This window comes from Sporofaciens sp. JLR.KK001, assembly GCF_036941055.1.
Taxonomy (GTDB): domain Bacteria; phylum Bacillota; class Clostridia; order Lachnospirales; family Lachnospiraceae; genus Sporofaciens.
This window is the reverse complement of sequence record NZ_JAYMNO010000001.1, coordinates 2763390-2819675: the sequence shown is the minus strand read 5'-3', so window position 1 is coordinate 2819675 and position 56286 is coordinate 2763390. Positions and strand designations below refer to the sequence as shown.

The following is a 56286-nucleotide window of genomic DNA, read 5'->3' as shown; positions in this document are numbered from 1 at the left end:
TCCCGGGAGCTGTGGGTCACGCTGGAACTGAAAGTGATCGCGGATGTAGGTCTTGTAGGATTCCCTAATGTGGGCAAATCCACCTTCCTTTCCCGCGTGACGAATGCAAGACCTAAGATTGCCAACTATCATTTTACCACGCTGAACCCGAACTTAGGGGTGGTGGATCTGCCTGACGGAAAGGGTTTCGTGATCGCGGATATTCCCGGGCTGATCGAGGGCGCTTCGGAGGGGGTCGGTCTTGGCCATGAGTTCCTGCGCCATATTGAACGAACCAAGCTGATGATCCACATTGTAGATGCGGCAGGTACGGAAGGCCGCGATCCGGTAGAGGATATCTACAAGATCAACGCGGAATTGGAGGCATATAATCCGGATATTGCAGGCAGGCCGCAGATCATTGCGGCTAATAAGATCGATGTGATCTTCCAGGACGGCGAGGATCCAATCGCACGCCTGAAAGCAGAATTTGAACCGAAAGGAATCCCGATATATCCGATCTCCGGAGCGACGGGAGCGGGGATCAGAGAGCTTCTGTATGCCGTAGCCGAGAAGCTCAAGGAGACGGATCAGGCTCCGGTTGTCTTCGCACAGGAATATTTCCCGGAAGAAGAGCTGATCTATGAGAACCTGCCGTATACGGTTAAGCCGGAAGACGGCGTGTATGTGGTCGAGGGACCTAAGATCGAGAAGATGCTTGGTTACACTAACCTGGATTCCGAGAAGGGATTCGCCTTCTTCCAGAAGTTCCTTAAAGATACGGGTATCCTCGAAGAATTAGAAGCGGCGGGGATACAGGAAGGTGATACCGTACGGATGTATGGACTGCAATTTGACTATTACAAGTAGGGCTAGGAGAGAGAAGATGACGACAAAACAGAGAGCATATTTGAAAGGGCTTGCGATGACCATGGACCCGATCTTCCAGATTGGGAAGAACAGCATGACGCCCGAACTTACCAAGGCCATTGACGAGGCACTGGAGGCCAGAGAGCTTATTAAAGTCAGCGTGCTGAAGAACTGCATGGATGACCCGCGCACGTTAGCCCAGACTTTGGCAGAGCGGACCCATTCCCAGGTAGTGCAGGTGATCGGCAAGAAGATCGTCCTGTACAGAGAAGGAAAAAACAATAATAAAAAGATAGAGCTGCCATAGAGGATTCCTTAATAAAATGGCATACGTAATCACGAAATGGAGTTGGGAGTTATGAAGATTGGAATTATGGGGGGGACATTTGATCCGATACACAACGGACATCTGATGCTTGGGCAGGCGGCCTATGAGGCCTTTGGACTTGACAGGGTCTGGTACATGCCCAACGGGAACCCTCCGCATAAGGAGACTTCTATAAACGGAACTGCAATCAAAGACCGTGCGGAGATGGTGCGTCTTGCCATCGCGCCGCACAGGAATTTCCGGCTTGAGATGTATGAGGCGAACCGCCGGGACGTCTCTTACTCTTACAGTACAATGGAATATTTCAAAGGGATCTATCCGGAGGATGAATTCTATTTTATCATAGGAGCCGATTCCCTTTTTATGATCGATCAGTGGGGGCATCCGGAGCGGATCTTCCCCACCTGCACCATACTGGCCGCTTACCGGGATGAGATCAATACGAGAGAGGCGATGGAAGAGAAGATCCATGAGCTTAACGAGATTTACCGCGCGCGGATAAGACTTCTGGTCACGCCGCTTATCAAGATATCTTCCCATGAACTGCGCAGGGCCGTGAAGGAGGGGAAGAGCATTGCGGACTGGGTTCCTGCCCCGGTCAATGACTATATCCTGGAAAATCATCTGTACAGAGAAGAGGTCGGCAGCTATGAATCATAAGATTACTAAGATCAGACGTAAAATGATGACGGAGCTTGACAAGGACAGATATGAACACACGCTGGGCGTAATGTACACAGCAGCATCTCTTGCCATGCGCTATGACGAGGATATTGAGAAGGCATTGATCGCGGGTCTTCTCCATGACTGTGCCAAGTGCCTCTCCGGCGACACGAAGATTAAGCTCTGTAAGAAATATCATTTGAATGTATCGGAGGTAGAGAAGGAGAATCCAAGCCTCCTCCATGCCAAGTTAGGGGCTTTTCTTGCCGCGAAGAAATACCATATCAAGGATAAGGATATCATCAATGCGATCGCAAGCCATACTACAGGATGTCCCCATATGTCCCTGCTTGATAAGATCATCTATATTGCCGATTATATTGAGCCGGGAAGAAAAGAACTGCCTAATATGGCGGAAGTCCGCAAGCTGGCATTTACAGATATAGATGCCTGTCTGTACCGGATCCTTAAGGATTCCCTTGAATATCTGACTGGTATGAACGTACCCATTGACCCTATGACGGAAAAAACATATTTATATTATAAAAGTAAACGAGAAGAAAAGGAGGAACAGTATGGATAAGGATAACGTTAAGGAAATGGCGCGGATCGTGTATCGCGCCCTTGAAGACAAGAAGGGAGAGAATATCAGTATCATTGATATCTCCGGAATCTCGCCTCTTGCAGATTATTTCATTATTACAAACGGTTCCAATGACAGCCAGGTAAAAGCGTTGGTTGATAATGTAGAAGAGAAGATGCATGAGGCCGGACATTCACAGATACAGCGGGAAGGGCTGCGTTCCGGCAACTGGGTTCTTCTGGATTACGGCGATGTGGTCGTACATGTATTCGACCGGGAGAATCGGGAGTTCTATCATCTGGAACGTATCTGGAGCGACGGACGCAAGATCGAGAATATAGACGAATTATAAATTGAATGATAAGTTGATCAGACAGCAGTTATGAATGGGAGAGTATACTTCTATTCATAACTGCTTTTTCAACATCTAATCAAAGAAACGGAAGATACCGATCACCTTGCCGAGGATCTGCAGATCCGTCACAATGATCGGATCCATTGTGTCATTCTCAGGCTGCAGGCGGATATAGCCGTCCTCTTTATAGAATGTCTTCACCGTAGCGCCGTCCTCGATGAGCGCAACCACCATCTCCCCGTTGCGTGCGGTAGCGCGCTGTTCGACAAGAACAAAATCACCGTCTAAGATCCCCGCATTGATCATGCTTTCCCCCTTCACCTTCAATATAAAGGTCTGGCTATTCGGCATATACTCCATCGGGATAGGGAAATAATTCTCGATATTCTGTTCTGCGAGTATAGGTTCGCCGGCGGCAACCCGTCCGATGATCGGAACATTCACCATCTCGCGCCGCATAAAATTAAATGAATCATCCAGGATCTCAATTGCCCTTGGCTTGGTCGGATCACGGCGGATATAGCCGTTCTTCTCAAGCGTCTCTAAATGAGAGTGGACCGAAGAAGTAGACTTTAAGTGGACCGCCTCGCAGATATCCCGTACTGCGGGCGGGAAGCCCCGTTCCAATATCTGTGATTTGATATATTCTAATATTTCCTTCTGCTTTGGACTTATCTTACCTTGTCCCATAGAAACCTCCTTTTTCCAATCGGTGTTTTGCGCATCCCAAAGATTGACCTTTGACGCTTGTATCATAATATTATCTTACCACAATATCCGCCAAATAGCAAACAAATGTTTAGAAAATACGTTCGATAATTTCCCCGGAAAGTATTGACAAACAGTTGTTCGGCTTCTATAATGTAAAAAGAACGGTTGTTCGCGCGAAAATATGTACTGATTGTCCAGATTTCTGGACATCTGGAGTGAGATAATTAGTCTTGTAACAAGATAAGTAACAAGATAACTGAAAATGATAGGGGGAATTAGGAATGAGGAGACAAGATTCATGTATGTCAGGAATGAAAAGGGATAATAGAATGTTCATTAAGCGGTTGCTGCTCATTGTAATCGTCAGTATCTTTGCATTGGGGCTCAGTGTGATCCTGCCGGATGATCCGGTGGATGCACATATAAAGAATACGGCAACTGAGCGCGGATCCGGTGTATTGGACAGGTGTAAGTATTATACGAGTATTGAGGTTTCTACCGGGGATTCTCTATGGAGTATTGCCGAGGAATATATGGATGCGAGGAATCAGTCGGTTTATGACTATATCGATGAGATTAAAGAGATCAATGGGCTTAAGTCTGATCAGATTCGGGCTGGGGAATATTTGATGGTGTCTTATTATGGATATGAATAAGATCGTTCACCTGCGCCATAGGTGTGAACAATCTATACGACAAATACCGATTTTTCCAAAAGATATAGACAAGAAATGCCGGATATGTTATAATCAGCCTGGGATTAATCAATTAATAAGGAGGTATCATCTATGGCTGATACAAAAACTTATCATGAACAGACACAGATCGATCAGACGATTCGTCTTCGCGAGGTATTGAAGACGCTGCCGCCGTTTGCGAAGGATTATTTCCGTGCGATCGAACCGAAGTCTTCGTCAAGGACCAGGATCAATTATGCATATGACGTCCGTATTTTTTTCCATTTCCTGATGGAGAATAATCCTGTATACAAGGACTATACCATAGACCAGTTCAAGGTTGACGATCTTGAGAAGCTTGAGCCGGTGGATATTGAGGAATATATGGAATATCTGAAGGTCTATGAGCGTGAAGCCGAACTGATCACCAACGGCGAGAAGGGACTTGCAAGGAAGATGTCTGCACTGCGGAGCTTCTATAATTATTATTACAAGCATCAGATCATCTCTAAGAATCCAACCTTATTGGTGGATATGCCAAAGCTTCACGATAAGGCGATCATCCGGCTTGATACGGATGAGGTCGCGTTGCTTCTTGACTTCGTAGAGAACTGCGGAAGCCAGTTAACCGGTCAGGCCCTTACCTATTATAATAAGACACGGGAACGTGACCTGGCGATCCTGACATTGCTTCTGGGAACCGGGATCCGTGTATCAGAATGCGTCGGTCTTGATCTGAATGACGTAGACTTCAAGAATAACGGGATCACCGTTACCCGAAAGGGCGGCAATCAGATGGTTGTCTATTTCGGTGATGAGGTTGCGGATGCCCTTGAGCAATATATCGAAGGCAGCCGTAAGGCGGTTACTCCCCTCTCCGGCCACGAGAACGCCCTGTTCTTGTCTTCTCAGAGACGCCGGATGGGCGTTCAGGCAGTGGAGAACATGGTGAAGAAGTATGCCCGGCAAGTGACGCCCAATAAAAAGATCACTCCCCACAAGCTTCGCAGTACCTACGGTACTTCTCTGTATAAAGAGACCGGAGATATCTATCTCGTTGCCGACGTCCTTGGTCACAAGGATGTGAATACTACTAAGAAGCACTATGCGGCGATTGATGAAGACAGACGCCGCAAGGCCGCATCAGCCGTCAGGTTACGGGAATCTTAGGAAAGGATCGATATCATTTACTATGAGATTACAACAACTTTTAAGCTATACACGGAAGGCCGTTGATGAATATACTATGATCGAGGAAGGCGATCATATTGCCGTTGGGATCTCCGGCGGCAAGGACAGCCTGACCCTTCTGTATGCCATGCACGGTCTGAGACGCTTCTATCCTAAGAGCTTCAGGCTAAGCGCAGTCACAGTGGATCTGGGATATTCGGAATGTGATTTTACACCTGTTACAGAGCTTTGTAAGGACCTTGGCGTCCCGTATCAGATCGTCAGGACGGATATCGCCCATATCTTGTTCGAGGAACGCAAGGAGAGCAATCCCTGCTCCCTCTGCGCCAAGATGCGCAAAGGAGCGCTGAATCAGGCGGTAAAGGAGATGGGATGCAATAAAGTGGCGTATGCGCACCACAAGGATGATATAATAGAGACTATGCTGCTCTCGCTGCTCTTTGAAGGGCGTTTCTACTCTTTCTCACCCAAGAGTTACTTAGACCGCATGGAACTGACCGTCATCCGTCCCATGATGTTTGTAGACGAAGCGGATGTGATCGGATTCCGGAACAAGTACCGGCTTCCGGTGGTCACAAGCCGCTGCCCCATCGATGGCTATACCAAGAGACAGTATGCCAAGGAACTCACAGCACAATTGAACCGCGAGCATTCCGGAGCGAAGCAGCGGATGTTCACGGCCATATTGAACGGGAATATTCAGGGCTGGCCCGAACGGATCCCACATATAAGATGATGAATCAAAAAGTCATATTACAGCCTTTTATCCTTATCATTCTCTTTTAACGCTACCAATTCCTCAATGGCTTTGGCAGTACCCTCAATACCAAGCATGGAGCTGTTCAGGCAGAAATCATAGCTGTCAGCAGCTCCCCATTTCTTATTGCTGTAGTAATTGTAATAGCTTGCCCGTTTCTTATCTGTCTTAACGATCAATTCCTTGGCTTTCGAATCCGTGAGGTCGTAGATTCGGGCAATTCTCCTGATTCGCGCATCCATGTCTGCATGGATAAACAGACGGATCACGTTATCATACTCTTCCAGCGCATAATCGGCGCAGCGTCCTACCAGGATACACGGTCCCTCTTCCGCGATCTTCTTGATGGCGTCAAACTGCGCAAGAAATACCTTATGGTTGATCGGCATATCGGTATAGCTTCCGGAAGTATAGCCAAGAGAATAGGTATCCATTACCAGAGAATATAAGAAGCTGTTGGTTGGCTTCTCATCATGTGTCTCAAATAATTCCTGACAGATACCGCTCTCCTTCGCCGCCCGGTCAAGCATCTCTTTATCGTATAATTTAATATCCAGATCCGCTGCAACTTTATAGCCAATCTCTCTGCCGGCGCTTCCATACTGCCTGCCTATCGTGATAATAGTATTCGTTTTTGCCATGCAAATCACACTCCTATTCATTAATGATACCTATATTATATAATAATTCACCGGAATTGTATAGAATTATCGAATAATTTTAACACAAAATTATCCTATAATATTATAAGCCAGCTAACAAATCTGTAAAATACTCCGGCAAAGGCGCTTCTACCTCCAGATATTCCCCTGTTCTTGGGTGGATCAGTCCCAGTGTCTTCGCATGGAGCGTCTGCCCCTGAAGGCCGGGAAACGGACACCTATGCGGACCATAGACCAGATCCCCCAAAAGCGGATGACCGATACTTGCCATATGAACGCGGATCTGGTGCGTACGGCCTGTCTCCAGTTCACATTCCAGATAAGTATATCCTGCCGGGTATTTGCCGCAGGTCTTGCCGCCGCCCTGGAAGCGCTGTAAGACCCTGTAATGAGTAACCGCCCGTTTTCCGTTCTTTGCGTGGATGCTCATCTTCTTGCGGTCAACAGGATGTCTGCCGATCGGTGCATCAACAGTGCCCTCGTCGTCCCTGACACTGCCGTGTACGATCGCCGCATAGACCCGCCTGATAGAATGTACCTTCAGCTGCTCTGCAACGCTCTGATGGGCGATATCATTCTTACAGACCACCAGCGATCCGGTTGTGTCCATATCGATCCGGTGCACGATTCCAGGACGCATCATGCCGTTGATCCCGGACAGCTCCTCGCGGCAATGATACATTAACGCATTGACCAGGGTGCCGCTGTAATGCCCGGGCGCCGGATGCACGACCATCTGCTTGGGCTTGTTGACAATGATGATATCCGAATCCTCGTACAGGATGTCAAGCGGAATATTTTCCGGCTCAATATCCAGCTCTCTGATCTCGGGAATCGTAACCGTCACCAGGTCTCCTGGCAGAAGGCGGCTGCTCGCCTTAACGGGAAGCCTGTTGACGCAGACCTGCTTCTCCTTGATGAGCTTCTGGATATAAGACCTGGAGCAGTCTGGAAGCATCTCTGCCAGATACCGATCGATGCGTTCCTCATCCTGATTCTCAGTGATGTAAAATTCTTTCAAAACATCCTCCCTCTCAGCGGCGCATGATCCGTTCAAAATCCCCGTCCTTGTAATAGAAGCAGATGAGGATCGCCACTGCAAATGCAGCCACCGTAACATAGATATCCGCTACATTGAATATAGGAAAATCAATCAGTTTAAAATACAGAAAATCAACCACATAATTAAGCGTGATCCTGTCGATACAGTTCCCCCACGCCCCGGCCATCACGAAGACGGCACAAATCCTTAAGGGCAGGAATCTCCGTTCCATAGGCACTCTCAGATAAAACCACAGGATCACAGCCGTGATAACAATCACACTGGCGAAAAAGAACACCCTCTGGTTCTGGAACAGTCCAAACGCTGCTCCCCGGTTCTCCAGATATTCTAATTGGAAGACGCCTTTCCACAGAATCACAGGCGGATGGTCCTTAAGCCTGTCAAGAACAAGGTGCTTAGTATATTGATCCAGCAATAAAAGTATGGCAGATCCAACCACCGCCGCCAGATAATGGATGTAACGGCCGTTCTGGTTTATGATATTCTTAGTATCCATATTCTTGGTATTGTCCTTTCTATTAAAAATACATTCCGTTAAAGATATCTTCGAACGGCTGTCAGATACCGTCCTTTCTTTGTCTCGGATAATACGCCGTCATACACGATACGTCCAAGCTTCCTGACAGAGATGATATCTCCGTCCTTCAGGCGGTAACCGTTACTTGTAATAAGCTTCCCGTTGACGAATACCCTCCCGCTCTCTATGATTGCCGTAAGCTTGCTCCGGGACTGCGGATAAGCCAGAGACAGCACGGTATCTAACCGGACAGATGCGACCGTTCCTCTTATCTCCTCATATCTTGGCTCATAAGAAGCCGGGAGTTCCTGCACAACAGCAAGCTTAACGGAAGTCTTCCGGATCCGTGTCAGATGTTCCATGACATACTCCGCCAGATCTTCTTTTACAAACAACAGCGCGTTGTCCTCTTCTATCATAATATCTCCAAGCTTGCATCGTTCAATTCCAAGGTTCATAACAGCGCCCAGATAATCACGATGCCCTAGTTCTTCCGAAAACCGCCGGTTTTGCGGCTGTATCTTAATAATCTGAAACGGATAAGAAACGTAAGAAAGAGCATCAGGTAGAAAAGCAACCATCTGACGCTCTGCTAGGCCATACCCGCCGAAAGTCTCATACTGCGACAGAAAGAGATTCTTCGGAGTAGTATGTAAGATATTCAACTCATTCAAATTAAGGAAATCACTGAAAGTAACGATCCCTCTCATATACGCAGTCCGGGACAGCTCGATCAGTCTTTTCTGTAATAATGTCTCTTCTTTGTTCATGTTCATAATCTAAAACCTGGAGCGCATAGAAGACGCGTCAAACGAAGTATTCAGCAGATCCTGAAGGTCTCCGGATATATCCACATTCGTAGGTGTAACAAGGAATATGTAGTTCGATATCTTCTGAAGGTTACCGCTGATCGCATATGCCGCGCCAGATGTAAAGTCTATGATACGCTGCGCGATCTCAAGATCCATCCCCTCCAGGTTCAGGATAACTGTACGCCCGTTGAGCAGAGTCTCCGTGATCTCACGGGCATCCTCCACAGAATTCGGTCTGATTACACATACCTCCATGCTCACACCGTTGCTGCGCCTGGACGGCTGACGCATAGGAGTTACCTTATTGTTCGAACGGGAAGATCTTGACTTGGCCGGCGGCTCATAATCATAGTCTTCATCATCATAATCATCATCGTATGAATCCTTCTTCCCACGGCGGAATAAGCCCTTCTTGGGCTTCTCCTCATAATCGTCCTCATAATCATCGTCAAAGAAATCATCGTCCTCGTAATCGTCGTCATCACTCAGTCTCATGATATCTAAAAATTTATCCAACACACCCATATTAATAAATACTCCCATCTTCCGTTATATTTTGTGATAATGCAAATATACCGTTTCTACTAGTGTACTAATTATTCATATAATCCCGTGCACCAAAAATTCCGGTACCAACCCGGACCATGGCTGCGCCCTCTTCTACGGCGACAGTATAATCATTCGTCATACCCATAGATAGAATACACATAGTAATATTATCAACGTTTTTAGCCGCAATGTCAACAGATAATTTTCGTAAGCGCTGAAAAATACCACGATTTTCTTCCGGATCGTCCACAAAAGGAGCAATTGTCATCAGCCCTTGTACCTGAATATGCGGGAATTTTGCCACCTCGGAGACAAATTCGTCAAGTTCCTCCGGCATCAGCCCGAATTTGCTCTCTTCTTTTGCCACATTCACCTCGATCAGGATATTTGCGGTGATATTGTGCTTGGCGGCCTCTTTCTCGATAGTCTCGGCAAGCCTTAAGGAATCGACGGAGTGTATCAGTTCCACCTTATCGATAATATACTTCACCTTGTTACGCTGAAGATGCCCGATCATATGCCAGCGTATATCCTTAGGCAGCTCCTCATACTTATCAGCAAGCTCCTGGACCTTATTCTCCCCAAACACCCGCACTCCAAGATCATATGCCTCCTTAAGGACGCTTACAGGCTTTGTCTTGCTGACCGCGATCAGCGTCACCTCTTCTCTCAACCGACCGGAACGTTCACACGCCTCCCGGATCTGGCTTTCAACGTATTCAAGATTTTCTTTTAGCATTGTCTCTCACTCCTTTTAGAATACAACATCATTTTCTTTAACATTTTCCCCATTCAGGGCGATATGGTCATAGTTCGACAACCCATAGTCGCTTCCTGATTCAACGATATAATAATCATCACTCTCACACAGGATATTTACCTGCTTGAAAACGGCATAGCCCTTGTTGATATTATACACTCCTTTGATATTCTTTGTCTTATTCAACACGCAGGTCTCCGCCGAATCCGGCTTTACCAGAAGCGTATCCTCGTCAAATGCGTCCGTATTCAGATACACCATGCCGGAATCCTGGTCCCGGTCGTAGACATTGACCTTCTTGAATTCCGGATTCTCCTCCCCTGTCTCCACCAGAACGCCGGTCTCCTTCGTATTGCCGCCCTGGGTGAGATAATCCTCCTGTATGATGTAGAATTTCTTATTCGTAACCGAAGATTTGGGGATCTTAAGCCCTGATTCATCCTCCAGGATCAATTCAAGATCCAGATACCGTTCCTCCGCGTAACGGATCATGGAACTGTCCAGTGTCAGAACTCCAAGATACATATCCCCTGACGTATGTATGGAGAAACCAGCAGTGGCAGTCTCATGATCCTTGGCAAACCGAATCTTCACACTCTTTAACTCTGCCATTTCCTTTGAGATATCCTCATCAAGCGGTATGACGATGGACCACCTGTCGTCCCGGATCAGCTTGTAGACAGGGTCGCCCATCCGTACCTTGGCATTATTCTTAAGCTCTTTCTTCGTATAATCGTTCCTTGCAAATACGTCCTCCGTAAGCTTATCTACCGTAATATCCTCGTACCCATCCGTGGAATACACGATGATCCCATCGGAAGCGGCAGAATAGATCTGGAGACCGCTTCCCTCCTGCCCCGCCATCGCATCAAGCTGCGCCTGACGGTTCTGGCTTGACCGGCTGTCCATGACGCTTGCAACATAATCCTTCAGCGTGTAGACATCCTGAAACTGACCTTCCTTAAAATTCTCGCTGAATGCCTGGATCTTAACCAGCAGCGCTGCCTGTTCCTCCGCCGACAGCTTCGAAGCCTCCTCGGATGATGTATCTGCGAATTCCAGTTCCCTGTTGGACAATGTATATACCTTGGTCTTCGCTCCTGCTTTGCTCCCCCCAAGCGCATAATAATTGACGTATCCGTCGGCTTCGGCCGGCACTACCACCTCGTCCCGCAGAATGAATCCGGTGTAAGCGTTATCCCTCAGTATAGATCCTTCCCGCACCTCATAGGCAGAGATATGGTTCTCTGTCAGATACATCAATACAGTGACTGCCAGATAGACAAAGATGATGCCAAAAATCACCACACCGATATTCATATGCCATTTTTTCTGATAAGCCTGTATACTGGTTGGATTATTGTCTGTCAAATAAATACCCCCTCGTCAGTTTTTCACAAATCCGGCTCTCTTAAGAGCCGAACCATCCAGATAATGGAAGTGTTTTCCTTGATAGCTGTGTGTATCTGCCATAAGCTCCAACAGCTCGTCACGAAGCTTCCACCAACTGCATCCCCAGTTGCAGAAAACGGAGTCCTTTTTAGGAACACGGCTAAAAAGCCGTTCCACAGCAATACCAGGATCCAGATATTCCAGGAATGCTGTCAGCCTCTTAAGATATTCCTCCTTGGAGCACAGGCTGATACTGCCCTTCTCATATGCGTCACTCAGAGGCGAATTCTTCGCAATATAAAGTGAATGCGCCTTCACAGTCTGGAGCTTAAGCGCCGACAGCACCTTTGCCGTCTCAACGGCATCCAGGAGCTGATCACCCGGCAGATTCAATATCACATGCGCACACAATTCGAATCCAAACCTATGTACAGCAAGAACTGCATCGATGAATTCTGCCAGAGTATGTCCGCGGTTCACCCGCTCAAGCGTATGAAAGTTGACGGTCTGAAGTCCAAGCTCAATCGTGATATTCTTCCCATACTGCCGGCCGAGACGCGCAAGAATCTCCAGATATTCGCCGGAAATACAATCGGGGCGCGTGGACACCGCAAGTTCGGCAATATATGAGAGCTTCGCTGCTTCTTCCATATAAGAAGCAAATCTGTCCAATTCCAGATACGTGTTCGTATAATTCTGGAAATAAGCAATGAATCTGCGCGCATGGTATCTGTGTTCAATATAGATCCGGGTCTGTTCTAACTGCTCTGCGACAGGGATGATCTGCTCCATCGCCTCAAATCCGGTTCCAAGCTCCGAACAATAGGCACAGCCCGCTCCCATCCTTCGGTTTGGACAGCTCACAGGCAGATTCACTGGAAGCTTGTATACTTTTTCGCCGTATTTGCATTTCAAATATTCAGAATATGGATAATAAGGTAATTCTATACTCATCCTACAGGAATCTCTCTTTCCGTATGCATAATCCATTCATGTAACAGCCATACTAAATGCAGCACATTAAGAAAGGAGGAACTCACATGAAATGGTCTGACAATACAACTCTGACAATTGTGATCATAGGTGCGATCAACTGGCTTCTGGTAGGAATATTCCGATTTGATCTGGTCGCCTTTCTTTTTGGCAATCTATCATGGCTTTCCCGCATAATCTATACACTTGTTGGTCTGTGCGGCTTATATCTCATCAGCATGTATGGAAGAATCCGTTCTTCCTAACAACAAAAGGGGTATCTTGCCTATAAGATGCCCCTCTTTCTTATTATTCACTTACCGGTATCCCGTTGATCAGGGCAGTCATATTCTGATAAAGCAGGGATTTGGTATCTGCCCCCATAATAACGGAGATATACGGGCTTCCCTGCGCGCTTGTTTCAAGCAGGATCAGACAATTCCCGGCAGGCGTAGTCGTGCCTGTCTTCCCGCCTATGATTACGGCATCCCTTGGCTGCTCTGCAAGCCCCGCCGCATAGAAATTCGTCTGCTCCCAATGCTCCTGACGGACAAGGCCGTCTGCCCCGGTGATCGAAGCAGTAAATGTATTGGTGCCGATCACATCGATAAACGCATCGTATTTGATACATTCATTGAAGATCAGATACAGATCATACGCCGTCGTATAGTGGTTTATATCATGCAGCCCATGTGGATTGACGAAATGTGTATGTGTCGCCATGAGTCTTGCAGCCTCGTCATTCATCATCTGTGCAAAGGCATCTGTACTTCCGGCTATATACTCGGCGATCGCCACCGCCGCATCATTCCCCGATACCATCATAAGGCCGCGCAGAAGATCCTGGAGAGACAGCTGGTCTCCTGCCTGAATCCCGCACGTTGTCTCGTCGGCAGCAAAATTCCTGGAATCCGCATTGGCAGACACCGTTACTATGGAAGACAAGTCTGCGTTCTTGATGGCAAGCAGCGCCGTCATGGTCTTCGTTGTGCTGGCCGGATATAGCTGTTCAAACATATTGTAGGCGAAATCGACCTTCTGATGCTCCACGTCAAAAAGAGCCGAAGCGCGCATGACCGAAGTATCCGGCGCTCCTGCAAGTGCGACGTCTCCGGAGGAAACGCATAACTGTTCCGCGAATAATCCTCCTCTGTAAATATCCCTGTTATAATTCTCTGTCTCATAAGCGGCCGTCACCTCTTCTTCCTGTCCGCACCCCGATAAAGACAGGACGCCAAGGAAAGCTGCCAGGATAACGGCCAACAACCGATTAAATCTATCTATACATCTCACGCCAGTCAAGATCTCCTCTGTCAATTGCTAAAACAATCAATTCTGCGGTGGCAAGGTTCGTAGCCATCGGAATATTATACATATCACACAGCCGGATCACGTCATTCACATCCGGTTCATGCGGCTTGGGGTTCGTTGGTTCTCTTAAGAAAATAAGCGCATCAATGTCATTCTGTGCAATCTGCGCTCCAAGCTGCTGCTTCCCCCCCAACGGTCCGGCAAGATACTTGTGTACGCTTAGATTGGTAACCTCTTCGATCAGACGGCCGGTAGTCCCGGTCGCATATAAATTGTGTTTGCTCAGGATTCCTCTGTAAGCAATACAAAAATTCTGCATCAGAGTCTTCTTAGAATCATGAGCAATCAACCCTATATTCATGTCTGTCCCTCCTCTATTGATATTTTTTCGGTTGTAACCCGACGTTTAAGACCAGTCCGATCCCGATATACAGACTCACAAGCGAAGTCAGCCCATAACTGACAAAGGGTAACGGAACTCCTGTGTTTGGCAGGAGCTGAGTAGCTACTCCGATATTGATAAAGCTCTGGAAGCCGATCAGCCCTCCCACTCCGCAGCCTATGATCTTCCCCGTCAGGTTCTGCGATCGTGTCCCTATTACTATACATTGTATCACAGTTAATAACAATAACGCAATAACTATACAGCTTCCTGTAAAGCCAAGTTCCTCGCCAATGATCGCAAAGATAAAATCTGTCTGAGGTTCCAGGATAAAATTCCCGTTCTTTACGGAAGTCGTAGTATTATTGTTCAGTCCCTTTCCTGTCAATTGGCCGGAACCGATCGCCATAACAGAATTCTTCTGCTGATATCCCTCGTCACTCGCGTATTCTTCCGGATTCAGGAACGCGAGGATACGTTTCTGCTGATAATCCTTAAGAATGAATTGATTCGGCTGCACGACAATAGCAAGGAATATAACTACCACGGGAATCAAGATCACCAATACCGTTCCGATAAACCGATAGCTTAAGCCTCCTACATAGATCAGAAGGCATAAGACCAGCGTTGTACATATCGTGGTTGAAAGATTCGGCTCGATAACGATCAGTACCAGCGGAATTCCCGACAGTATGGCATATTTGACGAGGGTTGCGGCATCATTGATATCATCCTCATGCTCCGCGATAAATTTGGCAAAAAATAATATCAACAGAATCTTTGCAAGCTCCGACGGCTGGAACGTGGTAAATCCAAGATCGATCCACCTGGTCGCCCCGTTTACATTATCCCCGATCACCAGCACGGCGCCGAGGATGACCACCGAAAAAAGATAGATCAGCCAGTAAAAATCCGTGATCCATACATAATCGATCAGGGATGTAATCGCCATAATAATGAGTCCTATCGCAACGCCCATCATCTGCTTCGGCTGATTGACCGCCTTAGCGCTCCCGACAGCCAGCACACCGATCACAGACAACGCGAATACGGTTAAAACCAAGTTGAACCGGTAATCTCTCAGATGATATGGCTTTGAAAATATTGGTAATGGTAATTTCACGCTTCTTCTCCTGCAAATGTAATAATAACCTGTGTCCGATTAATATCTACTCGAAAATCATCTTCTGTAAGTTCCATATATTTGGAAAGAGAGCTGTATAATTCCCGGCATATATTCTCATAAGCATCCGGCGTACAGTGTACCCGGTCTGATATGATCAGCGCCTTGATCCGGTCCTTGGCAATTGAAACCGATGATTTCCTTAACATAACAGCCCTCCTAATCCTTCTTAAAAAGACCGGAAAGTTTTGATAAGAATCCTGAATTGCTCTGAAGCTCCATAAACGGAACCTCCAATCCTGTAATCCGTTTACAGATATTCATATATGCCGTACCGGCTTTGGAGTCAAGGCCGATCACCGGTTCCCCCTGATTCGTGCCGATCACAACCTGTTCATCATCAGGCAGCGCTCCGATCAGAGGAATAGACAGGATCTCTGTCACATCGTCCACCGTCATCATATCGCCGCGTTTCACCATGTCCATGCGGATCCGGTTGATGATCAGCTCCTTCTTCTTCAGTTGGTTGCTCTCCAGAAGACCGATGATCCGGTCGGCGTCACGGATGGCAGATACCTCCGGCGTCGTCACGATGATCGCACGGTCAGCGCCGGCGATGGCATTCATGAATCCCTGCTCGATCCCGGCAGGGCAATCCAGAAGTATGTAGTCGAATTCTTCCCTCAGCTCCGATGTAAGCTTCTTCATCTGTCCGGGAGAGATCGCCGTCTTATCCTTGGTCTGCGCCGAGGGCAGAAGATAGAGATTCTCATATCTCTTGTCCCGTATCAACGCCTGCTTAAGACGGCAGGTGCCTTCGATCACGTCTACCAGATTGTAGACGATCAGATTCTCAAGTCCCATGACCACGTCCAGATTACGAAGCCCCAGATCCGTATCAATAACAGCTACCTTCTTGTCAAGCTTCGATAAACCGGCTCCAAGATTCGCAGTTGTCGTCGTCTTGCCGACACCGCCTTTTCCTGATGTAATTACAATAACTTCGCCCATGAATAACTCCCTCCTATAACTGGTTTCACTTCAATATCTCCGATGCGAAGCCTCCTTGGCCTCATCCGGAGTGCTGCGATGATCGCATCGTAATTGCCGGCGGCGCCTGCGATCACGGTACCGTAAATAGTGCCGGTCACCACGACATTCTGCTTAGACGCTACGATGGCATCCTCCTCGATATCGCCGACGATCACAATGCTTGTCTCAGATTCCAGAATCTGTTTTCCTCTTAGTGTACCCCTATAGAACTGGCCGTCTCTCTCATGGAACGTTTCCAGGCTTTCATCCAGCATTCTCTTGTGGAGCTCTTCTGTAAGTGTGTCTTTTTCCATAATACATAAGATCTGTATCTTGGCTGCATCCTGTATGGCTTCCGCCATAAGGTGCGTCTCTTCATCTGTGAAAGTACGGCCTTCGAATTCTACAGCCATATCCGCATGATCGAAAAAATGTGCGGATAACCGGAATTTCTGCCGGACCTCTGCCAGCAGTTCCTCGTAAGGCATATCCGGATCGAAATAAATCGTAATACCGTATCTGTTACTCTTAATGAGTACCGGATCTTTCACATACACTCATCCTTTCCCTTAATCTCCTCCTGACTGTGATACCTTGATCTTAGCTGCTTTTCCGGTGATGATCTCCTCTGCCGGACGTATCTCATAATAGTATTCAAGTACAGCGTTCCCCACCTCGGCGGCAAATGTAGAACTGTATCCGTTCGCTATACGCGTTGCGAACGCCACCTCCGGGTTATCGCTGGGGGCAAATCCGACGAAAAGTCCGTGGTCCGGGTGCGTCTTACTCTGCTGTGCTGTTCCTGTCTTTCCAGACAGTTTTATATCACTCGCATTGAGATTCGGAAATAAATCTCCATGTTCGGAAACTACTACGCCTCTCATTCCTTCATGAACCGATGTCCAGGTAGAATCCGCAACATCTTTAACCGTATTGCGGACCTCCGGTTCATACTCCTTGATGGTTTTGCCGTTAACGGAAGCAACCCTGTCAAGCAGGCTTAATTTGAATACGGTCCCCTTGTTGGCGATCGCGGTAATATATCTTGCAAGCTGGCTTGTCGTATAATTGTTCGTCCCCTGTCCGATGGCAGACGGAACAGAAGAATCATCAGAGATCTGCGGATCCGATTCCGGTATCTCCAGTCCGGAAGTCTCTCCCAAGCCGAATTCCTCTGCATATTTCTTTAATTTCTCAAGACCCAGGGCGCTGGAATAATGTCTGGTTGTATTCTGCCCCTGCGAATTCTCGGAAGTATCCTGCGCCACCGCAGTTTCCTCAAGACTCAGACGGTATCCCACTTCATAGAAGAAACAGTTACAGGAATGCTGGATTGCGCCTGAGGCGTTCAGTCCTCCGTGTGCATTGGGATAGATCCAGCATCTCGGGGGCGGATCTACTTTCTCATAGAGTCCTCCGCAAGGCAGGTAAGTCCCCGTCTCGATCACGCCCTCCGTCAGACCGGCAACTGCCGACAGCGGCTTGTAAGTGGAACCCGGAGCCGTCTTCTCCTGGGTCGCATTATTATAAAACGGACGGGCCTGATCTGTCACCAGTTTGTTATAATAGTTTGAATCCATGGCATTGGCCAGGCGGTTATTATCGTAACCAGGATAGGATACACAGGCAAGGACTTCACCTGTACGGGTATCTGTCATCACAAGAGAGCCTGTACAAGGTTCTAATGCCAGCTGCCCCGGCGTGATATCAAGCGTCTCGATCTTGCCCCTGATGAAATCATAAGCGCCGAATTCACCGCTGTTCAGCCTGTTATACTGATCCTCGTCATATTCAAGGATACCCTGCTCATAGAGCATCATACAGATCTGCCGGCCGGTTATGGATCCTGTCTTGATCATATATTTGTATACCAGCTTATCAAAGCTGTTGTCAGAATCAAGATGATCCACAATATAAGCGATCATTCCCTGATAAAGTTCACTGGAATCAGAATAATCTCCGTCGGATGATACATATGAATTTAACAGGGAGGTATCTATCCAGTTCTGAGAGATCGCATAGTTCAGGTACGTATACACGTTGATGCTCTCGTCATCCCTCCATGCCTTGTAGGTGGCGTCGTTCCTGTCAACAGCGTCCGACATGATGATCTTCGTATTATTCGTCAGAAGATCTGAGACAATATACGTCAGATAAGCCTGATTCTCCCTCGCAAGTTCCCGGTATGCCCCGGCGTTCGGATCAGCCAGGAGCTCTGACAATTCGCCCAGAATTGCTGATTTCCTTGCTGTGAAAGCCCCGTTGACTTCCTTCTCCGCAGCCCCGGCATCCTCATCGCCAAAATGATTCATATCCAGCACGTCGTTGTTGATAAAGGTATGATAGACATCGCCGATTGGGATGATCACATCGCTTCCGTCCTCCACCTGCGTCCGGTCATAATCCAGCACACTCTGGATCTTGGACAGCAGGATACCTGCCAGTTCTTGTTCGATAATATGATAAGCCGCTTTCTGAAGGTTCGCATCTATGGTAAGATAGACGTCATTGCCGGCCTTGGGTTCCTTCTCGTTGACGGTCTCGATCACCTTCCCCACGCTGTTGACATACAGCTTGATCTCACCCTTCTTCCCCTGAAGATAAGAATCCATCGTCTTCTCAAGACCGGATTTGCCGATGATATCCGTCTTGGCCCGTTCTTTTTGTTCTTCCTTACTGAGAGCGTCATACTCTTCCTGGGAAATCTGCCCGATATAGCCGATGATGTTGGCAAAGCAATAACTGTCCGCATAGCGGCGCATGGATTCCTCTTCGATATTGACTCCCTGAAGATCATCCAGATTCTCCATAACATCGGCAACCGTCTCCTCGCTCACATCCTCGGCAATAGTAGTCGCAATATATTTCTGATAACCGTTCAGTGCGATAGCATAGCGGATATTCACAAGCTTCAGTACGTCTGCTTTCTCCATCTTCTTCTGGTCGATGCCGTAGCCGTTGATCTCATCGGTGCACAGATGCTTGATCAGCCCTTCCGCGGATATGTTCTGCTGCTTCTCGGTTAACTCTTCTATCGTCCGTTTCCCGTAAACATCCGCAATAAAACGAAGCCTCTGGGTATTATTCTCCGCCACATAGATATAATTGTTATTGTTATCAAGGATGATCCCAAAATTATTGATCACCGTGTCTCCGTTCGATTCTACCATCTGGATCACGCTTGAGACCACTCTGTTCAATTCCTTATTCTTATGGCTGATACTGTCATATTCACCGGTATCTTCTATGGTAACCGCGTAAGCCAGCTCATTGTAAGCCAGAAGATTCCCGTTGCGGTCATAGATATGGCCGCGGGTTCCCTGGACTTCCTTGGTCTTCTGTATCTGCAGCTTATAATCATCCAGATATTCCTGCCCTCTTACGATCTGCAGATAGAAGATCCTCTGAACGAGGACTGCGGATAAGGCACAGAATACAATGATCAGGACGAATATCCGCGATTGCAGGATATTGGACACAGTATTTTTGATCCGTTCCCATAAACTATACAAATTTGCTTGCACTCCTTTGTTCTTCTGCTTCCAGTTTCTTGTTAATGTGTAATATGATCTGATACAGTATCAGCGTCACCAGGATTGTATACACCAGCTCCGGCAGGATGATACCAAACAGATATGAGAAAAATGCAAAATCTCCCTGCAGCATATAGACACATGCATAGGTAGACAGGCCGTATACCAGCTCGCTGGCCCCGATCAGCACGATGGGAAGCTTGACGTCATCATCATAAAACATTCTCTTGAACGAACCGTTCATGTAACCGATCACAGCATATAAAAGCATATTGAAGCCTAATGCATTTCCCCAGAACAGATCTGCCAACAGTCCGGCAGAAAAGCCCACAAACATTCCTTCCTTCTTCCCGCGCATAAAACCAAAAGAAGAGGTCACGACGATCAGCAGGTTTGGTTTGACCGACGCAAAAGACAATCTGTGGAAAACCGAGCTTTCCAGCAAAAAACAGACCAGAATGATCAATAATGTGATAAGCTTTCTCTTCATGGGCTATTCTCCTTCACCCGCATCTTCGCCGCCTGTCATCTCCCGCTTCGTCGTCGTGATGACGAGAACCTCCTGAAGCTTGCTGAAATCAACCGCCGGCGTAATATAGCCGGAACGTGTGAGGTTATTGGCGTCTACGTCAATATCACTGACATATCCGATGAACAGCCCTTGAAGGAAACGGGAGCTGACATGAGAGGTCACAACCTGTTCCCCCGGCTCTACAACATTGTCATTATTCGGAAGCTTCTCGAAATGCAGCCTCCCGTCCGACATCAGTTCCAGATCTCCTCTGACCATACAGGTATCGGAGGTTGACAGCATCATAGCGCTTACATTGCTGGCATCGTCGATAATAGATCTTACCTGGGCATAATTGGGTCCTACTTCCGTGACGATCCCAACCAGGCCGCTGCCGGCAAGGACATTGGAATCTACCTTGACTCCGTCCAGGGTTCCCTTGTCGATTGTGAAAGTCGCAAACCAATTGCTGCCGTTATTGGCGATCACATGGGCGCCGATCTTCTCATAATCCGAGTAATTCTCGTCCAGCTTATATAATTCCCGTAACCTCTCAAGCTCATACTGCTCCTGCCGAAGCCGCGTATTGTCTGTGGTAAGCTCATCCACCTTGGACTGCAGCTTCTCATTCGCTTTCTTCATCTCATCCAGCGTCTCGAAATTATCCGATAAGTCGCTCATGAAACGACCCACGTAGCTGATCCCCTCCTGCATGGGGATCACCGTGTAACCGGCGATAAAACGCAACGGCCCGCCGCCGTCTGTGAACCGCTCTATCCCAAGCAGTATCACACAGACAACAGAGATGATGATCAGCCAGTATTTACTTGAAAAAGACGATTGACTCTTATTCTTCATACTTATCTCATCCACCTATAATTCTCATCGATCATGGAAAATGCGAATTTCCTCAGTTCCTTGGACTGAATGATCTTCTTAAGCCCGGATACTGCGCAGATATCCGGTTCCACGGAAGCGCGGGTCGTGATCCCGACCATCTCTTCCACATACATCTCAAGCCCGGCTGTGTGCGCAACACCCCCCGTAAGGAAGATCCCGTTCTCGTTGATGGCCTTGCGTACCTCAGGCGGCGTCCGGTCAAGCAGAGACTGGATCGCACCCACGCATTGGAGAAGCGGATCCTTCATGGCAAGCCTAACCAGATTGATGGAGATCCCCTTGCGCATAGGAACACCCGTGATCAGGTCGCGCCCTGCGGCAGTGAGCATGGACTCGATCTCACTGGTGAAGATCCCAAAGCTCTTGCGCAGAACCTCCGCCGTATGCCTTCCGATCAGGAAATCATGGCTGTGGCGCACCAGATTGATGATGGCCTGGTCGAAGGTGACGCCTCCGATCTTGAGCAGACGGTTCATGACCATACCGCCTCCGGCTATCACCGAGAGTTCCGTAGTCTCGCCGCCGAAATTCACGATAAACACGCCCTTGGTATTCTGCACATCCAGATTCAACCCTATGGCGTCAGCGATAGAACGCTCAACAATATTCACTTCCTTGGCCTTGGCCGTCGAATGGATGACCAGATCGAAGAACGCTTTCTTCTCCACTTCTGTCACATCCGTAGGGACGGCGACTACATACTCAGAACCTCTGGCAAACTGCCGGTCCTTCTTCAGCAGATTCTGCAGCAAAAACTGCATATCGTGGAATCTGGAGATAACGCCTTCCTTCATCGGGAACACAACCTCGATATTGGACGGCGACTTCTCGTACATCAGAAACGCATCGTCACCTACCGCAAAAATATCGCGTCCGTTCTTAAGCGCAATAACATCTTTCTCTTTCCATATGGTATCTCTCTTTTTATCATAAACCTTGATCTCATAGGAACCGAGATCAAGGCCGTATACATTCCTCGCCATCTGACTAGATCCTTTCTAATAGCATGCCCTCTTCCCGAAAACTCATATAACAATTATTGCCAATAATGATATGGTCTAACAATTCAATTCCGATCAGGCTGCCCGCGTCAAAAATCCTCTTGGTGATCAGCAGGTCGTCCCGGCTGGGAGTCGGGTCTCCGCTGGGATGGTTGTGTATAATAATAATGTACACCGCACTCTTCTGCAGCGCCTCTATAAAAAGTTCTCTCGGCGTGATCAAGGACGCGTTCACCGTTCCTTTGGAAATATCCGTCTCGCCGATCAGCCTTGACTTGGTATTCAGCATCAGAAGCTTCATCTGCTCCTGCTTCCCGTGACGCAGATCTTCCATATAATATCTGGCAATGGTTCCAGGCTCGGAAAAACATAAGGCTTCCTGGTAGGAGGCCTTGGAAAGACGCTTCGCCAGTTCCGAGATACAGGAAATCTGGATTGCCTTCACCTTGCCGATGCCCTTGATCGCCGTCAGCCGTTCCATGCTGAACTGATGGATACCTAAGATCCCGGTCTCCCCTGCATGATACAGGATTCTGCGTGCCAATGCAAGGGCATTCTCCCCGCGGGTGCCGGTACGGAGCAGAACAGCCAGAAGCTCCTCGTCACTTAAAGACGCCGCCCCTCTCCGTTCGCATTTCTCGTAAGGACGCTCCAATTCAGGTATCTCTTTGATAGTATTAGACTGATTCATCTTATCTTTGGATTCGTGCGACACTCGTATCAGATCTATAAGAAACGGTAAATAATGATAGCAAGGACCACGCCGATGATACTTGCAATCGTGATCTTGACTGACAGGCCGAACGTAAGCACCAGAATCCCCAAGTTCAATACGATGGGATTCTCCAGCCCAAAGGCCTGTCCATAACTAAGCCAGCTAAGCGCCGGAACTCCCTCTGCCAGCATACCGATGAAGCCTCCAAGTACGATTCCTGTTAACATAAACAGAAACAAAGCCCAGGCATTCTTGCTTCCTGTTCCTTTCATTATGTACTCCTCCTCGTTTTCTCTATCTAAAAAACTCAATACATTTTATCACATTTCAGAAACGGTGTATAGAGTTATCACATTAAAAATTTCTTAAGCTGTGTGACAATTGTCGAAAATGTAGAATTATTGTAACAGGGGAACGTACTCTCCTGCGATCGCCTGCGCGATCTTAAGTCCGTCCATCGCCGCAGACGTGATCCCTCCGGCGTACCCGGCGCCCTCCCCGCAAGGATAGAGCCCGCCAAGCCTGCTTTGAAGCGTATCATCCCGCAGGATCCGCACAGGGGACGAAGTCCGGCTCTCAACACCCGAGACGAGCGCATCCGGGCGCGCATAGCCGTGAAGACGGCGATCAAAAGAACGGATCCCCTCTTCTAAGGCGTCCGCCAGTTCCTCCGGGAAAATGTCTCTCACATTCCCCCATGTATAACCGCCTTTCATCTGCGGGAAGATCTCTCCGGGGCCTGTGGATGGATGATTGCTGCAGAAATCCCTGAATAACTGAACCGGAATCCTGCCGTTACCTGCCCGATAGGCGGCTTCCTCAAGCCTGCGCTGGAATTCAACCCCTGCAAGCGCAAGGGCTCTATCGCCTGCGCCGCCATGCGCCTCTGATGCAGGCGCATTCCCGCGGTCGGCCTGCTTTGCAGTAAAATGCACATAATCCTCGGGCGTGACCGTTACCACCACGGCGCTGTTGGCATTCACGCCGTCTCTTGCATGATAACTCATCCCGTTTACCGCGAGCCTCCCTTCCTCGGAAGATGCATTTACCACATAACCGCCCGGACACATACAGAAGGTGTACACTCCTCTGCCGCCTGGAAGGTTCGCTGTTAATTTGTAAGCGGCAGACGGAAGCGCCGGATCGTCCGCCGTCCCGTATTGCGCGAGATCGATCATCCTCTGCGGATGTTCCATGCGTACTCCCACGGCAAAGGACTTGGCTTCCATAGGGATGCCCCGGTCCGAAAGCATAGAAAATGTATCTCTGGCGCTGTGGCCGATAGCAAGGACGGCAACCTCTGTTTCAATTCGATCCTCGCCCGCCATAGATACTGCATCTTCCCGATCTAATGTCCTAGGACCGTATAATTTTCCATTGTTTCCAGAATGAAGCACGGAAAGTCCGCGTAGCTTTTCCTCATTTTTTTCTTTTATAGTAAGAATGTCCGTCACCTGGGTATGGAATCTCACTTCCCCGCCATGTTCCATAATGAATTCCCGCATATTTCTAACCACGTCTGCCAATATATCCGTTCCGATATGGGGCTTACTCTGATATAATATCTCCTTTGGCGCGCCGTTCTCCACGAATATCTCCAGAACCCTCGCGCCGCGGCCTTCGGGATCGTGGACCATGGTGTTGAGCTTCCCGTCCGAGAAGGTACCCGCGCCGCCCTCTCCGAACTGTACGTTGGAATCAGGATTTAACACCCCCGAAGCCCAGAACGCTTCTACATCTTTCATCCTCTCTTCAACGGACGCGCCCCGCTCCAGAAGGAGCGGACAGTACCCAAGACGTGCCAGCTCGTATCCGCAGAATAACCCCGCCGGGCCGGTCCCGATCACAACAGGCCGGTGATTCAGCACCCGTGTTCCCAAAGCCTCTGCGAAATATACCTTTTCCCTGGGATCAAACTGTATGTTGGAGGCCTTCTGTCTCTTCATGTGCTTCTTGATCTCCGATTCCTTCTTCACCGTCACATCTATGGTATAGACATAAGATAACTGCGGTTTCCTGCGCGCGTCCAGGGATTGCTTCCTGACCGTACAGGAAAGAAGCGCATCCTCCCGGATGCGCAGTGCCTTGCAGACCTTTGCCTTCAACTCTGCTTCTGTATGATGGATATCAAGTTTTAACTGGTTGATTCGTATCATAGATATTCCCTCTCAGATGGTATTCGATTGCAAGTTCATTATACCATTGTATCATCCCGCAACGCCTCTGCCAAGCCCGCACCGCCTTTTTGTGTCATAATAATATTGAAGTTAAATAGTATGTTGACATGATACTACGGCTTGTTTTATAATACAACGTGTTCTAGAAGGAGGTACAGATATATGCAGGTAACCTGCTATGAGGAACGGCTCATAAAAGACCAGAAATACCAGAGTATTACAGAAGAATATTGCAAATTCATTGACTGTAGCTTCGAGAATTGTTCGTTCGAAGATTGTACCATCAATCATTGTCACTTTGTTAACTGCAGCTTTTACAACTGTAATATCATCAGCTTGACTTCTCAATATTCCGAGATTAAAAATACGGTCTTCAAGAAATGCAATCTGATCGGGATACACAGTTGGAACGGTCTTCTTCCCGTTGGAAAATATACCTACGCAATCGAAAGAATCGAAGACTGCTGCTTAAAATATAACTCATTTATAGAGATGAATTTCAGAAAATTCGATTTTTCCGGCAATGTGATTCAGGAAAGTATATTTGAGGAGTGTGATTTGCAGGAAAGTAATTTTAGAAACTGCAGGTTAGAAGCTACGCAGTTTTTCAGATGCGATGTCCGCAAGGCAGATTTCAGGGAGGCGAAAGGTTATGTGATCGACATCCCTTCCAATAAGTTAAGACAGGCGAAGTTCTCCTTCCCCGAGGTGGTCAGTCTGTTGGATTCATTGGAGATAAAAATTGAATAATAAGCTTTTTTAAGCTCTTGATCGAGGATAAGGCTGGCTTTTGCAGCCTTATCCCCTTGTTGCATTTTTCTCTATTTTCTCAATCACACAGCTATGAGTCTTCGTCTTCCTGTCATAGCTGATCCCCGCAAGCAGCAGACTGCCCTCGTAATCCTTCAGCGCATCCACATAATTCTTATCCTTGATCTGTGCGATCGCCCCGGCAGCGGCTTTATCCCACTTAAGCTCGATGACTACAGCCGGCTTATCCATATGCACTTTGCGGGGAATCAGGCAGATATCCGCGAATCCCCTCCCGCTTGGCAGTTCCCGGATGATCGTATAATATTCCCGGGCAAAATAGAATGCAAGATTAATAGTACAGCTAAGAGAATTCTCATCATTATATTCAAGGATCGAGATCTCCTTGTGTGCCCGGTCGATGCCCTCCGCCACAGCTTCGCTGTCCATCTCCAACAGCGATTCTAAAAGCTTCCGGGAAGCTTCCACGGAACGGATCACTTCATGCCAGTCCATGGTACTGATCGCGTTCACATACTCCTGTGACACCTCTTTATTGGGAATCGCCACGGCTTCCTTCCTGCTGTCGTAAGTCAGATATCCCAGATGCACCAATAGCGTCAGAACATCATCCTTCGATGCGAAGGTTGTCATATCATTCTCGAAGGTTCCTGTGTTGATCTGGATCTCTTCTCTTGCCAGCATCCGGACTACCGCGTCTTTTAATCCGTCCATATCCATCTGGATATAGACCTTGAGCGCTTCATAGGTCTCCGTCCGGTTCCAGTAAGTCCCGAACCTGTGCCGGAGCATAGCCTCTACTACCGACTTGGGGTTATACATATAACGGCACAGATCCCCGTCTTTCGTATGTGTTACCAGTCTGTAGCCGTCATACCAGGCCTTCGTTTCCTCGAAACTCATCTCGTATCTTGCGCAGAGTTCCCGGACTTCATTCTCCGTGAATCCAAAATATTCGGCCAAGTCCCCTGAATCTGTCATCGAATACTCGGCGAACATATTTAACGCAGAGTGAGAACCATATTTCTTGATCGGCAGGATTCCCGTCATATAAGCCAGAGCCACATAGTCCTTATCCTTCAGCCATGCGCGAAGGAAATCAAGGTATTTCTTCTGAGAGTCCTTATCTTCCTGATATTCACGGAAAAGACAGTCCCACTCATCGATCAGAATGACGAATGGACGGCATGTATAAGCGAAAATATCCTGCATTGCAAACGACAGATTATCGCCATCCACATACTCCGGATATGCGTATTTTAAATCTGCAAGGACTCTCTTCTGTAACAATCGCAGCATCTCGTCCATTTCATTCGCCGCACTGAGAAAATCCTGCATATTAATCTTAACGACATCATATTGATTCAAGTGTTTTCTGTAAGTTTCTGTTCGGCTTATCATCAAATCATCAAACAAGTCTGCGGAATCTTCACTCCGTCCATAATAAGCAGACAGCATATCCGCCGTCATAGATTTGCCGAACCGTCTCGGACGGCTGACGCAGACAAACTTCTGCCTGGTATTCAGGACGGTGTTCATCTTCTCAATAAAGCCCGTTTTATCTACATAAATTGCAGAATTCAAACTCTCCTGAAATCCTTTGTTCCCGGGATTCAGATAACTGCCCATATGTCTCACCTCCATTACCATTACAGAGCAGTCTCGGAAACTCTTTAAGCCCGAATTTTCGCTCTTTTTTCATGTTCTTCTTTTTTGCTTTCCTCCATATCCCGGAAAACATTTTTGTTAAATTTTCAAAAAAGTATTGACATATAAGTCAAAATGTGCGGCGCGTTTGGTGACCATATACGCCAGTCACCAAACGCGCCCCTTGTAGTTAAGAAGCGTCTGTGCCACACGCACAGCATTAAACTAAACTACTAGGAGGTGCACTTTATGATCAAGTACTGGCAGTCCATGCAAGATTACAAGTACTTTCTCAACGAATCCAAAGTCCATTTCGATTCCTCTGAAAGAGTCCGGCTCCATACGGAGCTTTGGAAACCATGGCAGAAACTCCGCCTTTTCGATACCGATAAGGCCATGGAGTTCCTTCTGCCCTTTTACTCCAACACTGGCAGGCCCGCTAAGAACCAGCCACAAATCTTAAGGTCTTTTATCCTTTTCTTTCTTCTATTTTCAGAAGGTTTGGCCAAGCTATCCCTTACCCTTTGGGTCGACAGGCTCAAACATGACCGCCTCCTTGCCGCTCTCATCGGCTGCACTACGGATTCCCTGCCGCCCCTCGGTTCTTATTTTGACTTCATGGACAGGCTCTGGACTGCACCGCCAACGGACTTATATGCGCGGGACAAACTGCTTCCGGCTTCCTGGAACACCAAAAAGCCGGATAAGCCCAAAGGCAAAAAACAGAAAGCACAGGAGGCAAAGCCCAAAATCACAGAATCTATCGAAAAACGGCTCATGAGCGGGAAGGATATCCCTTTTAACTTTGAAGGGCGGCTGCAGCGCTTCTTCTATCACGTGGCTGTCCTGCCTTCCATGGAATCCGGTCTCATACCAAGGGAACACCTTACGGTTTCCGGAGACGGCACCGCCGTGCATACCCATGCCTGCCCACGCGGGCACCACAGGGTTGGCGCACCGGAAAACCTGCGGCATTTCCCCGACCCCGATGCTTCCTGGGGCTGGGACAGCGACCTGGAAAAATATTACTTCGGCTACACTTTGTTCCAATTATCCTGCTATAACAGTGAACTCAGGACAGATCTCCCCCTGCTTCTGCGTTTTACCAGCGCAAAGCGTCATGATTCGGTCAATTTCCTTGTCGCTTTCCATGAACTGGAAAAACATATGCCGGCTGTTTCCACCTCGAATATGTGCCTGGATTCTGCAATGGACAATTACCCCACCTACCGGATCCTTAAAAGCAGGGGAATACGGGCCTTCATCGACCTGAACGACAAATGCGGCCGGCCAAAAACAATTCCTGATACCATCACCATTGACAAAGATGGAACGCCCTTATGTCAGGAAAAACTGCGCATGAAGCCTAACGGTTATGACAGATCCAGCGGTTACCTCATGTGGCGCTGCCCCTATGGGAAAGATCACTGTTCCAAATGTAAAAACTCCTGCACCGATTCCAAATATGGGAGAGTCGTCAAAACCCGGCCCGAATGGGATATCCGGCTTTACACCGACGTCCCCCGCGGCACAGATGCTTATAAGAAGATTTATAATCAACGCACCGCCACGGAACGTATCAACAACCGCATCCTCAATGATTACGGACTGCACCGTATGTTCATACACACAAAGGAGCATTATTCTTTCATGACAACCATGATTGGAATCTGCATCCATCTGGATGCCCGCTATAAACAGCAGGTGCAGGCAGTGGCATAAACCAAGTTTCCTGCTTCTGGATTCTTTCAGGCCTGTTTTCCGACAGGTTTTAAAGTCATGCACATTTTTATTCTTTATGCTCTCTGGACTGCTCAAGCCCCATAATCATCCATCCCTTATCCCTCTCATTTCTGAAACTCAACCCTTTCCTGCTTATTCTCTATTGAGTTTCCGAGAGTGCTCTTACAGATATTTATTATATTTCCCTTTGGGAAATGGCTGTTCCAAACCTAAAACTTTGGGCCATAATCCTGAATCATCAATAATAAACCCCATTATCATCCCCATATGGCTGTGCAAATGCCTGAACTGTGCTAATATCAAGGTAAATTTACAATATTTACAATTCGGAGGATAATCTAATAACTCATCATCCGTCAATCCAGATAAATACAACGTTATCTTCTCTTCAATATCAGAAAAATAAGATGCTATTTCTTTTTTCGAAAGTTTTTTGTATGAAACTTTATCCAAATTATTCAAATTTGGTTCATGTATAAGAGGTTCTCGAAAATTATTATCATTTGGATTAATATACCATAAATCCAATGAATGCAACATATGATAGACATGTTTCCAACATGGCATATCACAATACTTTTTATCCCATATTTCGTCGGGAACACATTCTATCACATTTTTCACTTCCCATAGAGCCCTCTTTGTCTGTTCTGTAATAATTTCAGTAAGGGTATGCTGTTCCATTCTGTCATCTTCCTTTCTCTACCGCTTCAATCACACAGCTATGAGTCTTCGTCTTCCTGTCATAGCTGATCCCCGCAAGCAGCAGACTGCCCTCGTAATCCTTCAGCGCATCCACATAATTCTTATCCTTGATCTCTGCGATCGCCCCGGCAGCGGCTTTATCCCACTTAAGCTCGATGACTACAGCCGGCTTATCCATATGCACTTTGCGCGGGATCAGGCAGATATCTGCGAATCCCCTCCCGCTTGGCAGTTCCCGGATGATCGTATAATATTCCCGGGCAAAACAGAACGCAAGATTAATGGTACAGCTCAGAGAATTCTCATCATTATATTTAAGGATCGAGATCTCCTTGTGTGCCCGGTCGATGCCCTCCGCCACAGCTTCGCTGTCCATCTCCAACAGCGATTCTAAAAGCTTCCGGGAAGCTTCCACGGAACGGATCACCTCACGCCAGTCCATGGTACTGATCGCGTTCACATACTCCTGTGACACCTCTTTATTGGGAATCGCCACGGCTTCCTCCCTGCTGTCGTAAGTCAGATATCCCAGATGTACCAATAGCGTCAGAACATCATCCTTCGATGCGAAGGTTGTCATATCATTCTCGAAGGTTCCTGTGTTGATCTGGATCTCTTCTCTTGCCAGCATCCGGACTACCGCGTCTTTTAATCCGTCCATATCCATCTGGATATAGATCTTGAGCGCTTCATAGGTCTCCGTCCGGTTCCAGTAGGTGCCGAACTTGTGCCGGAGCATGGCTTCTACTACCGACTTGGGGTTATACATATAACGGCATAGATCCCCGTCCTTCGTATGTGTTACCAGTCTGTAGCCGTCATACCAGGCCTTCGTTTCCTCGAAACTCATCTCGTATCTTGCGCAAAGTTCCCGGACTTCAATCTCCGTGAATCCAAAATATTCGGCCAAGTCCCCTGAATCTGTCATCGAATACTCGGTGAACATATTCAGCGCAGAATGAGAACCATATTTCTTGATCGGCAGGATTCCCGTCATATAAGCCAGAGCCACATAGTCCTTATCCTTCAGCCATGCGCGAAGGAAATCAAGGTATTTCTTCTGAGAGTCCTTATCTTCCTGATATTCACGGAAAAGACAGTCCCACTCATCGATCAGAATGACAAATGGACGCTTTGTCTTGGCAAAAATATCCTTCATTACTTGAATCAAATTCTGCTCATCTCTGAAACGAATCTCTGCAAAATACTCTATAAGATCAAAAATAAGATACCGTGAAAGCATGGACAGCATTTCATCCATATGATGTGTTGCACTCAAGAACTCTTGCATATTAATCTTAACGACATCATATTGATTCAAGTGTTTTCTATAAGTTTCTGTTCGGCTTATCATCAAATCATCAAACAAGTCTGCAGAATCTTCACTCCGTCCATAATAAGCAGACAGCATATCCGCCGTCATAGATTTGCCAAACCGTCTCGGACGGCTGACGCAGATAAACTTCTGCCGGGTATTCAAGACGGCGTTCATCTTCTCAATAAAGCCCGTTTTATCTACATAAATTGCAGAATTCAAACTTTCCTGAAATCCTTTGTTCCCGGGATTCAGATAACTGCCCATACGTCTCACCTCCATTACTCCAGATACAAATTCTCACGAATCCTCATAAGTATCAGGTCAATTCCCCGAATACTGGTCACACGAAATTTTTCCTCTAAAAGATCCTTATTCCCATGAACAACGCACCAGACAGGCTTGCATACACATTCAGCAGTTGCCGCAGAGTCTTTGTCTGTCTTCATTATACTGCATTTATCTGGGAAATGGAATACAGCAACTAATAATTGCTATTTTGCACTTATCAAACTCTTTCTTCTTGTTCCGGTATGCTTTATAATAACAGTCAAAGCTCCCGTTGCGTCTGCGGGAGTACGGGAGGAGAATCTTCATGAATACAAAGATAATATCAAGATATTTACAATTATTGCGCAAAACCAATCACTATACTCAGGATGATCTGGCAGCAAGATTGGACATATCCAGACAGGCAATATCAAAATGGGAAACGGGAACGGCAATTCCTGATATAGAGATCTTATTAGAGCTTTCCAAAATATACGGCGTTACAATCAATGATCTATTGGAACCGAAGATACAGCCGCAAAAAATTACAGATTTTGAGCAGATATCATCCATCCCGAAAAATGAGTTAAGAGAAATTCTGGAACAGATCGATATCCGCTCGCTTACAATCGCGCTCATGGGTGCATCACCCAAGCTGAATCATCTGATAGAAAAATTATTTCCAGACATTGACTTCGGCGGAATGCGTCATGCGATTGGAAGAATCCGGATTGAAGTAGTTGAAAATATGCAGAATGAAATTATTTCCTTGATTAATCTGCAATACTACGTTTGTATATAAACCTTCCCCATATCTGTATATGGGGAAGGAAATCACTGCGGGAAGCCAGAAGTCTGGAAAGAAGGACTCCGCGGGATTTCGTTGCTATATGGACAATGGAATCAGGTCACTTTCATACAACTTGAAACCTTTAACCCGATACAAAGGGTGTACCGGTATTCCGTCAATAACCGAATACCACTTGCAATTATTAACCGATGCAATTTTTTTAATATCGTTCAAGCAATTACACAAGTATGGCCGCACACCAATTAAAGTTCCCCATGCAGCCCAGAGTTTTAAATCTCCTTTTTTAAGCACCTTGTCAATCACTTCCAAATTTTTTTGGTGCAACGATTGGTCTAACGTGATATGAAGGTGCTTAGGGTCTGTGGCTCTTTGAGGGTAGACGTTCAGCATAATCCAGCTATCATATCCATGTTTATAAGCGTATCTCTCTACCCGCTGTAAAGTAGCATCGGGCTTCAAAGGCTCTGCTGTGCTGGTGTTGATTCCGAAGCATACAAGTGGATTGTCGCCCGTAACTCCAAGAACGAAACGAGCAGTATTACCTTCATCGATTTCATAAATCCAATCATCATCATTGTATTTCTTTAGCCACTTTAGTTCTCGTTCCATAAATAAAGTGCCCCCTCGCTCATTTCGCTATCTCGCTAATATTAAGTCAAAGACCTCGCGGTAGTCGTCAAATGTGCATGCAAACATGCCCGCTTGGCTCGTTCTTCTTTTCTCTTTTGCGCTGATTCTTGATTCAAATATTCTGCCGAAAACAAATCTTCATATGCCTGCATCCATGCTTCTGCAGGTATCTTTCCGATAATATCTGCATGTGTTTTTTAATATATTTTCAATGAATTTCTTCTATCTTATCATAAAACATCCTTAATAGACAATATGAATTATCGAATCTCAGATCTTTCCCCTACCTGCTCCAAATCACTTCCGACCTCTCTATCATATATTCGGAATCCCATTCTTTTGGCGGCGTAGAATCATTGCAAGAATCCAGATAAGAACCTAGATCAAATTCCGCATAATAGATCCTGTCAAGCTCTGGCCAATCTCCCAAACCAACGATTCCGCTGTCATCCTGAAACTTCTTAAATATCGATTCGATATATTTGGACCAGAGCGTTTCATAATAGCCAAAGATCATCACATCCTGTTCTTCCCCGTCTATTACCGCCATTGTATGCACAATGACCGAACCGGCAAGATTATCTCCGTGATAGCTGGCGTAGATCTGTCCGTCTTCTTCCCTGATCCGGATCTTCGTGCTGTCATACGGAATAAAGGAACTCTTCATAGTCATAAGAGCATATATCCCTATCATAACTGCAATAGCCGCCGCGACTGACAGGATCGAGACGAGGACCTTCTTTCTTAAGAATCGGCCTTTCAGCTTTTTCACTACTTCTGCATCAGAAAGCTTGATAACCCTGTTCGTTGGCAAAGTAATATTACGCCCTAAAATATCGGCTTCCGTCCTGCAGGCATCACAAGTCTCCAGATGCTCTTCTACCAGCTCTTTTGTATCATCACTGACAACTTCATCCAGATATAACGGAAGAATATCCCTGATTATGTTACAACTGATCTTTTTCATTTTCCATCGCCTCCATATACTCATATATCCTCTTTTTCGCTCGATAATATGTAGCCCTGGCCCATCCGGAGCTCTTTCCAAAAAGCATGCCTATTCTGTCAAAGGACAGCTCACCGAACACCCGCAGACTGAATACTTCCTTGTATGGCTCATCCATAGAATGAAGGAATTGGTGGATACAGAAGGCACTTTCTTCATCTGCTAATTGTTCTGCAAAATCGACCTGCACATCCGCCGTACTCTCCGTTAATTCCCTGTCTGCATAGATCTTCTGACGTTTGCAGTAGGTATAATATGTATTCCTCGCAATTGTAAAGAGCCATGCCCGTATATCCCTGGAACCGTCGAAGGTGTCGATCGCCTTAAGCGCTTTCACGAATGTCTCCTGCGTTACGTCTTCCGCAACATTCTCACTGGCACACAGACTGCATAAATACAAAAAGACATCTCTGAAATAAGTCTGATAAATGTCTCCAAACTCCACCCTCTTCACCTCCTTCACTCTATTAACTACTGAAACTGAAAAATGTTACAAAAATAATAATATAAATCGAAAAACTCCATCAAACCAGAAAGTAGATGGAGTTCTCTTATATTCTTACTGCTTTTTACTTAATTTGCTGACACATATAAAGATCACAATAGCAGTCGCAATCAGCAATTCTGCGAAAATTACCGACGGAATTACCTGGCCGCTCTCCTATTTTGAAATAGACTGCCTCGAAACATTCAGTTTTTCGGCTAACTGCTCCTGTGTCAGATCGTTCGCCTTCCGTGCAGTTTCTAATCATTTTTACGATGATGAGCCAACTCAACAAGATACTCCGTTGTTCCTTCCTCATATTTTCTCTCACCGGTAAGAGAAAAACCATGCCTTTGATAGAACATAATCGCTCTGGTATTTTTCTCCAACGCCCACAGATGATCCCCATGGAGTTCCTTGATCGCATACTCCATAAGCCTGCCTCCCACTCCTTTGCTTTGGAAAAAGGTATCAACGTATAATTTGCAGATCTCAGTTTCATTCATCTGAATAAATCCTCTTATTATCCCGTCATCAAATACATAGATATTATTGATTATCTCCCCATTCCTAAAATAATTATCGATCAATGGAACAACCTGTAATTCACCGAACGAAAATCCCTCATCTTTAAATATCGGGAAGAAATTCATCCTGTTATTAAAAACAAATATCTCAGCTATCCTTGATAAATCTTCTGTTCTTGCTTTTCTTATACTCATGCTGTAACTCCTTATAACGGATTTCTTTCCCTCACTTCCTTTGTTTATATCACTGTTCTGCTCTTCATAATTTGACAAGAATCTATTATACAAACGGATCTCAAATATCCTGTTTGCAATCTGTACCATAGAATTATGAACTTCTAGAAAACCAAACATCCTTGCATTTCTGACAATAGGATCGTCTGCATCATATGCAATGGACTGACCTTGAAAAAGATGACGTGAGATGACGGCTTTCAATTCCGGAAATTGATACAGTTTGTTTATCAATGAATCAAACAAAGGGTTATTTTCTTCCAATAGCATCTTTACCGCAGACAAGCATCCCGCCTTTGTCCATATATTGCTTCTATCTTCCGATCCCGTCGCCCTTGCAATCCGTTCATCCATTAATTTACAGAGCCGTGACACCAGATAAGGATAACCAGATGTATAGTCATAGAGTAGGTTCGCAATCTCAGCCAGATCCATGCCGGTATGATGGTCCATCTCATATTGCTCAAGCATTCCAACGATATCTTTACTTGAAAAACTCATATCCACAAGGAAATCTGCCGCAACATTCCATGGACTATTTTCCTTATAGATTTCTTCTGGACGAATCTTTCCTCTGATACTGCGCACATCATAGACTCCTGCAAGAATTACGGACTGGAATGTGCGTATTCTTCTTCTCTTCAAATAGCATGCCCTAAGCTGTGCCAGAAAATCGACAAACACTTGATTATTTGCAGCAGTATCTACCTCATCAATAATCAGGACAATTCTCTTTTCAGACTCTTTGCACCAGCTCTTCATAACTTTGAAAAGTGCTTGAAGCGAATTAATCTGCGCTGATCGATCTGCAAAAGCTGAAAGTTTCTCTTCAATACCCTCCGAAAATTCATCGACCAGATCCAACAATTCTTCTGAAAAAGCTGCAACAAACGACTGCTCACTTTCAAACGCCAGAGAACTCATAGTCTGAAAATCCAAGTACACGACCTCATATTCATCCTTCAAATAATCTGTCAGGGCAAATAATATCGTAGTCTTGCCATATTGTCTGGCACGATTAACCGTAAAATACTTTTCGGTATCTATCATATCTTTTATTTCTTCTAAGCGGCTAGATATATCAACCATATAATGTAACTCCGGATCACAATATCCATCTGAATTAAACGTCTTATTCATTCTCATCACAACCTTAAAATCTGAATCTTTACAATTCCATCTTCATATAGATGGACGCATCCATCGGACTGTCATTATAGCTGTCTATCTCATAAAACCCATATTTCCTGTAAAGGCGGACCGCACTCTCAAGGAACGGCAGTGTATCCAACAGCATATAAGAATATCCGATCTTCCGCGCATCTTCTATGATCCGCCGGATCAACTGATTCCCGATACGTTTACCGCGAAACTCCGGTCTTACATACAACCGCTTCATCTCACAATTCTCTCCGTCAATCTTCCTTAACCCGATACATCCGGCCAATTTCTCATCATAATATGCCAGGTACAGCCGGCCGTCAGGCTGTCCGTATTTATCTTCCAGATGCTCTAACTCCCCGTCGTAATTCTGAATATCAAGATACTCCTGAAAGGCCGGATCACCGGCGATTAACATCTGCGTATATTCTGTAAAAAGCTGCTCCACTTCCGGCACATGCCCATAAGCAGGGATTAATCTTAACCCCATTTCCTTCACCTCTATGTTATCCAATTATACCATACTTTTTCAGGAAACAAAGCTTCTTCTTGTAAAATATATCCGGTTAGCCTATAATTGAGAAAGAAGGATGGACTCTGTCCATTAAGGTACGATAAATGGAGAGGTATCTATGAGCGCAGAAGAAGTAATTCATACAGTAACGGAAATTTGCCGGAGACATTCTGTAAAAAAGGTAATCTTATACGGTTCAAGAGCGAAAGGAACTGCCAGAGAACGCAGCGACATTGATATCGCCGTATCCGGAATCCAAGATTTTGACCGGCTATCAGAAGATATCGAGAACATACCAACCCTGTATACCGTAGATCTGGTAGATCTCGATACTTGTACGAACATATTATTAATGGAGGATATCAGAGAGTATGGACGTAAAATTTACGAAGAGATTTGAATCCTTAAAAAATTCACTTGACGCTTTGAATGAAGCAAAAGAGAGGGATCTGAGCGATTCCTTCGTATTGAGCGGAACAAGTGCGAAATTCAGTATCACTTTTGACCTGAGCTGGAAAGTCATGAAGGACATTCTGGTACAGCACTATGCAATCACAGACTTCGTGGCAGGTTCACCGCGCGAGGTACTGCGGAAAGCATTTCAGGCGGAACTGATCACAGACGATATATGGATGGAAATGCTAAGCGTAAGGAATCGCCTGACACATGACTATGACGGTGATATCATAAAGCAATATTGTGTTAAGATCATAGATGTCTATATTGATATCTTTTACCGTTTCTGTGATATAGCAGAACATGTAATACGGCATTAATCAGGCCCCGTTACAGACGGGGCTTATGATAGGATTTACACGAATCAGCGCTGCGAGCGCGCGTATCTGTCTGAACCGTCTCGGAAGTGCAGGAAGAATACCGTTACTCCAAGTGTCACAGCCTCCGTCACCGGAGCCGCCATCCACACCCCCGTCATGCCAAAGAGATACGGAAGTGTGAAGATACAGATCAACAACACAATCAGTCCCCTTAGCGCCGAGATCACAGCCGACTCGAATGCCCTCCCCGTCGCGGTAAAATAAAACGAAGTGATAGAATTCACGCCGGAAAAGAAGAACGAGAGCATGAAAATCAGCATTCCGGACCGCACCATCTCTTCGACATTCTCATTCTGCACAAATATACCGCTGTACCACTCCATTCCTGCCGCCATCAGAAGGAATACGGCAGCGCCCGAGCCAAAAACATACCGGTTCGTGCGTTTCCGGATATCAGCGGCAAGCAGTTTCTCCTTTGCACCATAGGCGAAACTGATCAGCGGGCTTGCGCCCTGTCCAAATCCAACGATGACCATGCTGAAAGCATACGCCACATACCCAACGATCGTAAATGCGGTCACGCCGTCTGCCCCAATCCTTCTCATAATCACAAAATTATAGGCAAACATGGCTATCCCCGTGGACATCTCCCCAATAAACTCCGAACTTCCGTTAAGAATCGCCTGTACACAGATTCTTACAGAAAAATGAAACCGCCCCAGACGGTAGACTTTCGCTTTTCTGACGAAAAAATACAGAATACAGCAAAGAGAAGCCAATGCCGCAAGAAGAGACGCAACGGCAATCCCGACAACTCCCATATGCATCCGATCCGCGAATACATAATCTAATAGGATATTCAGCGCCACATTCAGCACACTGACCTTCATGAAATACTCTGGATTCCCTTCTCCCCGGATGAACATTCCAAAAGAAGAATTGACCACCATCACCGGCAGCTCCAGAAGCATGATCTGATAGTAGTCCTTAAAATAACCACATACCCGTCCGTCCGCGTGCAGGATATTCATCATCGGCTGAAAACAGAAGATCATGGTGCAGCTGATAAGCGCTGAGAGTACAAGAGTCGTCAGGATCGTCTGTCTGAATACCTGGTTACTCGTATGCATATCACCGGACCCAAGCGCCATTCCGGCGATCGCTACGCCTCCGATGGAAACCATCAGGCCCACTCCCAGATACAAGTATATGATCGGAAGTCCCAGATTGACTGCCGCGATTCCCTCCTTCCCCACATAATTCCCGATGAAGAATCCATCCGCAATTGTGATCAGTGATGTGAGAATCATAGATATGATCGCCGGTATCGCGAATCTTAAGATCATCTTTGCCGTGTTCTGCTTCATCTGCACTAAGTCCATAAAAAAATTCCTCCTTATCATGAATCCATTTACTGATCTCATTCATTATAAGAAAGAATCTGATTATATACTTCTGAATTCTTGCCTACTATTTTATAGGAACACAGATATCAAGCTCCATATACATTGTCTCGCTGTCCACCTCATGATAGATGTCAAACAAGCTTTTCGCCGCGTCCAATTCATAGGATGTTCTCGGCAGCCACACCAGAAATATGGTCTGGTATGCCGCATAGATTTGTTTCGCATATCCCTTGAAATGATACACGATACATCTCCCGCCCCGGATCTTCGCCGTATGTCCAAGCGGACAATCTTCCCCTACGCTCATACAGATGTCATACAGGCAGTGTCCGGCAGACGTCACCGCGGGATCGTCATAGGTCCGCTCTAAAAGAAGCGTTTCCTCTGTGATATACTCCCGGTATTTATGGATAAATGTATCCCAGTTTCTTCTCAGATTCTCATAATTGCCGAAACGTCTCTCATAGATCACATAATAATCCGGTATCTCTTCAATCGTGATCTTACTGTCACACATTTCAAAAGATTCTGTTTGCCAGCTCTCGTGATGGAAAAAGGGATGCTCCATGGAACGCCGGTAACTCTTCTTTCGGAAATCAATAGGGGCCATCCGATAATGCTGCCTAAATGCCGAACTGTAATTCGACGAACTATAGCCGTAATCCGCTCCAATCTCTGTAATCCGGCGGTCCTGTTCCGTCTTGAGGCGGAACGCACTCTGTTCAAGCTTCACTCTCTTGATAAAACCATAGACGCTCTCTCCTGTCTGCTCCTTAAAAAGACGGCTGAAATAATACTTGGAGAAATGGCAGTATCCTGCCACATCCTCAAGCGTCAGTTCTTCTTCGATATGCTGTAATATATAATCAATCGCCTGGTTGACAGCTTCTTTTGTGATCATCTACATATACCCGATTCCCTTTCAATCTGTCCGTGTAACCACATAGCGGTCATGCGGCATATCTACACCGCGGTAATGCTTTGTCCAGCAATCCTTCTTAACCATACCATTCCTTACTGCTACATTCTGGGAAGCCGTATTCGTATCCCTTATGATCGAACAGACTTCATCGGCTCCAAGCTCTTCAAACGCATACTTCTTACACCCCCTGGCTGCCTCTGTGGCGTAACCCCTATGCCAGTATTGCCGGCAGAAGAGATATCCGATCTCAAGCACTTCCCTGTCCTGCCAGGGCTGCATGGTCAGACCGCACTGTCCGATCAGTTCGTCTGTCTCCTTCAAAATGACTGCCCATAATCCAAAACCCCATTTCTGATACCGGGCAATCTGTCTGTCGAGCCACTCCTGCACCTCTTCATCGGTAAACGCTCCTTCATAAGCATACATCACCTCCGGATCCTTGAGGATTCTGCATAAAGCTTCCATATCACCTTGATTCATCTCGCGTAAATACAATCGGTCTGTTTCTAATACGATATCCATCCGGGTGTTCCTCCTGACATATTTTTACTATAGTATACAAAGAATCCCGTGGATTGACAATCTTCTATTTATTCAATTCTTTGAAATTACAGTCCAAGGATTGTCCGTACGATAAACGGAAGCCCCACCAGAGTAACACCCATAACAAAGAAACGTGAAAGCGCAGCCAACAGCAGCAGCTTCATGACATCTGAGTTCTCTTTCACAAGAAACCGGATGCTGATGAGAAAATCATCCTTTATCATGGCCATGATATTTCCCTGATAATCAAAACATATCACATACACCTACTGCTAACAACCGCCTTCCCCGCAATACACCCGGTTGCCCACGCCCAATGCAGATTATATCCCCCGCAGATTCCATCTACATCCAACAGTTCTCCCGCAAGATAGATGCCCTTCCGCTTCTTCGACTCCATCGTCCGCGGGTCCACTTCATCCATCCGCACTCCTCCGGCGCACACCTGTGCATTCTCAAAACCATTCGTATCCTGGATCGTAAGACGAATCTTCTTACACCGATCTGCGATATCCTTAAGCTTATGCCTGCTCAGTTCCGGCACCCTCGTCTGCATCCGCACTCCTGCCTGTTCCAGGATCCGCGGAATCAACTTCTGGTTAAATATTCCCGCAAGGCACTCCCCGATCGTCAGCTCCGTCCGGTTTGCTGTTATCTTCGCAAGCAATCCTGACAGTTCTTCCTCTGTATACTCCGGCAGCAGGTCAAGCTCCACCTCTGCACGCTTCTTCTGATATAATCCCAATGCTATGTGACGGCTGATCTGGAACACCGGAATTCCGGATATCCCATATGCCGTGATCTGTAATTCTCCGGTATCCTCTTCAGCCGGTACGCCATCGATCAGCGCCGTAACCCTGGCATCAGTGCGGACGCCGGATGCCTTGGCAAATGGATGTGCTTTCACTCTGAGCTGTACCAGCGCAGGCACAACCGGTGCGATACTGTGCCCGAAGGTCTTCGCCAGCGGATAACCGCTCCCGTCAGAACCCAATGCGGATGCCGCTTTTCCTCCGCAGGCCAGAATGACCCTGTCCGCATGGAAGCTTCGTTCCGCGCGGATTCCGAAGGCTTTCCCCTCCCGGATAACTGATTGAACATGTATACCGCAGTGAATCTCAACGCCAAGATGTTTTAATTCCAGATTCAGAAGCTCCAACACCGACGCCGCCTGATCGGAGCGGGGATAGACATAGTCTCCCCTCGTCTTCATCACAAGTCCCAGGGATTCGAAGAATCGCCATGTTTCCTTATATCCAAACTGCCGAAGCACTTCGTCCACGGCGGCGAGATTCTCACCACGATAACACGACTCCACACAAGCGCTGCCGATCTGACAGTTGGTCAGATTACAGCGTCCGTTCCCCGTCGCGAGGATCTTCCTGCCGATTCTATCCTTCTGCTCCAGAATAAATACCTTCGCCTGCCGGTCATTTCTCGCCGCAGTGATCGCCGCCGCGATACCTGCCGCTCCCCCTCCGATAATTCCAATCCTTCTCATTCATCCTTCATCCTGATCTTCTTCCCAAACATGATATAGTAACAATTTAACTCAAAATCACTGCAATCTTTTTTATTCTCCGGCAGACAATTAAGCAGCTTTTCTTTTATTGCAGAATCCTGAAGTTCTTTTCGCAGTTCATTTTCAATTCCATTCACTTTACGCCTTTCAACGTTTTTTCAACTGTCTGCTGCAGATGATATGCCGCATTATTCAAGATCAACTCATCATTGTACGGATGCGTCCAGATCATTGCCGCGGTCTCATAATCCATCTTCGCACTCCGAAACAATCTGATATCGCACATTTTTCTCACCTCTCATATAATAACAACCCTGTCTGTTCAATTTCTTTATATAATCTGCTTGCAGGAGACAAATTGGAGATAAGATCTATTTCACAATCTATCTCGGGTAAATCTATCAATTTCTTATCCGAATCATATTTTTCAATGTACAAATCGATATCACTGGCACTATTGCATCGAAATTCCAACGAACTGCCGAATAATATCACCTTGCGGATATTGGGGTCCTTTGCAAATTCACGGATCAGTCTCTCTACTCTTTTCTGCATAAGCGGGTGCACACGGTTGGCATCCTGAAAATCAACCCCATCCATAACCGGAAAATCCCACATACTTGAGATTTGCCTCATAACACGACCACGCCTTCCCTTACCAGATACTCTAGCGACATCAATATCCCAAGCCTCGCATGGGGCCATGTAAGCCCGCCTTGGAAGTACACCGCGTAAGGAGGCTTGATCGGTCCGTCCGCACTCAGCTCGATGGACGATCCCTGCACGAACGCCCCCGCCGCCATGATCACGTCGCTGTCGTATCCCGGCATCGCCCATGGAATCGGCGTCACGAAGGAATCCACCGGCGCTGCCGCCTGGATCCCCTTACAGAAGGCAATCACTCCCTCCGGCTTCCCAAATGTCACCGCCTGGATAATATCATGCCTGCTCTCAGCGCTGTCCGGCACCACCGGATACCCAAGACTTTCATAGATATTTGCCGCGAAAATGGCTCCCTTCAGCGCGCTTGCCGTCACCGTAGGCGCAAGAAACAGCCCTTGATAGAAGGACTGCATCACTCCAAGGGACGCGCCCACCTCTTTCCCAAGCCCCGGGGAAGTCAGGCGGTACCCGCACGCTTCGATCAGGTCCTTCCTGCCCGCGATATATCCCCCGATCGGAGCTAATCCGCCGCCCGGATTCTTGATCAGCGATCCGACCACCAGATCCGCGCCCACATCACTTGGCTCTCTTGTCTCCACAAATTCCCCGTAACAATTATCAACCATGCAGATGATGTCCGGCCTGATCTCCTTGACAAAATGAATCAGCTCACCGATCTGCTTCACAGAGAAGCTTGGTCTGGTCTGATATCCCTTGGATCGTTGGATCGTCACCATCTTCGTCTTCTCATGGATTGCTCTGCGGATATTTTCATAATCAAAGGTTCCGTCCTCAAGAAGCTCTACCTGGGAATAAGATACCCCATATTCCGCAAGAGAACCCTTAGACGGACGGATCCCGATCACTTCCTCCAAGGTATCATAAGGCTTGCCGACCGGTGACAGCAGCTCGTCTCCAGGCCGTAAATTCGCACTCAGCGCCAGCGCCAGCGCATGGGTTCCACAGGTGATCTGCGGGCGCACCAATGCGCTTTCTGTATGAAATACAGAGGCATACACTTCCTCCAGCGTGTCGCGCCCTGCATCGTTATAGCCGTAACCGCTGGCATAGTGGAAGCATCCCTCGCTGACCTGATTCTTCTGCATGGCATGGATCACCTTGAGCTGGTTATACTCCGCCGTCTCGTCAATGGCAGCAAAACGATCCTTAAGCCCATCCTCCATCTTACGTCCGAATTCCAGGACTTCCCTTCGCACGCCCATCTCTTCATACAGAGAAGCCATATCTATATTATGATCATTCATCATGTCAATTCCTCTTCTTCCTTAATAAAATTACCTCCACGAATCCAGGATCTTCGTCCTGACGACCGCACATTTGGCGTCGAATTCCGGGTTCAGCGGCTGAATATGCATAATGATCTCCGCCGCCTCCTTATACTGCTTCATATCATAGAGAAGGGACGCACGGTTCAGCTCAAAGAGCGATTCCTCCCCCTGATTCCGGATCAGCGGCTTTAGATTCAGCAGCTCTTTGTAGGTCGCTTCCGTATTATGGGAATGCGAATAGACCTTCAGCAGCGTATTCATTTTCTTGATAAATTTGCTCTTAAATAATCTTCTCATCGTAGTACTCCCCTTATCTTCCCTACAAATGCTTCTCTCGGATATAACTCAGCATATCTTCAAGAATCCTGTCCTCATCGTATTCATAATCTCCCTTGCTGATCCAGATGACTTCTCTCTCCCTCTTAAACCAGGTAATCTGTCTCTTAGCAAAATGTCTGGTATCCCGTTTCAGCAGATAAACTGCCTCTTCAAGACTCAACTCCCCGCAAAGATAAGCCAGGATCTCCTTATATCCAAGCCCCTGCATGGATACCATATCTCTGGTGCATCCCATATCCTGCAAGGCCTTCACCTCGTCTACAAGTCCCTCGGCAAGCATCTGATCCACCCGCCTGTCAATCCGGTCATAGAGGCGCTTCCGGTCGTCATTCAGCACAAAATAGACGAATTCATAGGGGGATTCTTTCTGCCGCTCCTTCTCATTATGCCTGGAAATCTGCTCCCCCGTCTGATGATAGAATTCTAGGGCACGGATCACACGTTTCACATTATTGGCATGGATCTGATCAGCCGCCGCCGGATCGACCCTGCGTAAGCGGTCGTGAAGCGCCTGCGCCCCATGTTCCCTTGCCTCTTCTTCAAGCGCCTGCCGATAACCGTCATCCCCGTCGTTTTCCGTGAAATCAATATCATACAGAAGCGCCTGGATGTAAAATCCCGTACCGCCGACGATGATTGGAATATGCTGGTTGGCATAGATCTTCTCCATCGCTGATTTCGCCATCTGCTGAAAGCGTACCACGTGGAATTCCTCCCACGGTTCTAACACATCCACCAGGTAGTGGGGGATCCCGTTCATCTCCTCCGGACGGATCTTGGCAGAACCGATATCCATATGCTTATAAACCTGCATGGAATCCGCGGAAATGATCTCCCCGCCGATCGCCCTGGCAAGCCCGATGGACGCTTTCGTCTTCCCAACGGACGTAGGGCCTGTCAGAACTACCACTGGTTTCTTACTGTTATGCTCCATGCTCACACAATCCTTTTAAATTTCTTCTCTAATTCCCGGCGGCTCATGGCGATAATGGTCGGTCTCCCGTGCGGACAGTGGTAGGGATTCTCAAGAGTCAGAAGCTCGCCGATCAGTGTATCGACCTCTGCGGCGGAAAGCCTCATATTCCCCTTCACCGCCGCCTTGCAGGACATAGAAGCCACCTTCTCGTCGACCAACTCCGGCGACAGATTCCGGCTGATCTCATCCGACAGGCTGTCAAGCATCTGCAGCAGCAGATCCTTCTTGGCGATACTGAACAGATTATCAGGAACCGCCCTGACCGCGAAAGATTCCTGCCCGAATTCCTCGAATTCGAACCCGATCCGGGTAAATTGATCCATATACTGCCTCAGAAGCTCCGCCTCCTGCATGCTCAAGTCCAGGATGATAGGCGGACTGATCATTTGAGAGGTGAACTCCCTTGACTTCATGCTCTTTAAGGTCCGTTCGTATAAGACCCTCTCATGAGCCGCGTGCTGGTCAATGATGTAGAGATTATCACGGTATTCCACCAGCCAATAAGTCTCGAAGACCTGTCCGATCAGATGGTACTCATCCTTCGCCTCTCTCGTCAGCAGCTTCTCTTCAAACAGATTCAACTGCCTGGGTTCTTCTGTCTGCCCGATATTCTCTTTCTTCAAGCCTTCCTCTGCCTGGCTCAAAGAAGCTTCCGTCTTTTCTGAGATCTGCAGATTCTTGCCATATACCGCTGCTTCACGGATCCTGTCCGCCTGGATCTCCGGCTTAAATATCCCGCCCTTGTCCATCACCTCGGCACACGAGCGCTGGCTGTGATACGCTTTAACACGTTCCTTCATCTTCTCCATGAAGTAATCAAGGTTACGCTCTGACGGCGGGGGAAGGGGAGATTTCGCTGCTTTTTCCTGAACCGGATTGTCAGATAAAGTTTCCTGATTATCCACCTCAACTGCTCTAGAGCTTTGGTCAGGCGTTGCCTTCTGAGATTCAAAAATCCCATTATTTCTGGCAAGTCCTTCAAAGGGAAGCACCGACCCATCCTTTTTCACACCATTCCCGTCACTTTTACAGTTATCTATGGAAGACCTGCTATCTCTTTTACCTCTATTGTCTCGTCTATTCTCCTCATTCCCGCAGTTACCCACACGGGAAACATCTGGAACCTCAAGCTCCACATGCGGAATCAATTCTTCCGCATGAAGCCCCTGATTCACCGCCGCATACACCTGATTGTAGACCTCCTGCTGATTATGAAACCGAAGCTCCATCTTCGCCGGATGTACATTCACATCCACCTTCTCGCCGTCGATCTCCATATGCAGCACCACAAACGGATATTTATGCTGCATGGAGAAGTCTTTGTATGCATCCTCGATAGCCTTTGACACAATATTGTTCTTCACATATCTGCCGTTGATAAAATAATTCTCAAAATTCCGGTTCCCCCTGGATATCACTGGCTTCCCTAAGAATCCGGTGATCTTCATTCCCGGCGCTTCCCATTCTGCCCGAAGCAGATTCGACGCGATCTCCCGCCCATACACGTGATAGATCACATCCTTCAGATTCCCGTTCCCGGAAGTGTGAAGCCTTGATTGTCCGTTATTGATAAATTGGAAGGAGATCTCCGGATGAGACAGGGCAAGCCTGGTCATCAGATCTCCCACATGACTCGCCTCCGTCATGGGCGTCTTCAAGAACTTCCTTCTGGCGGGAACATTGTAGAACAACTGTTGGATCAAAAACGTAGTTCCTTCGCGTGCGCCCGTATCTTCCAGATCCACTTCCTTCCCGCCGTTGATCCGGTATCTGGTCCCGAATTCCTGCTCTCTCGTCTTCGTGATCAGTTCTACCTGAGAGACTGCCGCGATACTCGACAAAGCCTCCCCGCGGAAGCCCAGAGACCCGATATGCACCAGATCGTCCACCGTTCGGATCTTACTGGTAGAATGGCGCAGGAACGCGCTTGGCACCTCGTCCCGCTCGATTCCGCATCCGTTATCTGCAATCCGTATAAGCGAAGTCCCGCCGTCCGTTATCTCCACAACGACAGCCGTCGCCCCGGCGTCAATGGCATTCTCCGCCAGCTCCTTGACCACGGATGCGGGGCGCTCGATCACCTCGCCCGCCGCGATCTTATCTATTGTAACCGTATCTAAGACCTGTATCTTATTCATTCCTTATCCTGCCTCTTATCTTGCCATATGTATTACCATCGGTTCTTCAGCTTGTTCTGAAGCTGATATAATGTATTCAGCGCGTCGATGGGTGTCAGATTCCCCAGATCCAGGTTCTTGATCTCATCGATCACATCATCGTCCTTCACCGTATCGAATAAAGACATCTGGGCTAGGTCCACCTCATCGTAATGCCGGGGCTTTGCCGCCGGCTGTTCCTGCCCGTGTGATGCGATATCCTTGATCTTATCCGTGATATCCGCCTGCACCAGTTCCTCCACGATCTCCTTCGCACGCTCGATCACCGTCTCCGGGACCCCCGCAAGCCTTGCCACCTGGATACCGTAGCTCTTATCCGCACCGCCTTTGACGATCTTCCTAAGGAAGATGATATCGTCGCCCTTCTCCTTCACGGCAATGCAGTAATTATTCACGTTATTGATCTTCCCCTCAAGCTCCGTCAGTTCATGGTAATGGGTGGCAAATAATGTCTTGGCCCCAAGGAGCTTGCTGTTGCTGATATGCTCGATCACCGCCCAGGCGATACTTAAGCCGTCGAAGGTACTTGTCCCGCGGCCGATCTCATCTAAGATCAGCAGACTCCTGCCGGTAGCATTGCGCAGGATATTGGCAACCTCCGTCATCTCCACCATGAAGGTACTCTGGCCGCTCGCCAGGTCGTCAGACGCCCCCACCCGGGTGAAGATCCGGTCTACCAGCCCGATATCCGCGCTGGATGCCGGAACAAAGGATCCGATCTGCGCCATCAGGACAATGAGCGCCGTCTGCCGCATGTAGGTGGATTTGCCCGCCATATTCGGACCTGTGATGACTGAGATCCGGTTCTTCTTATCGTTCAGATAGGTATCGTTGGCGATAAACATATCACCCGGTATCATCCGCTCCACCACAGGATGACGCCCGTCCTTGATATCTATGATCCCTTTCTCGTTGATGCCCGGACGGACATAATGATTCCGCTCTGCGGCCAGCGCCAGGGAAGAGAGTGCATCCAACTGTGCTACAGCTCCCGCGCTTGACTGGATCCGAAGGATCTCCCTGCCGATCTGATCCCGAACCTCACAGTATAACTGGTATTCCAATGCATACAGCTTATCCTCCGCGCCAAGGATCGTATCTTCCAGTTCCTTAAGCTCCGGTATAATATAGCGCTCCGCATTGGCAAGGGTCTGCTTGCGGATATAGTATTCCGGCACCATATTCTTGAAAGAATTGGTCACCTCCAGATAATAGCCGAACACCTTGTTAAAACGCACTTTCAGGTTCTTGATCCCCGTCTTCTCCCTCTCGTTGGCTTCGAGCTTCGCAAGCCACTCCTTCCCGTCCGACTTGGCAGACCGAAGCCGATCCACCTCCTCGTTATAGCCTTCCTTGATGATGCCGCCCTCCTTCATGGCAATGGGCGGTTCCTCCTTGATGGCGCTCTTTACCAGCTCACAGAGATCCTCAAGCGTATCCAGGCTGTTGTATAATTCCTTAAGCAGCGGCGTTTTCATTTCCCGCAGAATGTATTTGATATGAGGCAGCATAGCAAGGGAATGCTCGAATGCGATCAGATCTCTTGGATTCGCAGACTGATAGGTGATCCTGCACACCAAACGCTCCAGATCGTAGACAGAGGACAGATATTCCCGGATCTCTTCTCTGGAAATGGCATTATCCTTAAGCTCCTCCACTGCATCCAATCGGCGCTCGATCTCCCTCTTGTCGATCAGCGGCTGTTCGATCTGCTTGCGCAGAGCTCTCGCTCCCATGGCCGTCTTCGTCTTATCCAGCACCCACAGAAGCGAACCTCGCTTCTGCTTCTCCCGAATCGTTTCACAGAGCTCAAGGTTACGCCTTGTAGAGCTGTCAAGCAGCATATATTTCCCCGCCGCATAGACGGACAATCTGGTGATATGAGACAGATCCCGCTTCTGCGTCTCCAGGAGATACTTTAGCAGCGCTCCCGCCGCGATCACCCCGCAGTCATAATCCTTAAGACCAAGCCCGTCCAGTGCATTCACATGAAAATGATCCGTAAGCGTCCGCTGACAGATCTTATCATCAAAATACCAGGAATCCAACGAATAAAGCGTGATCCCTAATTTATCCTTAAGGAGCTCCAGATCCATGCCGCTCATATAGAAGGACTCATTGCAGATCAGTTCCGACGGCATGTACTTGTAGATCTCATCAAACAGCTTCTCCGATCCGGTAAGCTCCGTGACCATATATTCCCCGGTGGTCACATCTGCAACCGACAGCCCGTACCGATCCGCAATATAGACCACGCACATGATATAGTTATTCTTCGTCTCGTCAAGGGCCTGCACATCCAGGTTCGTACCCGGCGTCACGATACGGACCACATCGCGCTTGACCAGCCCCCTGGCGCTCGCCGCATCCTCCATCTGCTCACAGATCGCTACCTTGTAGCCCTTGGATACCAGCCGGTTCAGATAACTGTCCACAGCGTGATAAGGAACGCCGCACATAGGTGCACGTTCCTCAAGTCCGCAGTTCTTGCCGGTAAGCGTAATCTCCAGTTCCCGTGATGCAGTCAGCGCATCCTCGAAGAACATCTCATAAAAGTCTCCCAATCTATAGAATAAAATGCAGTCCTTATACTCCTTCTTCGTCTCCACATACTGCTGCATCATCGGTGTTAATTCCGCCACTTTCGTACCTCTCTTCTACTTTTCTTCTGATTGTGCTTCTTAATTATAGCATTTCTTTCTAAAATAAGGAAGATAGAATTTCTCATTTGGCTACGATTCAGCTGCACCACTTTTTATTAACAATGTTCATGCGCCTGCCCTGCCTCTTCATTCTTACATAGATCGTAAATGACATCTTATATCCTCCGTAACTTACTTCATATCTACATTCAAGTATACTTACAGAACCGCGAAATGGCAACTACAGCAAAGCAAAAAGGTGTAAAATCTCTGATAATTCCGCAAAGATTTTACACCTATAGTACATGATAATGCGGCTTCTCTTCCCCGTACAGCCAGTAAGACAGGTACCCTCCAAGGAAAATCCCCAGGGCACATAAGCCGGAGAAAATAATCATAAACGGCAGACAGATCTGCCCGAATAACTGAAAGGGCTGATTGCTGTAATCCCACACCGCCATATGAAGCCATTTATTTACAATGATTCCCGTAATGAATTCCATTGCCGTTACAAATATGATGCATCTTAAAATCTGCCTCCACAATGCATCCTCCCAATGGACCGCCTGTCCCTGTACGGTAAAAAATACCATACAGATTCCTCCAAGTATGAACATGGACCAGTGGGAAAAACCGCGGAAGAATATCTCAAAGAAATAATAGAGACTTCCGCCAAGTGTCCACAGAAATAAATACTCGCTGAGTTTCTTCATGTATATACCCTCACTTATGTTTGTCATACTTAGTGTGAGCATTTTGGGCAGAGATTATAGGTGGTATTTATTTCTTCAAGATATCCTTTCCATCACATAAAGGCAAGAACTGAAAGATACTTGCCTGAAACGCAGCCATCTCATCCCCGTTTTTACAGGAAAACTGCATCCGCGTTCCCTTCACTGTACAAAGGCCTGCCCCTGTCAAAGCACAGAGGAAACCGGCATACGCGATGTCATCTTCGTAACGCTCTACGCTGATCAGATATCCCTGCGGTTTTACGAACGCTGAAAGCGTCTTCGCATATTCCTCATGCCGTTTCGTCTGCTCCTCTGTGGACAGCGGCGTCGCCTTCGATTCCTCGATCAGAGGCCTCCATACAACATTCTCATGTACCGTGCGGCAGGAAAACAGGGTGTCATACGTCCTTCCCCCCGACTCTTTTGCACAGGCAAAATGCACATTCTCTGCCGAAAGGCTTCCGGCAAGTTCTTCTGCCACGGATACGGCATTCCGGGACAAGTCCAGGCCTGTGACAGAAGACTCGGGATGCAGCATGGCCAGAAAACAAGACAGAATCCCATTGCCGCAGCCAATGTCAAGAATATCCCCTGTCCAATAACGCTCATACTTCAACAGATAATCCATGACCCTTCGAAAGAACACATAATCATAAAAAGAAGCAGCCAGAATGCTCATCTGTATGCTTTGATTCAGGTAATCCACAAGCTCCTCTTGACGGTGGAGATAAGGCATATCTTTGCTCCCATACATCAGCCGCTCTTCTGAAAGATCAAATAATTTGGTCAATTGATCAATATGATTCTCTCCTTCTTCTTGTCCATAGGTTTCAATCAGCGCCGTATCCAGTTCAGATATCTTGCGGATACCAACTCTGGAAAGATATTCCTTGATCCTAAGATCCAGCATACAACCCTCTCCTTTTCGCCTCGGCAAGAAGCTTCGGCTGTATCTCGGGATATGTCCAGCGCTCCGGACATTCCTCCATGATCACGATCTTCTCGATCTCACTATGTAATTCCTTCTCGAACGCTTCAACCTCGGCATAATACAACATCCCAAAGGTCTCTTCTCCGTCAGGATCCGATGTAGCCGAATATACACAGACCGGTTCTATGCGATAATCTAACGCCCCGGTCTCTTCATACAGTTCTCTTTTTGCCGCCGCAAGGATCGTCTCCCCTTCTTCTCTATGCCCTCCAGGCACCTCCAGAGTTTCCCTTGACTTATGCTTACAGAAAACATATTTTCCTTCCGTTCTCGCTATGATCACCGCAAATTTCAGCAGGCTGTCCTCAACCTCTTCATAGAATCTCACTGTCATATATCTTTCTCCCTTATCATTGTCATCCGTATCAAATGAATTTTTTATATGCCGATTGCCTGTCCGATATAGTAGAATCCCCGGCACTCCTTAAGCTCCACATCCACATACTGCCCGATCAGTTCCCTTCCTCCATGGAAATGTACCAGCAGATTGTTGCTCAGTCTCCCTGTTACCATCAAAGGGTCATGGTCGCAGATATCCTCCACAAGCACCTCCTGCACGGTTCCCTCATGCACTGCGCAGGTTTCTGCCGCGATCGCCTGCACTTCCTTAAGCAGACGGTCGAACCGGTCCTTGATCACGTCTTGCGGCACCTGATTCTCCATCACGGCGGCAGGCGTTCCCGTCCGCTTCGAGTAGATGAAGGTAAATGCACTGTCATAGCGCACCTTCCTTACTACGTCAAGAGTCTCTTCAAAATCCTCTTCCGTCTCCCCCGGGAATCCCACGATAATATCCGTTGTAAGGGAGATATCCGGCACCGCTTTGCGGATCTTTTCCGTCAATTCAAGATACTGCTCCTTTGTGTAGCGCCGGTTCATCTTCGCAAGGATATCCGTGCTTCCCGACTGCACCGGAAGATGCAGATGCCTGCAGATCTTCTTCGAATTCTTCATCACCTCTATCAGTTCGTCGGACAGATCCTTCGGATGGGAAGTCATAAACCGGATCCGCCTAAGCCCTTCTATCTGTTCGATCTCCTTAAGCAGCCCTGCGAACGTCATCGGCGTATCCAGGGTCTTCCCATAAGAATTCACATTCTGCCCAAGCAGCATCACCTCACTGACTCCGTCTGCCGTCAACCGCTCAATCTCCCGGATGATCGCCTTTGGATCCCGGCTTCTCTCCCGGCCCCTCACATAAGGTACGATACAATAGCTGCAGAAATTATTGCATCCAAACATAATATTGATCCCGGATTTGAAGGTGTATTTCCGCTGATTCGGAAGGTCCTCCACGATTCTGTCCGTGTCCTTCCAGATGTCGATCACCATCCGCCCTGACAGAAGGCGCGTTGCAACCAACTCTGCGAATTTATAGATATTATGGGTCCCAAAGATAATATCCACAAACCGGTAGCTCTTCTTTAGCTTCTCCACAACCTCAGGCTCCTGCATCATACAGCCGCAAAGGCCGATCATCATATGGGGATGCTTCTTCTTCCGGGGCTTTAGCTGCCCAAGCCGTCCATACACCCTCGTGTTCGCATTCTCCCGGACCGTACAGGTATTATAGATCACGAAGTCCGCCTTCTCCTCCGAAGCTTCCTCATATCCCATTTCCTTTAAGATGCCTCGAAGCTTCTCGGAATCCCTGGCGTTCATCTGACACCCGAACGTTTGAGTAAACGCGAACGGGCGACGGCCGTTTTTCTGTTCAAACTCCCGAACCCACTGCCGGCATTTTGCCATAAAGTAATATTGACGGGCCGGTTCTTCTGTCGGCGGTTCTTGCGTCGTGTCGATCGCGTCAAGATCTATTTCATTATACATAAGACTTTCCCTCTTTTAAATTTTTATTAGATTTCTTCGCCGGATTCTCTGTCAACGAATGAAATCTTTAATTCACAACCCAGGAAATCGGCGATCGCCGAAAGTTCGGACTCTCTGAAATCGTTCCGCTTTAATTTATTTGAAAAGTTCTGGCGCGTCTGCCCTGTCACTTCCGCGATTTCTCCCAGCGTTACATTTCTTCTGTTTTTCAGGAACCGGATCTTCTCTGCCGTGTTAGCTTTCATTTTTACACCTTCTTTCTTTCGGTTGTACTGCTATTTTACACAATACACTTTGAAATGTCAATAGTAAATTATGCTTGAATTTTTTCACTTTATTTTTACATTTATACTTGACAAATTACACTTTCACGTGTATAATATAGACATAAGGTAAGGAAGGGAAGGGAAGGATATAAAAAATGAGAAAATTTGAAATCGGAAAAGAATACAGTATGAGAAGCATTTGTAATCAGGAATGTGTCTGGACTTATACAGTAATTGCCAGAACGGCGCAAACAATCACAATCAGCAACGGGAAAGAAGTCAAGAAGTGCCGTGTGGTAAAGAAAATTTCTGAATATCGGAACGCCGAAACAATCTATCCGTTAGGCCAGTATTCAATGGCCCCTAGCCTTGTAGCATAAACCAAAAGCCGGCCGGAAGGCCGGCGGCTCCCAGCAAAATAAGAAAGGAATTATAAATCATGGAAAATACAAAGAAAATTTTAGAAGTCATTCGTCAGGAACTTAATACAAACCCGATCGCCCAGGAAGCGCTTTCCATAGCGGCGGCAAGGGCCGAAGAATTGAATTATACGGCCGAACAATGGGAACAAGCGAAAATTTCCTTTATGTCAGCTTTATTCTACCGCCTGGCGCTGGATCATGAAGATATTAAAAGGCAAATAGGCGCGGACGTCTGGAAAATGTTCAATGCGGAATCGGCGAACTAATCAAGAAGGGCTTCGGCCCTTCTTTTTTTACATTTCAAAATGAACTATGAAAACATTTATTTTAAATTTTTCACTTTATTTTTACATTTATTCTTGACAAATTACACTTTCAAGTGTATAATATAGACATAAGGTAAGGAAAGGAAGGAAAATAAAAATGAGAAAATACAGTAAAGAACAAAAGGCATATATCGAAGCAAAGAAGGCGCTTGACATTCTGGAATCCCAGGAAAAGAAAATGGAAGCGGATTTCGTTAAATCCCTGGGAATCGTAAACGAAGACGGTTCCGTTCCTGTCGCAACATGGGCCATCGACGACGACGAAGCCGCCGACAAAGCGATTGAAGATTTTGGAAAGCTGGTTGAGGAATCCGGGTTATGGGCGAAGCTGGTTGAAGCAAAAGAAACATTCCGCCAGGCGGAAGAAAATCTTGTACAGTATGCGCTTTCACTGATTCCATTTAAGAAAGAACGCGAAGCGCTGGCGCGTGTGTCGAACGTCTTAAAATACAGACAGACAATTCTTGACACGGTTCTTCGCCTTGACGCTTCCACGGTAAGCATGATAACAAAATAAATTTGCAAGGGCCGGCGGCCTGGCGCCGCTGGCCGGAAAGGAAGGAAAACATGATTTATAGGGCTTATTGGAAAATGAAGACTTCGCCGGAATATGTACCGGGGCATTTTGGATATGTGAAAGCGTGTTCAGAATCAGACGCGCGGCGGATAGTGCAAGAAAACCTTGATTCCGCCTATGAAGTGACAGAAATAACCGAAGCGGCCGAACACATGATAACGCCGCAAAGTATCACTATAAATTTCAGAAATACAAGTGAATACACCATATTTTAGGCGGCCGGCTGGCCGTCTTTTTGATTTCAGTGTTAATCAGAGTATATCAGACTTAATCAGAGTATTTCAGACTTAATCAGACTTAATATAAGCCCCGTAAAGGGCTTTATTTCTTTTAGCGGCCGTTTCTTGCCTGAACCATTCCGGGGGGCTTCCTGGGCCTTCCTAGCGCGTCAGGCGGCCGGAATTTACGCCCAGGGAAGCCGGCGCCGGAATCCAGAAAATAAAACAACCCACACACGGCCGTTTTAAGACGTTTTCTTCCGTATGTGGGTATTTCTACACTTGAACCCGTTCGGGGGCTTCCTGGGCTATTCTGGCGCGTC

The 56286-nt window shown here is 47.2% G+C and carries 65 protein-coding genes and 1 pseudogene (1 of these 66 cut by a window edge); 17 read left to right on the top strand and 49 right to left on the bottom strand.

What is annotated here, in order from left to right:
• The 5 genes in view from obgE to rsfS are tightly spaced (at most 51 nt apart) and all read left to right on the top strand, a layout consistent with a single transcriptional unit that may run on beyond the window.
• Positions 1-849 carry the 3' portion of a GTPase ObgE gene (gene obgE / locus VSQ62_RS14615; protein WP_334635560.1) on the top strand. The gene continues 435 nt to the left of window position 1, outside the view, so only the last 849 of its 1284 coding nucleotides appear in the window; its start codon lies off the left edge, out of view; its stop codon occupies positions 847-849.
• A 16-nt stretch (positions 850-865) separates the two neighbouring features.
• Entirely contained in the window at positions 866-1156 is a 291-nt protein-coding gene (gene yhbY, locus VSQ62_RS14610; protein ID WP_334635559.1) for a ribosome assembly RNA-binding protein YhbY, read from the top strand.
• A gap of 51 nt (positions 1157-1207) precedes the next feature.
• Positions 1208-1837 (top strand): nicotinate-nucleotide adenylyltransferase, encoded by a 630-nt coding sequence (nadD, locus tag VSQ62_RS14605; protein WP_334635558.1) that lies wholly within the window; start codon positions 1208-1210, stop codon positions 1835-1837.
• Positions 1827-2423 (top strand): bis(5'-nucleosyl)-tetraphosphatase (symmetrical) YqeK, encoded by a 597-nt coding sequence (gene yqeK / locus VSQ62_RS14600; protein WP_334635557.1) that lies wholly within the window; start codon positions 1827-1829, stop codon positions 2421-2423. Before nadD ends, yqeK begins: the two co-directional genes overlap by 11 nt.
• A complete protein-coding gene (gene rsfS / locus VSQ62_RS14595) occupies positions 2416-2775 on the top strand; it encodes a ribosome silencing factor (protein ID WP_334635556.1) in 360 nt (119 codons plus the stop codon). Before yqeK ends, rsfS begins: the two co-directional genes overlap by 8 nt.
• A 75-nt stretch (positions 2776-2850) precedes the next feature.
• Here the strand turns inward: rsfS and lexA are convergent, their stop codons facing one another.
• Positions 2851-3468 carry a transcriptional repressor LexA gene (gene lexA / locus VSQ62_RS14590; protein WP_334635555.1) on the bottom strand — a complete coding sequence of 206 codons (618 nt, stop codon included), beginning with the start codon at positions 3466-3468 and terminating at the stop codon, positions 2851-2853.
• A 302-nt stretch (positions 3469-3770) separates the two neighbouring features.
• On the opposite strand from lexA, the gene VSQ62_RS14585 reads away from it, so the two are divergent.
• The 3 genes from VSQ62_RS14585 (at position 3771) to VSQ62_RS14575 (ending at position 6093) form a co-directional block, all read left to right on the top strand.
• On the top strand, positions 3771-4145 hold the full coding sequence (locus VSQ62_RS14585) for a LysM peptidoglycan-binding domain-containing protein (protein ID WP_334635554.1): 375 nt from the start codon (positions 3771-3773) through the stop codon (positions 4143-4145).
• A 132-nt stretch (positions 4146-4277) separates the two neighbouring features.
• On the top strand, positions 4278-5336 hold the full coding sequence (locus VSQ62_RS14580) for a tyrosine-type recombinase/integrase (RefSeq protein WP_334635553.1): 1059 nt from the start codon (positions 4278-4280) through the stop codon (positions 5334-5336).
• A 22-nt stretch (positions 5337-5358) separates the two neighbouring features.
• Positions 5359-6093, top strand: coding sequence for a tRNA 2-thiocytidine biosynthesis TtcA family protein (locus VSQ62_RS14575; protein WP_334635552.1), 735 nt, complete (start codon positions 5359-5361; stop codon positions 6091-6093).
• 17 nt (positions 6094-6110) lie between these two features.
• Here VSQ62_RS14575 and VSQ62_RS14570 read toward each other — a convergent pair whose 3' ends face one another.
• The 8 genes from VSQ62_RS14570 to mnmL form a co-directional block, all read right to left on the bottom strand.
• Positions 6111-6755, bottom strand: a complete 645-nt coding sequence (locus tag VSQ62_RS14570; protein WP_334635551.1) for a cytidylate kinase-like family protein — start codon at positions 6753-6755, stop codon at positions 6111-6113.
• Between the two features lie 103 nt (positions 6756-6858).
• Positions 6859-7797, bottom strand: a complete 939-nt coding sequence (locus VSQ62_RS14565; protein ID WP_334635550.1) for an RluA family pseudouridine synthase — start codon at positions 7795-7797, stop codon at positions 6859-6861.
• 13 nt (positions 7798-7810) lie between these two features.
• Positions 7811-8335 carry a signal peptidase II gene (lspA, locus tag VSQ62_RS14560; protein WP_334635549.1) on the bottom strand — a complete coding sequence of 175 codons (525 nt, stop codon included), beginning with the start codon at positions 8333-8335 and terminating at the stop codon, positions 7811-7813.
• Between the two features lie 38 nt (positions 8336-8373).
• A complete protein-coding gene (locus VSQ62_RS14555) occupies positions 8374-9126 on the bottom strand; it encodes a YlmH family RNA-binding protein (protein WP_334637670.1) in 753 nt (250 codons plus the stop codon).
• A gap of 9 nt (positions 9127-9135) precedes the next feature.
• Positions 9136-9693, bottom strand: a complete 558-nt coding sequence (locus VSQ62_RS14550; protein WP_334637669.1) for a cell division protein SepF — start codon at positions 9691-9693, stop codon at positions 9136-9138.
• Between the two features lie 67 nt (positions 9694-9760).
• Entirely contained in the window at positions 9761-10456 is a 696-nt protein-coding gene (locus tag VSQ62_RS14545) for a YggS family pyridoxal phosphate-dependent enzyme (protein ID WP_334635548.1), read from the bottom strand.
• Positions 10457-10471: 15 nt separating this feature from the next.
• On the bottom strand, positions 10472-11848 hold the full coding sequence (locus VSQ62_RS14540; RefSeq protein ID WP_334635547.1) for a biotin/lipoyl attachment domain-containing protein: 1377 nt from the start codon (positions 11846-11848) through the stop codon (positions 10472-10474).
• Between the two features lie 15 nt (positions 11849-11863).
• Positions 11864-12823, bottom strand: a complete 960-nt coding sequence (mnmL, locus tag VSQ62_RS14535; RefSeq protein ID WP_334635546.1) for a tRNA modification radical SAM protein MnmL/YtqA — start codon at positions 12821-12823, stop codon at positions 11864-11866.
• Between the two features lie 86 nt (positions 12824-12909).
• On the opposite strand from mnmL, the gene VSQ62_RS14530 reads away from it, so the two are divergent.
• A complete protein-coding gene (locus tag VSQ62_RS14530; RefSeq protein ID WP_334635545.1) occupies positions 12910-13107 on the top strand; it encodes a DUF378 domain-containing protein in 198 nt (65 codons plus the stop codon).
• 43 nt (positions 13108-13150) lie between these two features.
• On the opposite strand, the gene VSQ62_RS14525 is transcribed toward VSQ62_RS14530, so the two are convergent.
• The 13 genes from VSQ62_RS14525 to VSQ62_RS14465 all read right to left on the bottom strand — a co-directional run bounded on the left by VSQ62_RS14525 (position 13151) and on the right by VSQ62_RS14465 (position 25505).
• Entirely contained in the window at positions 13151-14134 is a 984-nt protein-coding gene (locus VSQ62_RS14525; RefSeq protein ID WP_334635544.1) for a D-alanyl-D-alanine carboxypeptidase family protein, read from the bottom strand.
• The gene (gene mgsA, locus VSQ62_RS14520; protein WP_334635543.1) at positions 14118-14513 is read right to left on the bottom strand and encodes a methylglyoxal synthase; all 396 of its coding nucleotides are present in this window, start codon (positions 14511-14513) and stop codon (positions 14118-14120) included. Before mgsA ends, VSQ62_RS14525 begins: the two co-directional genes overlap by 17 nt.
• A gap of 13 nt (positions 14514-14526) precedes the next feature.
• Positions 14527-15657, bottom strand: coding sequence for an FtsW/RodA/SpoVE family cell cycle protein (locus VSQ62_RS14515; RefSeq protein ID WP_334635542.1), 1131 nt, complete (start codon positions 15655-15657; stop codon positions 14527-14529).
• Positions 15654-15866, bottom strand: a complete 213-nt coding sequence (locus VSQ62_RS14510) for a cell division topological specificity factor MinE (RefSeq protein ID WP_334635541.1) — start codon at positions 15864-15866, stop codon at positions 15654-15656. Before VSQ62_RS14510 ends, VSQ62_RS14515 begins: the two co-directional genes overlap by 4 nt.
• Positions 15867-15876: 10 nt before the next feature.
• A complete protein-coding gene (minD, locus tag VSQ62_RS14505; RefSeq protein ID WP_334635540.1) occupies positions 15877-16668 on the bottom strand; it encodes a septum site-determining protein MinD in 792 nt (263 codons plus the stop codon).
• Positions 16650-17240: a septum site-determining protein MinC gene (locus VSQ62_RS14500; RefSeq protein WP_334635539.1), complete on the bottom strand. Its 591-nt coding sequence runs from the start codon at positions 17238-17240 to the stop codon at positions 16650-16652. Before VSQ62_RS14500 ends, minD begins: the two co-directional genes overlap by 19 nt.
• Before the next feature lie 18 nt (positions 17241-17258).
• Positions 17259-20201 (bottom strand): penicillin-binding transpeptidase domain-containing protein, encoded by a 2943-nt coding sequence (locus VSQ62_RS14495; RefSeq protein WP_334635538.1) that lies wholly within the window; start codon positions 20199-20201, stop codon positions 17259-17261.
• Positions 20194-20712, bottom strand: a complete 519-nt coding sequence (gene mreD, locus VSQ62_RS14490; RefSeq protein WP_334635537.1) for a rod shape-determining protein MreD — start codon at positions 20710-20712, stop codon at positions 20194-20196. Before mreD ends, VSQ62_RS14495 begins: the two co-directional genes overlap by 8 nt.
• 3 nt (positions 20713-20715) lie before the next feature.
• Positions 20716-21591 carry a rod shape-determining protein MreC gene (mreC, locus tag VSQ62_RS14485; protein WP_334635536.1) on the bottom strand — a complete coding sequence of 292 codons (876 nt, stop codon included), beginning with the start codon at positions 21589-21591 and terminating at the stop codon, positions 20716-20718.
• 2 nt (positions 21592-21593) lie between these two features.
• A complete protein-coding gene (locus tag VSQ62_RS14480; RefSeq protein ID WP_334635535.1) occupies positions 21594-22616 on the bottom strand; it encodes a rod shape-determining protein in 1023 nt (340 codons plus the stop codon).
• A gap of 4 nt (positions 22617-22620) precedes the next feature.
• On the bottom strand, positions 22621-23325 hold the full coding sequence (gene radC, locus VSQ62_RS14475; RefSeq protein WP_334635534.1) for a RadC family protein: 705 nt from the start codon (positions 23323-23325) through the stop codon (positions 22621-22623).
• A gap of 35 nt (positions 23326-23360) precedes the next feature.
• Positions 23361-23621, bottom strand: coding sequence for a DUF4321 domain-containing protein (locus VSQ62_RS14470; RefSeq protein ID WP_334635533.1), 261 nt, complete (start codon positions 23619-23621; stop codon positions 23361-23363).
• A gap of 126 nt (positions 23622-23747) precedes the next feature.
• A complete protein-coding gene (locus tag VSQ62_RS14465) occupies positions 23748-25505 on the bottom strand; it encodes an NAD(P)/FAD-dependent oxidoreductase (protein WP_334635532.1) in 1758 nt (585 codons plus the stop codon).
• A gap of 183 nt (positions 25506-25688) precedes the next feature.
• On the opposite strand from VSQ62_RS14465, the gene VSQ62_RS14460 reads away from it, so the two are divergent.
• Entirely contained in the window at positions 25689-26276 is a 588-nt protein-coding gene (locus VSQ62_RS14460; RefSeq protein ID WP_334635531.1) for a pentapeptide repeat-containing protein, read from the top strand.
• Between the two features lie 48 nt (positions 26277-26324).
• Here VSQ62_RS14460 and VSQ62_RS14455 read toward each other — a convergent pair whose 3' ends face one another.
• Entirely contained in the window at positions 26325-27926 is a 1602-nt protein-coding gene (locus VSQ62_RS14455; RefSeq protein ID WP_334635530.1) for an AAA family ATPase, read from the bottom strand.
• Between the two features lie 267 nt (positions 27927-28193).
• On the opposite strand from VSQ62_RS14455, the gene VSQ62_RS14450 reads away from it, so the two are divergent.
• The gene (locus tag VSQ62_RS14450) at positions 28194-29666 is read left to right on the top strand and encodes a transposase (protein ID WP_334635529.1); all 1473 of its coding nucleotides are present in this window, start codon (positions 28194-28196) and stop codon (positions 29664-29666) included.
• Between the two features lie 183 nt (positions 29667-29849).
• On the opposite strand, the gene VSQ62_RS14445 is transcribed toward VSQ62_RS14450, so the two are convergent.
• Positions 29850-30371: a hypothetical protein gene (locus VSQ62_RS14445; RefSeq protein ID WP_334635528.1), complete on the bottom strand. Its 522-nt coding sequence runs from the start codon at positions 30369-30371 to the stop codon at positions 29850-29852.
• A gap of 4 nt (positions 30372-30375) precedes the next feature.
• Positions 30376-31974: an AAA family ATPase gene (locus VSQ62_RS14440; protein ID WP_334635527.1), complete on the bottom strand. Its 1599-nt coding sequence runs from the start codon at positions 31972-31974 to the stop codon at positions 30376-30378.
• A 328-nt stretch (positions 31975-32302) separates the two neighbouring features.
• Between VSQ62_RS14440 and VSQ62_RS14435 the strand changes: the two genes are divergently transcribed.
• Complete coding sequence (locus tag VSQ62_RS14435; protein WP_334635526.1) at positions 32303-32779, top strand: helix-turn-helix domain-containing protein; 477 nt, start codon at positions 32303-32305, stop codon at positions 32777-32779.
• Between the two features lie 84 nt (positions 32780-32863).
• On the opposite strand, the gene VSQ62_RS14430 is transcribed toward VSQ62_RS14435, so the two are convergent.
• The 6 genes and pseudogenes from VSQ62_RS14430 to VSQ62_RS14405 all read right to left on the bottom strand — a co-directional run bounded on the left by VSQ62_RS14430 (position 32864) and on the right by VSQ62_RS14405 (position 37320).
• Complete coding sequence (locus VSQ62_RS14430; protein WP_334635525.1) at positions 32864-33397, bottom strand: DUF1643 domain-containing protein; 534 nt, start codon at positions 33395-33397, stop codon at positions 32864-32866.
• Between the two features lie 304 nt (positions 33398-33701).
• Entirely contained in the window at positions 33702-34385 is a 684-nt protein-coding gene (locus VSQ62_RS14425) for a zf-HC2 domain-containing protein (RefSeq protein ID WP_334635524.1), read from the bottom strand.
• A complete protein-coding gene (locus VSQ62_RS14420; protein ID WP_334635523.1) occupies positions 34366-34869 on the bottom strand; it encodes an RNA polymerase sigma factor in 504 nt (167 codons plus the stop codon). Before VSQ62_RS14420 ends, VSQ62_RS14425 begins: the two co-directional genes overlap by 20 nt.
• Positions 34870-35085: 216 nt before the next feature.
• Positions 35086-35148 (bottom strand): annotated as a pseudogene (locus tag VSQ62_RS14415) (helix-turn-helix domain-containing protein); the annotation flags it as partial.
• Positions 35149-35168: 20 nt separating this feature from the next.
• The gene (locus VSQ62_RS14410) at positions 35169-36758 is read right to left on the bottom strand and encodes a GNAT family N-acetyltransferase (RefSeq protein ID WP_334635522.1); all 1590 of its coding nucleotides are present in this window, start codon (positions 36756-36758) and stop codon (positions 35169-35171) included.
• 79 nt (positions 36759-36837) lie between these two features.
• Positions 36838-37320 carry a GNAT family N-acetyltransferase gene (locus VSQ62_RS14405; protein WP_334635521.1) on the bottom strand — a complete coding sequence of 161 codons (483 nt, stop codon included), beginning with the start codon at positions 37318-37320 and terminating at the stop codon, positions 36838-36840.
• 142 nt (positions 37321-37462) lie between these two features.
• On the opposite strand from VSQ62_RS14405, the gene VSQ62_RS14400 reads away from it, so the two are divergent.
• Entirely contained in the window at positions 37463-37744 is a 282-nt protein-coding gene (locus VSQ62_RS14400; protein ID WP_334635520.1) for a nucleotidyltransferase family protein, read from the top strand.
• Entirely contained in the window at positions 37716-38120 is a 405-nt protein-coding gene (locus VSQ62_RS14395; protein ID WP_334635519.1) for an HI0074 family nucleotidyltransferase substrate-binding subunit, read from the top strand. The genes VSQ62_RS14400 and VSQ62_RS14395 overlap by 29 nt, the downstream gene beginning before the upstream one ends.
• Before the next feature lie 44 nt (positions 38121-38164).
• Here the strand turns inward: VSQ62_RS14395 and VSQ62_RS14390 are convergent, their stop codons facing one another.
• The 18 genes from VSQ62_RS14390 to VSQ62_RS14305 all read right to left on the bottom strand — a co-directional run bounded on the left by VSQ62_RS14390 (position 38165) and on the right by VSQ62_RS14305 (position 54399).
• Positions 38165-39502 (bottom strand): MATE family efflux transporter, encoded by a 1338-nt coding sequence (locus tag VSQ62_RS14390; RefSeq protein ID WP_334635518.1) that lies wholly within the window; start codon positions 39500-39502, stop codon positions 38165-38167.
• Positions 39503-39590: 88 nt separating this feature from the next.
• On the bottom strand, positions 39591-40427 hold the full coding sequence (locus tag VSQ62_RS14385; protein ID WP_334635517.1) for an AraC family transcriptional regulator: 837 nt from the start codon (positions 40425-40427) through the stop codon (positions 39591-39593).
• A gap of 21 nt (positions 40428-40448) precedes the next feature.
• A complete protein-coding gene (locus VSQ62_RS14380; protein ID WP_334637668.1) occupies positions 40449-40964 on the bottom strand; it encodes a GNAT family N-acetyltransferase in 516 nt (171 codons plus the stop codon).
• A gap of 92 nt (positions 40965-41056) precedes the next feature.
• A complete protein-coding gene (locus VSQ62_RS14375; RefSeq protein WP_334635516.1) occupies positions 41057-41257 on the bottom strand; it encodes a hypothetical protein in 201 nt (66 codons plus the stop codon).
• On the bottom strand, positions 41248-42492 hold the full coding sequence (locus VSQ62_RS14370; protein ID WP_334635515.1) for a BaiN/RdsA family NAD(P)/FAD-dependent oxidoreductase: 1245 nt from the start codon (positions 42490-42492) through the stop codon (positions 41248-41250). The genes VSQ62_RS14375 and VSQ62_RS14370 overlap by 10 nt, the downstream gene beginning before the upstream one ends.
• On the bottom strand, positions 42489-42650 hold the full coding sequence (locus VSQ62_RS14365) for a hypothetical protein (RefSeq protein WP_334635514.1): 162 nt from the start codon (positions 42648-42650) through the stop codon (positions 42489-42491). The genes VSQ62_RS14370 and VSQ62_RS14365 overlap by 4 nt, the downstream gene beginning before the upstream one ends.
• On the bottom strand, positions 42647-42799 hold the full coding sequence (locus VSQ62_RS14360; protein WP_334635513.1) for a HEPN domain-containing protein: 153 nt from the start codon (positions 42797-42799) through the stop codon (positions 42647-42649). Before VSQ62_RS14360 ends, VSQ62_RS14365 begins: the two co-directional genes overlap by 4 nt.
• Positions 42800-42804: 5 nt before the next feature.
• Positions 42805-43149: a nucleotidyltransferase family protein gene (locus tag VSQ62_RS14355; RefSeq protein ID WP_334635512.1), complete on the bottom strand. Its 345-nt coding sequence runs from the start codon at positions 43147-43149 to the stop codon at positions 42805-42807.
• Positions 43146-44441, bottom strand: a complete 1296-nt coding sequence (locus VSQ62_RS14350) for a methionine gamma-lyase family protein (protein ID WP_334637667.1) — start codon at positions 44439-44441, stop codon at positions 43146-43148. The genes VSQ62_RS14355 and VSQ62_RS14350 overlap by 4 nt, the downstream gene beginning before the upstream one ends.
• 30 nt (positions 44442-44471) lie before the next feature.
• Positions 44472-44762, bottom strand: a complete 291-nt coding sequence (locus VSQ62_RS14345) for a hypothetical protein (protein ID WP_334635511.1) — start codon at positions 44760-44762, stop codon at positions 44472-44474.
• Between the two features lie 22 nt (positions 44763-44784).
• Entirely contained in the window at positions 44785-45738 is a 954-nt protein-coding gene (gene miaA, locus VSQ62_RS14340) for a tRNA (adenosine(37)-N6)-dimethylallyltransferase MiaA (protein WP_334635510.1), read from the bottom strand.
• Between the two features lie 2 nt (positions 45739-45740).
• Positions 45741-47918, bottom strand: a complete 2178-nt coding sequence (gene mutL, locus VSQ62_RS14335) for a DNA mismatch repair endonuclease MutL (RefSeq protein WP_334635509.1) — start codon at positions 47916-47918, stop codon at positions 45741-45743.
• Positions 47919-47950: 32 nt separating this feature from the next.
• Positions 47951-50599 carry a DNA mismatch repair protein MutS gene (mutS, locus tag VSQ62_RS14330; protein WP_502957754.1) on the bottom strand — a complete coding sequence of 883 codons (2649 nt, stop codon included), beginning with the start codon at positions 50597-50599 and terminating at the stop codon, positions 47951-47953.
• Positions 50600-50895: 296 nt separating this feature from the next.
• On the bottom strand, positions 50896-51312 hold the full coding sequence (locus VSQ62_RS14325) for a putative ABC transporter permease (protein ID WP_334635508.1): 417 nt from the start codon (positions 51310-51312) through the stop codon (positions 50896-50898).
• A 67-nt stretch (positions 51313-51379) separates the two neighbouring features.
• Positions 51380-52243 (bottom strand): methyltransferase domain-containing protein, encoded by an 864-nt coding sequence (locus tag VSQ62_RS14320; RefSeq protein ID WP_334635507.1) that lies wholly within the window; start codon positions 52241-52243, stop codon positions 51380-51382.
• Positions 52230-52658 (bottom strand): NUDIX hydrolase, encoded by a 429-nt coding sequence (locus tag VSQ62_RS14315; RefSeq protein WP_334635506.1) that lies wholly within the window; start codon positions 52656-52658, stop codon positions 52230-52232. Before VSQ62_RS14315 ends, VSQ62_RS14320 begins: the two co-directional genes overlap by 14 nt.
• A gap of 44 nt (positions 52659-52702) precedes the next feature.
• Entirely contained in the window at positions 52703-54154 is a 1452-nt protein-coding gene (gene miaB, locus VSQ62_RS14310; protein WP_334635505.1) for a tRNA (N6-isopentenyl adenosine(37)-C2)-methylthiotransferase MiaB, read from the bottom strand.
• A 26-nt stretch (positions 54155-54180) separates the two neighbouring features.
• Positions 54181-54399, bottom strand: coding sequence for a helix-turn-helix domain-containing protein (locus VSQ62_RS14305; protein WP_016301304.1), 219 nt, complete (start codon positions 54397-54399; stop codon positions 54181-54183).
• 176 nt (positions 54400-54575) lie between these two features.
• On the opposite strand from VSQ62_RS14305, the gene VSQ62_RS14300 reads away from it, so the two are divergent.
• The 3 genes from VSQ62_RS14300 (at position 54576) to VSQ62_RS14290 (ending at position 55685) form a co-directional block, all read left to right on the top strand.
• The gene (locus VSQ62_RS14300; RefSeq protein ID WP_334635504.1) at positions 54576-54800 is read left to right on the top strand and encodes a hypothetical protein; all 225 of its coding nucleotides are present in this window, start codon (positions 54576-54578) and stop codon (positions 54798-54800) included.
• Positions 54801-54859: 59 nt separating this feature from the next.
• A complete protein-coding gene (locus VSQ62_RS14295) occupies positions 54860-55108 on the top strand; it encodes a hypothetical protein (RefSeq protein ID WP_334635503.1) in 249 nt (82 codons plus the stop codon).
• 157 nt (positions 55109-55265) lie between these two features.
• The gene (locus VSQ62_RS14290; RefSeq protein ID WP_016301301.1) at positions 55266-55685 is read left to right on the top strand and encodes a hypothetical protein; all 420 of its coding nucleotides are present in this window, start codon (positions 55266-55268) and stop codon (positions 55683-55685) included.
• Positions 55686-56286 lie beyond the last annotated feature (601 nt).

What these genes read in the sequence shown, in the direction of transcription:
- yhbY (WP_334635559.1), top strand. Translation starts at nt 866, where the DNA reads ATGACGACAAAACAGAGAGCATATTTGAAAGGGCTTGCGATGACCATG.
- nadD (WP_334635558.1), top strand. Translation starts at nt 1,208, where the DNA reads ATGAAGATTGGAATTATGGGGGGGACATTTGATCCGATACACAACGGA.
- yqeK (WP_334635557.1), top strand. Translation starts at nt 1,827, where the DNA reads ATGAATCATAAGATTACTAAGATCAGACGTAAAATGATGACGGAGCTT.
- rsfS (WP_334635556.1), top strand. Translation starts at nt 2,416, where the DNA reads ATGGATAAGGATAACGTTAAGGAAATGGCGCGGATCGTGTATCGCGCC.
- lexA (WP_334635555.1), bottom strand. Translation starts at nt 3,468, where the DNA reads ATGGGACAAGGTAAGATAAGTCCAAAGCAGAAGGAAATATTAGAATAT.
- VSQ62_RS14585 (WP_334635554.1), top strand. Translation starts at nt 3,771, where the DNA reads ATGAGGAGACAAGATTCATGTATGTCAGGAATGAAAAGGGATAATAGA.
- VSQ62_RS14580 (WP_334635553.1), top strand. Translation starts at nt 4,278, where the DNA reads ATGGCTGATACAAAAACTTATCATGAACAGACACAGATCGATCAGACG.
- VSQ62_RS14575 (WP_334635552.1), top strand. Translation starts at nt 5,359, where the DNA reads ATGAGATTACAACAACTTTTAAGCTATACACGGAAGGCCGTTGATGAA.
- VSQ62_RS14570 (WP_334635551.1), bottom strand. Translation starts at nt 6,755, where the DNA reads ATGGCAAAAACGAATACTATTATCACGATAGGCAGGCAGTATGGAAGC.
- lspA (WP_334635549.1), bottom strand. Translation starts at nt 8,335, where the DNA reads ATGGATACTAAGAATATCATAAACCAGAACGGCCGTTACATCCATTAT.
- VSQ62_RS14555 (WP_334637670.1), bottom strand. Translation starts at nt 9,126, where the DNA reads ATGAACAAAGAAGAGACATTATTACAGAAAAGACTGATCGAGCTGTCC.
- VSQ62_RS14550 (WP_334637669.1), bottom strand. Translation starts at nt 9,693, where the DNA reads ATGGGTGTGTTGGATAAATTTTTAGATATCATGAGACTGAGTGATGAC.
- VSQ62_RS14545 (WP_334635548.1), bottom strand. Translation starts at nt 10,456, where the DNA reads ATGCTAAAAGAAAATCTTGAATACGTTGAAAGCCAGATCCGGGAGGCG.
- mnmL (WP_334635546.1), bottom strand. Translation starts at nt 12,823, where the DNA reads ATGAGTATAGAATTACCTTATTATCCATATTCTGAATATTTGAAATGC.
- VSQ62_RS14530 (WP_334635545.1), top strand. Translation starts at nt 12,910, where the DNA reads ATGAAATGGTCTGACAATACAACTCTGACAATTGTGATCATAGGTGCG.
- mgsA (WP_334635543.1), bottom strand. Translation starts at nt 14,513, where the DNA reads ATGAATATAGGGTTGATTGCTCATGATTCTAAGAAGACTCTGATGCAG.
- VSQ62_RS14510 (WP_334635541.1), bottom strand. Translation starts at nt 15,866, where the DNA reads ATGTTAAGGAAATCATCGGTTTCAATTGCCAAGGACCGGATCAAGGCG.
- minD (WP_334635540.1), bottom strand. Translation starts at nt 16,668, where the DNA reads ATGGGCGAAGTTATTGTAATTACATCAGGAAAAGGCGGTGTCGGCAAG.
- mreD (WP_334635537.1), bottom strand. Translation starts at nt 20,712, where the DNA reads ATGAAGAGAAAGCTTATCACATTATTGATCATTCTGGTCTGTTTTTTG.
- mreC (WP_334635536.1), bottom strand. Translation starts at nt 21,591, where the DNA reads ATGAAGAATAAGAGTCAATCGTCTTTTTCAAGTAAATACTGGCTGATC.
- VSQ62_RS14480 (WP_334635535.1), bottom strand. Translation starts at nt 22,616, where the DNA reads ATGGCGAGGAATGTATACGGCCTTGATCTCGGTTCCTATGAGATCAAG.
- radC (WP_334635534.1), bottom strand. Translation starts at nt 23,325, where the DNA reads ATGAATCAGTCTAATACTATCAAAGAGATACCTGAATTGGAGCGTCCT.
- VSQ62_RS14470 (WP_334635533.1), bottom strand. Translation starts at nt 23,621, where the DNA reads ATGAAAGGAACAGGAAGCAAGAATGCCTGGGCTTTGTTTCTGTTTATG.
- VSQ62_RS14465 (WP_334635532.1), bottom strand. Translation starts at nt 25,505, where the DNA reads ATGATACGAATCAACCAGTTAAAACTTGATATCCATCATACAGAAGCA.
- VSQ62_RS14460 (WP_334635531.1), top strand. Translation starts at nt 25,689, where the DNA reads ATGCAGGTAACCTGCTATGAGGAACGGCTCATAAAAGACCAGAAATAC.
- VSQ62_RS14455 (WP_334635530.1), bottom strand. Translation starts at nt 27,926, where the DNA reads ATGGGCAGTTATCTGAATCCCGGGAACAAAGGATTTCAGGAGAGTTTG.
- VSQ62_RS14450 (WP_334635529.1), top strand. Translation starts at nt 28,194, where the DNA reads ATGATCAAGTACTGGCAGTCCATGCAAGATTACAAGTACTTTCTCAAC.
- VSQ62_RS14445 (WP_334635528.1), bottom strand. Translation starts at nt 30,371, where the DNA reads ATGGAACAGCATACCCTTACTGAAATTATTACAGAACAGACAAAGAGG.
- VSQ62_RS14440 (WP_334635527.1), bottom strand. Translation starts at nt 31,974, where the DNA reads ATGGGCAGTTATCTGAATCCCGGGAACAAAGGATTTCAGGAAAGTTTG.
- VSQ62_RS14435 (WP_334635526.1), top strand. Translation starts at nt 32,303, where the DNA reads ATGAATACAAAGATAATATCAAGATATTTACAATTATTGCGCAAAACC.
- VSQ62_RS14430 (WP_334635525.1), bottom strand. Translation starts at nt 33,397, where the DNA reads ATGGAACGAGAACTAAAGTGGCTAAAGAAATACAATGATGATGATTGG.
- VSQ62_RS14425 (WP_334635524.1), bottom strand. Translation starts at nt 34,385, where the DNA reads ATGAAAAAGATCAGTTGTAACATAATCAGGGATATTCTTCCGTTATAT.
- VSQ62_RS14410 (WP_334635522.1), bottom strand. Translation starts at nt 36,758, where the DNA reads ATGGTTGATATATCTAGCCGCTTAGAAGAAATAAAAGATATGATAGAT.
- VSQ62_RS14405 (WP_334635521.1), bottom strand. Translation starts at nt 37,320, where the DNA reads ATGGGGTTAAGATTAATCCCTGCTTATGGGCATGTGCCGGAAGTGGAG.
- VSQ62_RS14400 (WP_334635520.1), top strand. Translation starts at nt 37,463, where the DNA reads ATGAGCGCAGAAGAAGTAATTCATACAGTAACGGAAATTTGCCGGAGA.
- VSQ62_RS14395 (WP_334635519.1), top strand. Translation starts at nt 37,716, where the DNA reads ATGGACGTAAAATTTACGAAGAGATTTGAATCCTTAAAAAATTCACTT.
- VSQ62_RS14390 (WP_334635518.1), bottom strand. Translation starts at nt 39,502, where the DNA reads ATGGACTTAGTGCAGATGAAGCAGAACACGGCAAAGATGATCTTAAGA.
- VSQ62_RS14385 (WP_334635517.1), bottom strand. Translation starts at nt 40,427, where the DNA reads ATGATCACAAAAGAAGCTGTCAACCAGGCGATTGATTATATATTACAG.
- VSQ62_RS14370 (WP_334635515.1), bottom strand. Translation starts at nt 42,492, where the DNA reads ATGAGAAGGATTGGAATTATCGGAGGGGGAGCGGCAGGTATCGCGGCG.
- VSQ62_RS14360 (WP_334635513.1), bottom strand. Translation starts at nt 42,799, where the DNA reads ATGTGCGATATCAGATTGTTTCGGAGTGCGAAGATGGATTATGAGACC.
- VSQ62_RS14355 (WP_334635512.1), bottom strand. Translation starts at nt 43,149, where the DNA reads ATGAGGCAAATCTCAAGTATGTGGGATTTTCCGGTTATGGATGGGGTT.
- VSQ62_RS14350 (WP_334637667.1), bottom strand. Translation starts at nt 44,441, where the DNA reads ATGAATGATCATAATATAGATATGGCTTCTCTGTATGAAGAGATGGGC.
- VSQ62_RS14345 (WP_334635511.1), bottom strand. Translation starts at nt 44,762, where the DNA reads ATGAGAAGATTATTTAAGAGCAAATTTATCAAGAAAATGAATACGCTG.
- miaA (WP_334635510.1), bottom strand. Translation starts at nt 45,738, where the DNA reads ATGGAGCATAACAGTAAGAAACCAGTGGTAGTTCTGACAGGCCCTACG.
- mutL (WP_334635509.1), bottom strand. Translation starts at nt 47,918, where the DNA reads ATGAATAAGATACAGGTCTTAGATACGGTTACAATAGATAAGATCGCG.
- VSQ62_RS14325 (WP_334635508.1), bottom strand. Translation starts at nt 51,312, where the DNA reads ATGAAGAAACTCAGCGAGTATTTATTTCTGTGGACACTTGGCGGAAGT.
- VSQ62_RS14320 (WP_334635507.1), bottom strand. Translation starts at nt 52,243, where the DNA reads ATGCTGGATCTTAGGATCAAGGAATATCTTTCCAGAGTTGGTATCCGC.
- VSQ62_RS14315 (WP_334635506.1), bottom strand. Translation starts at nt 52,658, where the DNA reads ATGACAGTGAGATTCTATGAAGAGGTTGAGGACAGCCTGCTGAAATTT.
- miaB (WP_334635505.1), bottom strand. Translation starts at nt 54,154, where the DNA reads ATGTATAATGAAATAGATCTTGACGCGATCGACACGACGCAAGAACCG.
- VSQ62_RS14305 (WP_016301304.1), bottom strand. Translation starts at nt 54,399, where the DNA reads ATGAAAGCTAACACGGCAGAGAAGATCCGGTTCCTGAAAAACAGAAGA.
- VSQ62_RS14300 (WP_334635504.1), top strand. Translation starts at nt 54,576, where the DNA reads ATGAGAAAATTTGAAATCGGAAAAGAATACAGTATGAGAAGCATTTGT.
- VSQ62_RS14295 (WP_334635503.1), top strand. Translation starts at nt 54,860, where the DNA reads ATGGAAAATACAAAGAAAATTTTAGAAGTCATTCGTCAGGAACTTAAT.
- VSQ62_RS14290 (WP_016301301.1), top strand. Translation starts at nt 55,266, where the DNA reads ATGAGAAAATACAGTAAAGAACAAAAGGCATATATCGAAGCAAAGAAG.